The sequence below is a fragment of the Stanieria cyanosphaera PCC 7437 genome (genome assembly GCF_000317575.1).
In the GTDB taxonomy this organism is placed as follows: domain Bacteria; phylum Cyanobacteriota; class Cyanobacteriia; order Cyanobacteriales; family Xenococcaceae; genus Stanieria; species Stanieria cyanosphaera.
Map to the genome: position 1 here is coordinate 2,793,185 of NC_019748.1, position 57,671 is coordinate 2,850,855.

Consider the following 57,671-nt stretch of genomic DNA (forward strand, 5'->3'; position numbering starts at 1 on the left):
TTCTTGCCTTAGAGAGAGACTCATCTAGAGTCGCGTCACCTTGTACAACAATATGGCCTAATTCTTGAGCTAATTCTATCTGTTCTGAGCGGGAATCAATCACTACAAACATAATTCCTTCAGCAGCAAACTCACGGGCAATTTGTGACCCCATTCTGCCAAATCCGCAGACAATATAATGTTGTTCTAAAGTTTCAAGCAAGCGTCTCTCCTGTCTTAGTCTAATTCCTTCTTGAAAATAGCCTTGAATTAAGGCTTCGGTAAAACGGTTTACTATATAACCAATGGTAATTAAACCCATTAAAATTAAACAAATAGTAAAAATTCGTGACCGCGGTTCTAAGGGATGAATTTCTCCAAAACCTACGGTAGAAAGCGTGATAATGGTCATATAGGCTGAATCGAGCCAAGACCATTCTTCAACTAACCAATACCAACAAGAGCCAATGATCACTGTTGCAGCTAAAACTACCGCACCAGCGATTAACTCTTTGCGCAAGCGTCCATATTTTTGCTCGAAGGAAAAGTTACGCATATAAATTATCTTGGCAAGCTGAATTTAGTATTCTGTCAAACTTTTTTGTAGTAACAAAAAATGGCTAAATAAGTTATTTAAACTAAACTAATAAATTTGGTTGAAAGTTAAAACTCTGAGCAAAATGATTGTAATTGCCAAGGCGTCTTGCTAAGAGCGAGAACAACATTAATATTTTTTTTCATCACTATTAACTTTTATCTAGGAGTAATTTGTGAGTCAATTAACTGTATTAGAGCATTCTTCTTTGTCCTCTTTCGAGCCAAATACTTTTGACAACAGCGTAATGAACACCTACGGGCGTTTTCCTATCGCTATTGAGAAAGGAGAAGGTTGTCGTCTGTGGGATACAGAAGGCAAAGAATATCTCGATTTTGTGGCAGGAATAGCTACCTGTACTTTAGGTCATGCTCATCCTGCTTTGATCGAAACAGTTACGCAACAAATTAAAAAACTTCATCACGTCTCTAATCTTTATTACATACCAGAACAAGGACAATTAGCTCAATGGTTGGTCGAGCATTCTTGTGCAGATAAAGTCTTTTTCTGTAATTCTGGGGCAGAAGCTAATGAAGCTGCTATTAAATTAGTCCGCAAATATGCTCATACTGTGTTGGACTTTCTCGAACAACCTGTTATTTTAACTGCTAAATCTAGCTTTCACGGACGAACTTTAGCTACAGTGACAGCGACAGGACAACCTAAATATCAAAAAGATTTTGAACCCTTAGTTGATGGTTTTGCCTACGTTCCTTATAACGATATCAGAGCTATCGAAAATGCGATCGCGGATATTGATGAAGGTAATCGTCGAGTTGCTGCAATTATGCTTGAACCTCTTCAAGGAGAAGGCGGAGTACGTCCTGGAGAGTTAGAATATTTTCTGCGTTTGCGGAAAATTTGTGATGAAAACAATATTCTCTTGGTCTTTGATGAAGTACAAGTTGGAGTCGGACGTAGTGGTAAATTATGGGGATATGAAAATTTAGGTGTAGAACCAGATATTTTTACCAGTGCCAAAGGTTTGGCTGGTGGAATTCCCATTGGTGCGATGTTGTGTAAAGATTTTTGCGCTGTTTTTGAACCTGGTAACCACGCTAGTACTTTTGGAGGTAATCCCTTTGCCTGTGCAGCAGCTTTAAGCGTCTTACAAACAATTGAAAGAGATAATATTTTACAAAATGTTCAAGCTAGAGGCGAACAATTACGAGTTAGACTTAGAGCGATCGCTAATCAAGATCCTCATTTATTTACTGAAGTCCGAGGCTGGGGTTTAATCAATGGAATGGAATTGCAGTCGGAGATTGAACTGACTTCCGTAGAAATAGTTAAAGCAGCAATGCAAGCAGGCTTATTACTAGCCCCGGCTGGACCTAAAGTACTTCGTTTTGTTCCTCCTTTAATCGTTTCTGAGGCGGAAATAGATGAGGCTACTGCTATTTTAGAACAAGTAATTGCTGGTTTAAATTGAGGTTGAATCTGTGAAGGACAATTTTTAAACTGCAACATGATCACTTTTCCTTTGTATCTAACGAGGTGAGAATGTTTGCAATACGAGGTGAGAAGTAATCACAGGTCTGCTTTTGGGGTCGAAACAAGGACAGACTCCCGAAAGCTACCTCAATAATTTTGAGATAGTATTCGATCTTGAGCAATAATATTAAGTCCGTTTAATTAACTTTTTACTTTGTCCTCATTAAAGTGTAATATCAAGTACGAATAATTGGTTGAAATAAAAAAGCCTGGTTGCATTTGCTAATTACTAATTACTTGTTATAGCGTTTCTCGAATCCACGAGGTACACTTAACACCTGCCTCCTGCCTTAAATCCAAATACTTTGTACCTCACCAGTATGAGAACTGCTATATCTGACCTCAACTTTAATATAATTATTCAACCGAACTTGATATAACCATTCAACAGGACTTCATATAACGCGATCGCGACGTAAGGATTAAGTAAAAACAATCAAAATCAAATTACCACCAGATCATCATGAGTCAGACTCAAACCAGAACTGAGTGTAGCTAGATTAACTTGTCTATTACTACCAGTACCATCAACATCAAACCACAGTAAACCATTACTAGTATCGTAGCCAAAGCGATCGCTACTAGACAACGCAGTTGAACCAATCACAAACTCGTTACTACCAATTGAACTACCAGCAATTAATCCACCACCAAAACTAGCAGCTACCTCAATCGTATCATCAGCCACTACAAAATCCACAATTGTGTCGCTACGCTCATTAGTAGCTAACAATCGAAAACGATCTGCACCATTGCCACCACTAAGACGATCATTGCCGACTCCACCAATTAACAGATCATCTCCATTATTGCCATTGAGGGTATCATTCCCTGCACCACCAGAAAGAATGTTATCACTAACATTACCAGTCAGATTGTTATTGAAGTTGTTTCCCGTACCATCTATAACAGCATTACTAGTTAAAGTTAAATTTTCTAGATTGTCTCCCAATGTATAAGTAATAGTAGTATGAACTGAATCTGTACCTTCTCCTGAATTCTCGCTGATGGTATCGCCGAGACTATCAACTTGATAAAGATCATTACCCATCCCACCAAGCATACTATCATCACCTAGATCACCATTAAGGCGATCGCTACCACCGTTACCAATTAGTGTATCTAACCCATCTGCACCAGCAAGAAGATTATTGGCGTTATTACCAGTAAGGAGATTATTAAGATTGTTACCTGTAGCGTCAATGAGATTATTACCAGTTAAAGTGAGGTTTTCTAGATGATTGCTTAAAGTGTAGGTTGTAGTGGAATTAACGGTATCTGTTCCTTGATTCAAGGTTTCACTAATCAGATCGAGACTACTATTGACTAGATAAGTGTCGTTACCACGCTCGCCAATCATGGTATCATCACCGATATTACCATTGAGAGTATCGTTGCCATCACCACCAGCAAGAAGATTATTGGCGTTATTACCAGTAATCAGATTATTAAGATTGTTACCTGTAGCATTAATGAGATTAGTACCAGTTAAAATCAGGTTTTCCAGATTTTCTGCTAGAGTCCAACTGATAGAAGTTCGGACAGTATCAGAGCCAGCATTGGTGTCTTCGATGGTAGTGTCGCTGATGTGATCGATGAAATAGTCATCATGTCCGACTCCTCCAATTAAAGTATCAATGCCAGTAACTCCGTTAAGGATATCGTTGCCTGCTTTGCCTTCTAGTCGATCATTGCCGACTCCACCAATTAAAGTATCATTACCAATACCACCAATCAAAGTATCATTACCACTTGTACCGTTTAATTTTAAATTAATGGTAACTGTAGTGGTAGCAGTGGGAGAGAGGTTGTTGAAACTAACGCCATCATCAACTACAAAGGTAATTTGACGAGGAGTGGGATTGGGATTGGTTTTTTGGTTAGTATAAGTGATGCTTTGGAGGACTTGTTGATAGTTGGCAAGGGTATCTGTACCAGTAAGAGTAAGAGTGCTAGTAGCGGAATCGTAGGTAGTGGTAATGTTGCCTGTGGGGGTAGCGGTAAGGAATTCAGAATTACCATCAAGAGGATTTTGAATGGTAATGGTCGCACCTTGGAGGTTGGGAGAGTCGGAATCGGTGAGATTGAGGGGGTTTTGAGTTAAAGCGATCGCGTTTTGGGGTTGAGTGAGGCTGGTGTTGAAGTCTATACCAGGGGTATTGGGATTGAGATCGAGGATGGGGGCGTTGTTGATGGGAATGTTGAGGGTGAGTTGTTCTCCTGCTGCGAGGAAACCTTCTGCTTCGATAGCTGCTGGTCCGTTCTCGGTTTCGAGGGCGACTGAGACATAGTAGTCTTCACCTAAACCAGTGAGTTGCAGTTGAAATGGTCCTTCGACTTTATCGGGAATAAAACCGATACCATCTGTTTCACCTAACCAAACACTATTGGGAATTTCCGTAATTGCACCTGTTGCTGTAGTGTATCCTAGTCTACGTCCTTGACCATCGACTATAAATCCTTCTACGGGATCAAGGATAATAGTAGAAATTAGGGGTGTTAAATCTCCTGATAAGCCAGAAAGATTGGTTATCGATGTATGAAGGTTCGTAGAAATTAGCTCATCTTCTAACCTAACACCAAGTATTTCTAAAATACGTTTTTGAATATCTGGATCAAACGTCAAAGATGTGTGGATTACTGAAGGAAAATTGATTAGATTAATGTTTGCTTTGGGATATTCTTCAAATGTTCCTATGGCAGATAGCCTAGGAATAGCTTGATCTCCTTGCGTATCGACAAGTTTTTCCTTTAATTCATACCAAATTTCTCCTTCCCTTGGAGAACGAGGTAATAATTTATTATTAAAGGGCAATATAGTAGGCTTGGGTAATACATTAATACCATTAGTATTAACTAGATATTCTGGTCCAATTTTTTGTATGACACCATCTGGTGTTGGTGTACCAGTAGCATAGATAGCAATCATTTGCTGGATCAAATTAGCAAAGCCATTAGGATCTCGGCTTGGTATAGAATCAAAACCATTATTCAAATCCAAAAGAAATGTATTTTCCGTAGTAGAGTCTATTTCTTTAGAAGTTTTTAATTGATCCGATGAATCATCAATAAATGGATATGTTGCCAACAAAGCTTTTAAATTAGGAACATACTCTTCAATAAAACCGAGTGGACCAAGTGCAGTTGCTTCTTCTTGAGTGATTGCTCCTTCGGCATCAGTATGTCCAGTCAATTTAATTGTCGTACCTTGATTCACATTTCGGAAGGCGATTCTAAGAATTTGTCCCAGCAATCTCATAACTGGATCATAACTAAAGTTATTTTGAAGAGCTTGCCATGGAATTGCAGAACCACGATAGGGAACTCCTAAAGAAATAAAGTTGTTAACCTTTGGTAAGTTTGCATCGAGTGTATTTCCATCATCATCTATAAATGTAAAGGATTTTCCGTAGGCATCTTCATTTTGAATATAAGTTCTTACAGGTAATCCTCCAGCACTATGAGCAATAATGTCAACTGAATCTAAGCCAGGAATTAGATTAGAAGGTATCCCAGAAAATTGCCTTCTCCATCCTTTTACCGCCTCTTTTAACCAAAATGCAAATTGATCCACAGAATATTCATAAGTATTATCCGTAAGTTCTGCTACAGAACGATGAATTTTTCCATCAAGTACTTCATCAATTGGTCCTGGATTTAGTCGCCAATCATAAGTTGCTACAAACAGATTAATTCCTTCTACGTAACCAGATCGCTTGAGAGTTTCAATCAAATCATTATAAATACGACCATATTGTTCAGGTTGTAAAGTATCAGGACTTACACCTCGATCAAGTATCCAATCTTTAAAATTACTGATAGGAAAAGAACCTCCGATACCAGGCACAATTAAAACAGGTTTACGCACGGGATTAGCACGCACAACTGCCTCTTCAGAATTAGTGGTTTTGACCCAAAAAGCAATTTGACCAGAATCATTGATCGGATCGTAAATATTAATATTTTGAATACTTCCCGTTAATTCAGGGGACACTCGATTAGCTTCTTGTCCTGCTTTGGCAACTAAACTCGAATTTACTGTGGTTTGAGTTGTTCCTTCTGTAGAAGAAATCTTGAATTGATTAGAAAATAAGCCAATTTTGCCAGAATCATTTAAAGCTAAAAAAGCAACATCTCCAAAACCACCATTCGGTGTTTGCGTTTCACCTAATGTTTCCTTAAAAATAATCCCAATTTTTTCATTAGAGGCAAAACTAAATATATCTCCTTTATCCTCTCCAGTATCTACTACTCCATTGCCGTTAGTATCTTCATGGTTTTCGCCAGGATCGAGAATGCCATTACCAGCTATACCAGCAATACGTTTAATCTCTCGACCTGTATCGGTTTCAATACTGACAAAAATTCCTGCCCCTGGATTTAAACCCTGAGTAGTTGAATCTGCACCTGGATTTGTTAGGTTGCCATAAAAAACAATTGCTTTGCCATCATCGCTAATCCCTGGTGATGTTCCAACAGAAGAAAAACCGTTAAAACTACTAGAAATTACCTCTGTAAGATTTAATTGATAATCGTAGAGTACAATTTTCTCTCCCAAGTCTTTAATAGCAACTGTTCCATTATCTGCAATAGCAGGGCGAGATGTGCCATTAGTTAAAATTATTTGGTTATAAGTTCTACCTCCAAATCCTCCTCCTGCAAAAGTTTCTAAACCTACATTGGGAAATTGATTTTTGGGAGTAGCAGTAAAAACTACTTGGTCTGTTGAAGAATTGTTATTTAATTCGGGAAATGAAAAAATGTTCTCAAAATCAACAAAATCAGGTGGATATTTGCCAGTACCAAGAGTTTTGCTAAAAGAACCAGGATTGTTAACATCCCACAGGCGAATTGCAGAAAAACTACCGCTTAAGTCTACTGCGACTACTTCGTTGTCATTATTAATTTCAACTCCGGAACGAAAAGTACCGCTATAACTACTAGAAAGATTGTTAAGAAGAAGTTCTCCATCTCCGACTAACAAATCTTCAGGAGAACCAAATTTACCAACAAAAGCTACTAAGCCCGAATCATTAATAGAAGGAGTAGTTTCAAAACCTGATAAACTACCTCCAGAAGCTACACTATTACCTGTTTTAGCAATAAGATCGAATAAATAATTAGACATAATTTTCTCTTTTACAAAAACATTATTTTGGCTAGGTTAAAATTTAATCAAACAACATAAAATTGAAATGAAGTATTTAGCTATACTCTAAAAAAAACAGCAAAAAAATATTTGACTTTTAAATCAATACAATTTAAAGACAAAAAAACCTTTGCTTAATTCAATCTTTAATTTGGTAAAAATACTTAGTTTTTGTTTGAATCATGTAATTTTAGAGTTTGAATTTTTTTGTGGATAGTTGTTTATTATTTAAATCGTATGGGATTGTGAGCCACATCACAGACAAAAACCATCTAAACTATCAACCTGTATCTTTGATAGCACTAGGGGGGGGGATAATGTCAATAGTTATGATTAGCGTTTAAATAAAGTTAATTATTATGGCGATTATAAATTTATGAGGTTATATTTTGCTAGTTTAGTTATTGAAAAAATTGTTGGTTTATACTTAAGTAATTCCTTTATTTAATAATAACTAAAGTATCAAATAATTGAAATTAACGAGCTTTCATAATTATTTCTTGACCTTTCAAATCTAATTGGATAATATTTCGTTTTGTCACACTTAAATATATAACAATATTTTTGTCTTTTTTTAATTCTTGAATACTTTAGTTTTTTTAAGTCAATGTTTATTAAAAATACATATTTTTAATTATGAAAAAAATTTTTAAACCCTCTCCATACCTCCAAGTATTCTCGTCAATCTCAATATAAAAATTAAATTATTAACAGCTTATTTACTTTTTATAAAAACAAAAAAAATGATAAAATCCGTGGTAACTATTATATTAATATCAATTTTATTATCAGGAATAATAGGATTGCTCTGGTCAATATTATGTCTAGTATGTGGCTACGATTTAGCCTCCTCTACTAAAATGTTTTATTTGTCATTTATTAGTGGTTTAGTTGGAGGAATAACTGGTTTTATTATTGGTTCTTTAGTTGGAGCAATTAGATGGCAAAAAACACCTGGTACTCTTTTTCTCATAAATCAACCTCTTGTTGTTGTGTCGTGGATTTTAATTTTCTGGCTCGTCGGAATTATCGTAGGAGCTTTTATCGGAGGTTTGATTTTTTTTAATTTAAAGTTTGAAATATTTCTATATTTATTATTTGGAATTGTTTTTATTACTGGAATAGCCATTATTATTGCTAGTTATTTATTGGGATTGATTTAATTTTTTATAATTTTTATTATTATTATCGTTAGACATCTCCAAAATATAAATACAAGTAACGGATACAGCTAGAGTTTTTACGAATATAATCAAAACAATTAAATTCCATTCAGTAAAATCAACTATTACAGAATAATAAAATGTTTCGTTATTTATTTTTCAAAATAATAGTTACTATCTTAGTTACACTTTTGTTGCTGTATTTTGTCTGGAAATATCAGATTATTGATTTGCTAAGGTTTCCAAGTTCAATTAAAACATGGGAACTTCACAATTCAACTTGGACTAATGCCATAAGTCCTAATGGAGAAATGCTAGCTACAGTTGCAGGTCCACTTACTCGTCGTCGATTACCTAACAATATTCGTGAGCAAGGTCATCCTCATGTGGAGATACGACGAATATCTGATGGTGCTATTTTACGTACTTTAGATTTTTTTTCTGCTGGTAGCCTCGCCTTTAGTCCAGATAATTCCTTGATTGCAGCAGGTGGTTATGAAGGGGCAGTTAAAATTTGGCGCATCAGCGATGGACAACTCCTTCATTCTCTGATCCCATCTGATAATCTTTCATCAAACACAAATAATTTGGCTTTTTCTCCAGACGGGCAGACTCTTGTAACAAGAGCATCTCGTGGTTCTGAGCAATTCTTTCATTTTAGTCCAATAAGTGTCTGGAACATTGCCAATGGAGAAAAACGCTACACTCTTTTAGGTAAATCCAGAAATAGTATTGCTATTAGTCCTGATGGGCAATTACTTGCTCTCATCAATATGGATGGATTAGTAACCCTGAATCGCTTGAGCGATGGTACTGTAATTCGGCAACTAGGAGACACTACCAGGTTGGCTTATAGTCTTAACTTTAGTCCCGACGGACGATTATTAGCATTAATAGGTGGTTATCCTGCCAGCATCTCAGGCGACAAAATTCACTTATACAGGATTGAAGATGGTAAGCTGCTGCGTATTATATATACTTCACTTGATAAAGAGGGTATTAATAATATTGCGTTCAGTCCAGATGGTCGCTATTTGGCAGCTTCCTATGGTGTTTATGTAACCTCATTTCTCTTTGGGGGAGCGGTTTACCCTAAAACTTCTCACGGACGCATTCGCTTTTGGCAGGTAGACAATGGACAACCGATGCAAACACTTCGAGGACACAAGGGTGGTACGTATACTCTAGCGTTTACTCCTGATGGCAAGTTATTAGCTTCTGCTGGTAGAGATGGTACAATTCGCTTTTGGCTAATGCCACCACGCAATTATAACTGGTTGTGGTTATTAGGTGCAGGAGGTTTAATTACTCTTGGTTATTGGCAAAGAGCTTATTTAATACGTTGGCTAAATTGGTAGAAAAGAAGGGCAAAAAATTCCTCGATGCGTCCCATTTTGACAATTTAACCAAGCCATGATTTGAGTTCAAATAAGTTGTGGTGGGCAAATCATTTTTGCTTCACCATTTTCATCTGTCTTTGCTTTTTGCCCACCCTACCGAAGACTTACCGAGGGGGTAGGTGTCAACTGTGGAGGACAATTTTTAAACTGCAACATGATCACTTTTCCTTTGTATCTAACGAGGTGAGAATGTTTGCAATACGAGGCGAGAAGTAATCACAGGTCTGCTTTTGGGGTCGAAACAAGGACAGACTCCCGAAAGCTACCTCAATAATTTTAAGTCTGGCTCAGTTGTAAAGTTTTGATCGAGAAAATGTAAAGCTATATAAACAATCCTAAACCATCTACACAAACTATGGATTGTTAGCAAAAACCTAGACTATAACTAGCCAGTGAAAAAAAGCCGTGGTGTTGAGAAACCTTGAATAACAATATAGAGAAGGCAGTCATCTGTACTGGCTGCTGGTTAATTGGCATGGGAGCCGTGTTCGTTCCTCAAGACGAAGTTTCTCCTAATAATAATTCTATTTTAAAACAAGTTCAGCAAGAAACCTCAATTAATTTTCCTGCTCTTCAATACAAAAAACCGAAGATCTTACCTCAAAGGTCTTTTATTCCAGAACCACAACCCGAGCTACCTCGACTACCTATTCCTGAATCGGTTCAACCAACTCAGCCTGCGTCAATCCCAGTCATGAGTAAAACGATTGCTTTGGTGAAAGAATTTGAAGGCTTTCGTTCTCAGGCGTATTGGGATACAGACGGAACTCCCGTAATTGGATATGGTTTGTCAAAAATAGGGGGAAAATCGGTTAACATAGGCGATCGCATTGAACAAAACGAAGCCGATCATGCTTTGGAAAAACAGTTGCAAGCAATTCAAACCCAAATCGAGCAAGCAGTTACAGTAAAATTAAATGCTCATCAATTAGGTGCGTTGACTTCAATAGCTTTTAATGTTGGTGTTGAAGGTATCAAAAACAGCACTTTATTGAGAAAAGTCAATGCTCAAGATTATCTTGGTGCAGCTAATGAATTTTTACGGTGGAATAAGGCTAATGTCGGGGGTAGATTAGTTACTTTAGCTGGATTAAGTAGAAGAAGACAAGCAGAAAGAGAATTATTTCTTACTCCAGTTGATTAAAGACTAAACATAACTTTGCCATTGCTTACTGCTAATAATTTCAGTTTCAGTGGTCCTGCTGTATAGGTAGTTTCGGCAACAACGGCTCTAATTTCGTCGATTGATTCTTTTGAGTCAACTATTTTTTCGACAAAATTAATCAAGCTGCTAATTTGTTCATCTCCTACTTGAATTTCTCCTAAAATACCAGCCCTTCCAGCGCGGAATTTTGAAGCAGCTAGTAACCAATCTATTTGTTCTTGAATTTCAGTTGTATTAGTTTGACTGTTATCAATCGAAACAGTTGCAATTTCTTCTTCAGCAGTAAAAACTTCTTTATTAACAGCAAGATCTGCAAATACTCTAACTTCTTTTTCGCCTTGAACATAATTACCGGCTGAAAGAATCCTGAGAACATAATCTTGACCATCTTGAATTTGTTTAGCTAATTGTTCTACTTGAGCTTTAGTAATTTTAACTACCCTTTCTTCTTGATTATTTTCTTGAAATAAGGTGGCTTTAATTGCAGAGCGATTGGCTTGTCTGAGTACACTGTCAATCGCTGACATGGCAGCATTAGGGTCGACAATTCTAACTGTTGCTGAAGCTAAAACTTGACCTTTAAAAATGGCAATTCTTTTTTCTCGAAGTTCTTGATAAGTTTGATAATATTGTTCGAGAATAGCTACTTCTTTTTCAAGATATTGAATTTGAGTTTCTAATTGATTTAGTTGTTCTTTTCTAAGCTGAAGATTGAAATCTTTATCTGCGATCGCGTTATCTAAAGATGAAATTTTTTGGTCTTGTACTGTTATTTGTTGCTGTAAAACTTCCTGTTGTCTTTCTAATTGATTTAAACGAGTTTCTCGATCTAGTAAAATACGGTCTTGTTCAACCAGTTTAGTTTCTTTTTCGGTTAATTTTTGTTGTAATTGTTGACTTTCTTGCTTGAGTGTCTTCAATTGCTGTAATTGTTTTTGCCTTTCTTGCAAAAGATTGTTTAATTCAGTTTTCAGTTGATTAGCCTGTTGGGAAATAGTTTTTAATTGGGCTTGTGCTTGCTGATAATTACGGTTGGTTTGATTTAATTGTTGTTGAGCTTGATCTTGCTGAGTAACTACATTAGATAATTCATTTTTGACTTGTTCTTTTTCTTCGGTAACCGCAGCTAATTCCTGTTGAACAGTTCTTAATTCTTTGAGAATATCATCAAGCTGAAATATTCCTTTACGTAGAGATTCGCTTAAAGTAAACAAAATTCCTAAAGTAGAAGCAGAAATAATTGTACCCGTCAAAACTGTAACGATCATCGCAGTTTGACGAGGACGAAGTTTAAACAATCTTAGACGTGCTTTGCCAACTTTAGTTCCTAAACGGTCTCCTAAGGCAGCAATCAAACCCCCCAGCAATAAAATAGCTGCAATGAGAATATAAGCACTGGTCATTACAAAGATAAATTATAAGTAATGAATGCTGAAAATAATTCCCAAATCATTTTAGGAAAGTTTTGCTTCGGTAATAATTGTTTGACCAAATCTAAATTAAACATCCAAATAAGTAATAACTTTTTATCAAACTATTCAGCATTCCAATTTAACCAAATTTTAAGTAAATTGTTGGCTCAGGGCGACGGGATTATGTACAGTTATTTTCTTTTTATGGATCGAAATCATATTTTCTTGTCGTAAATCTCCCAACAAACGAGTTACTGTGACTCTAGTTGAACCAATCGCTTCTGCGATCGCTTGATGAGAAAGTTTGAGATCGATTCTGATCCCCTCATTGGTAGGTACGCCAAAATCTCGACAGAGAATAAGTAAAAAACTTACCAAACGAGAACCCATATCTCGATGAGCTAGGGTTTCAATCATCATTTCTGTCTGTAAAATTCGTGAAGACAAACCTCGTAACATCAACATTGATAACTCGGGATTTTCTTTAAGAGATTGTTCTACTTGTTGAATTGGCGCAGAAAGCAACTCTACTGAAGTAAAAGCAACTGCATGATAAAAGCGATCGCTACGTTGACCAGTGATCAGAGACAAAACTCCAAAGACAGTATTTTCTCTCAATAAAGCCACAGTAATTTCTTCTCCTGCTTCATAGACACGAGAAAGTTTGACTGCACCCTTAACTAAAAAATACACTCTTTCGGCGGGATCACCAGGAAAGAAAATGGTTTTACCACGCTCAAAAGTCTCCACCACTGGTGGAAATGAGCTACGACCAATTTTCCGAAATACAGAGGCTAGCGGTTGATTTTGGGTCAGGGATAGTTCCATGGAACTTAACTTAGCAGGAAAAACTAATAATGGTTTAATATTAAACTTTCAACAGTAAAGTACCAATAATTAATCTTGGCAAGTTTGAGATTTGGGATTCAATCAACTTGTGCGTACTCAAAATAATTAAACAATATACCAAAGTCTCTTTTTCTAGGTGATTGCCAAAGCTACCTGAATTTTAAAAGATGACCTGTGTAACTCATTACTCATAAAATCTATGTTAGTTCAATTAAGGCTGCTGCTGAAATAATTTATTAAAGATTATGCTTGATTTAACTGGAAAAAATGCTCTCGTTACTGGTATTGCTAACAATCGCTCCATTGCTTGGGGTATAGCTCAACAATTACATCAGGCTGGTGCTAATTTAGGAGTTACCTATCTTCCTGATCCTAAAGGTCGTTTTGAAAAAAAAGTCAGTGAGTTAGTCGCGCCACTTAATCCGACAATTTTTTTACCTTGTGATGTCCAAGACGATGCTCAAATGGACGCTACTTTTGCCACTATTGCCGATAAATGGGGCAAACTAGATATTTTGATTCACTGTTTAGCTTTTGCTGATAAAGAAGATTTATCTGGAAATTTTAGCGAAACATCAAGAGAGGGTTTTACTAAGGCTTTAGAAATTAGCGCTTATTCTCTTACAAGTTTAAGTAAAAGAGCTAAATCTTTGATGAGTGAGGGGGGAAGTATTGTGACTCTTTCTTATTTAGGAGGTGTCAAAGTTATCCCTAATTATAATGTTATGGGCGTTGCTAAAGCAGCATTAGAAATGAGTGTGCGTTATCTAGCAGCAGAATTAGGTTCAGAAAATATTCGTGTTAATGGCATCTCGGCAGGGCCAATTCGGACTTTGGCTTCTTCTGCCGTCGGTGGTATTTTAGATATGATTCGTCACGTAGAAGAAGTTGCTCCCCTCAGAAGAACTGTTACTCAACTAGAAGTCGGCAATACCGCAGCCTTTTTGTGTAGTGATTTAGCAAGCGGGATCACAGGACAAGTGATTTATGTCGACTCTGGCTACGAAATTATGGGTATGGTGTGATATCAAGTCTGTTCACCCATTTAAATAAACTTACTTGCTTTTAATCTGGAATACTTAAATGTTTGTTACAAATGGCGGAGGAGGGGAAAAGGAAACTCGGGGACGCGGAAATTGATGAGTAGCATTCTTTTTTCTATTTCATATAATTAGACCAGAACCTTGACAGCGTAGGTAAGAAAGCCTATCGAGTGGAAACACGAAGACAATAGGTGGTAAATATTAATAAAACCTTAAATTTTCGAGTCCTACTCTCTCGGTGTTGGAAGTAAAAGGAGCAACCTGAACTAGTCAATTAAACCGCAGTATTGATACTGCCCAGTGATTCTTTTCTAGTTCCAATAAAACTATTGATTAAACAATCAGAAAAACAAGTACCTATTTAGTGTTATTGCTTAATTATGATTTTTTTTGGTTATTTATTAGAAAAAGTAACTATGTTAAGCTAGGAATAATAAATTATTCAATCTAAACAAAATAGATTTTAACTAATAATAATTTCTCCTTTTGTTCCTAATCGAGGATAAGGTTTCTCTTGTTGCCGATAGCTTGCTGCTACCTCTGGATAACTCCACTCAAACATCATTTGTTCATAAATATCTGGAGCTAAATGAACTCGTTCGTATAAACCTGCTGCTAATCTCTGTCGTTGAGCTTCAAACAAAATCACCGCAGCAGCAACGGAAACATTTAGCGATTGTACCATACCCAACATCGGAATAATAATATGTCCATCCACCAAATCCGCAGCTTTTTGAGTGACTCCCGATTTTTCTGCACCTAATAAAATAGCTGTGGGTTTAGTGTAATCAATCATACGATAGTCTAGGGCTTGCTTGCTTAGATGAGCAGCGTAAACTTTTAACCCTTGCTGGTGAAGATCAGAGACCGCACTTTCAATATTGGTATGAGTATGACAAGCAACCCATTTTTCACTACCTTTAGCAACCTGGTTATAGATAGGCATCGAACTTCTCGAATTAACCGCGTGAATAGCAAAGACTCCGACAGCATCACAAGTACGAATTATTGCTGAAAAATTGTGTGGTTTATGAACATCTTCTGTAATTACAGTTAAATCTAACTGTCGTCTATTTAAAACTTGTTGGAATTTTTGATATCTTTCAGGAGTCACAGACTTTTAATTAAGTTTTGACGAGGATTAAATTGTTCTAATTGTTTAATTTTTTCATATAGTTCTTTTTCTTCTGCACTAATTTCTTTTGGCGCAACAATTTGAATTTCAACTAATTGATCTCCGCGATCGCCATTGGCATCTAAATAACCTTTGTTGGCTAAACGCAATCTTTGCCCAGAACGTACTCCTGGTGGTACTGTTACCTTAACCAAACCATCAATGGTGGGAACTTCAATCGCTCCTCCTAGCACTGCTTCTGCTGGAGTTACTGGTACTTGACAATAAATATCTGCTTCTTGTACTACAAAAATAGGATGACGAGCTACAGCAATTTTTAAATAAAGATCGCCACCACCAATTCCTTGTCCTTTTAAACGAATTCGTTGCCCGTTGGTTATGCCAGGAGGCATTTCTACTTCTAGCGATCGCCCATCTTCCAGACGAATTCTTTCCATGCCACCACGATAAGCTTTATCTAGGGGTAAGATCAACTTAGCTTCGATATCGCGACGAGTAGCACCAGGATTAACTACCCTTTCCCGTTTAGTTGTGCCTGGACGATAATCGCTAGCATCTACTCTAACGCGGTCGCGTTCAGTTGTAGCGGTTCTACCTGAAGTTGTTTTACTATTGGCGAAATTACCAAAATCAAAAGGGTTAGACTTGCCATTCCTAGCTGCAAAACCTTTCTTACCCCAGGCTTTACTAAATTGGTCATATTGCGATCGCTTAGTAGGATCGGACAGGATTTCGTAAGCTTCGTTAATATCTTTAAATTTTTCTTCGGCAGCTTTATTCCCCGGATTGCGATCGGGATGATATTGTCTAGCTAGAGTTCGATAGGCTTTTTTGATCTCCTCACTCGAAGCATTTTTGGTTACCCCCAATATTTCATAATAATTCCGCACGTTCTGCATATGAAGTTATTAGTTATCAGTTATTGATAGAGACGCGATCTATCGCGTCTGTACATTTATCAGTAATTAATTTTAATTATCAATTATCAGTAGTAAAGTAGCAGATATTGGTATCAACAATTATCAATCATCAATCTCTTGAAAGCAATTGCGTTTGAGCATCTATTGTTAACTCAACTTAAAACCATTCATCATCATCATCATCCCAATCATTTTCATAGGGAATATTTTGAGGACGGTTACGACTATTGTAGTACCGAGATTGCGCACTACTATTACTATCTGAATAAGAAGAATTTCTGGGCTGATAGCGGTTTTGACTGTCGTCATAGCTGCGAGAACCATAATCATCACGGTAATTAGTCCGAGGTTCTGGTCTGCGATCGCTACTGGGACGATAATCATCACGGTAATTACCCTGATAATTATTAGGATCGTCATCCCAACTGTCACGACTATCACGAACTGGACTATTATCCCAACCACCAGCGTTAGGAGGACGATAATCATCGCGGTAGTTAGAACGACGGGTATCGTAGGAATAATCCTCGTCTATCTTGTTATCATCACCAATAAAGGTACGACGAATTGCACCGAAAAAGTCATCATCTTCTTCATCTTCGTATTGCAATCTCACTTCTCGATTTAACTCGTATAAAGTATCTTGTAAATCTGCTTGCGCTCTATCTAAAGTTATTTCATCATTTTGTTCTAGACTTCTAAGAATATCTTCACATAAAGTATCGATCCGACGACGATAGTAGGTTGCAAATTGAGAGCCAAAATCAAGAGTAACTTCTTTTAATCTCCGTTGTGCTTGATCGGTTAAAGCCTTGGCATTATTGCGTTTTTCGACCTTTTCTTTTCTTTCTCGATCCTGTTGAGAAAATTGTTCTGCTTCCTGAATCATCCGATTAATTTCGATTTCAGGCAGATTAGAAGCCCCTTGCACTGTAATTCCTTGTTCTCTTCCCGTAGTTTTATCTCTAGCTGTTACTTGCAAAATTCCGTTAGCATCGATATCAAAAGAAACTTGAATTTGTGGAATACCTCTAGGTGCAGGTGGAATACCAGTTAGTTTAAATCTACCCAAAGATTTGTTGCCTGCTGCCATTTCCCTTTCCCCTTGCAGGGCATGGATTTCAACCATAGTTTGATTGTTTTCCCCAGTCGAAAAGATATCCGAACGACGTACTGGAATAGTAGTATTGCGAGGAATCAACTTCTTCATCACACCACCAATGGTTTCTAAACCCAAGGATAGAGGAGTTACATCTAACAATAAAATATCTTTAACTTCATTAGTTAAAATACCAGCTTGAATGGCAGCACCAATCGCTACTACTTCATCAGGGTTCACATTTTGATTAGGCTCAAGATCGATATAACTGCGAACTAAGTCTTGTACCATCGGAATACGGGTTGAACCACCGACTAAAACCACTTCATTAATTTGAATTGGACTAATACCTGCATCAGAAATAGCTCTTTTCAGAGGACGACGCAGACGACTAACTAAATCTCCACACAATTCCTCAAATTTCGGGCGAGAAAGCTTAGTTTCGATATGTTTTGGACCTTCTGGGGTAGCGGTAATGAAAGGTAGGTTGATTTCGGTAACTGTAACTCCCGATAGTTCAATTTTGGCTTTTTCGGCTGCTTCCGTTAGTCTTTGGAGTGATTGTCGATCTTTGCGCAAATCTACTCCTTCTTTTTCCAGAAATTCTTCTGCTAACCAATCAACAATTCTTTTATCAAAATCATTACCTCCTAATTGAGTATCGCCACTGGTAGCTTTGACTTCAAAAACCTTATCTCCCACCTCTAAAATTGAAACATCAAATGTACCTCCACCGAGGTCAAATACCATAATTGTTTGACTGCGTTTTTGGTCTAAACCATAAGCCAAAGCTGCTGCGGTAGGTTCATTGATGATCCGTAATACTTCTAACCCAGCAATTCTACCTGCATCTCTGGTAGCTTGTCTTTGAGCATCGTTAAAATAAGCTGGTACGGTGATGACTGCGCTGGTAATTTCTTCTCCTAAATACCGACTAGCTTCATCAGCTAATTTACGCAAAATCATCGCTGAAATTTCTTCTGGGGCGAATTCTTTTTTGAGACGAGGACAACGTATTTTAATATTTCCTAATTCATCACGACGAATAGTATAGGGAACTCGTTTTGATTCTGGTTGTAATTCAGCATATTTTCTCCCCATAAATCTTTTAATCCCATAAAAAGTGTTTTGAGGATTTAATACTGTTTGTCGTCGTGCCATTTGTCCGACTAGTAGTTCGCCATCTTTATTAAAACCAACTACCGATGGAGTAGTACGCATACCTTCTGAATTAGCGACTACTACAGGCTTCCCGCCTTCCATGACGGCGACTACGGAATTAGTTGTTCCCAAGTCAATGCCGACTACTCTTCCCATGCGTGCTTTATTCTCCTAGAATCGTTCCCTATAAATTTTATTGCCAGCAGATTATTATTTTAGTTTGTACTATAGCTTGCTCTAGTATATTTTCTCCAGAATTTACTGCAACAATAATAGCTACATTAAACCTATGATAGTTCTTTAATCTCTTTCTTTAATCATAGCCAATCCTCAGTTACCAGTTTTAGGGCGTGTCGTCAATTAAGCTAAACGACATTGGCTGTTGTTCTCCATTGATCGTCTTTTAAGGTATAGCGTCTGATCACCAAATTATCATTTCTCAAAAGTGCGATCGCGCTTTGGCTAACTATTCTTTGTTTTCAGTAGAAGATTTTGTTCTGGATTTTCTGGTTTTGAATATCATAGCGATAATTATCATACCTGCGATCGCAGTAAACAACCAGGGTAAAAAGTTCAATGATGATTGATTATTACGATTATTTGTGGCAAGAATAATTGGATTTGGTTGACTATTTTGTTCCTGTGTGGATTGAGTAATTCCAGGACTAACATTGACTGTATAACTAAGTTTAAAAGGTTTAAAATCTCCTTCTAATTTTGGTTTTCCACTAATTTCTAATTGATAACTGCCTGCTTCAGGAAAAATAATGGTTGTGCCAGGAACTTTTTGATATTGAGCTTCAGGATCAAGAGATTGTAAAGTAGGATTCAGAATTGGTTGAGTGGGAGAAGATTGTTGATAAACTGCTAAATTACAATCACATTGACTCAGAGGAATTGATTCACCACCTTGACGAGTTAAAGCAAACCACGCGATCGCATTTTCTCCTGCACGTGGACTATGATTTGGTTCGATATGAAAAGTCACGCCCACGTTACCATCTGTCTTAATATTATGAGCTACAACGAAAGGTTTGATTAGAGAAGACATAATTTGTTTTGTTTTAATTAGCTCTAAAAACAAACTTTAAACCAAATTGAACCAACGAAACCCAATCGGATACAACTCAGTATTAAGATAAGGATCAGTATATATCCTTATTGTTTTTAACTTAAATTCCTCTTGAATCAATTCAAACAAGCCAGAAGCATAACCAAGACTGAACTTAATTTTAATTATTTTGACTTTTGACTTTATAAGCTGTGTTAGATTTACTTTTGATTGCTAGCATCGGATTTCTAGGTAGTTTCGGTCATTGTGCCGGAATGTGTAGCCCTTTAGCAATTTCTTTTTCTCTGTCGCAACAATATCAAGCTAAATCTTCTTGGTTACATAGTCTAGTTTTTCATCTTCTGCTTAATCTCGGTAGAATCACCAGCTATACTTTAGTCGGTGCAGCATTAGGTAGTATTAGTTCTTTAATTTTTACAGGGACAATCCGTCAATTAATGGCAATTGTGATGGGTCTAATGTTAATTTGGTTGGGTTTACTACGAATTAAGCCAGATTTTTTACCCAATTTACCCATCTTACATCCCTTTCAAGGCAAACTACACGCTCGCTTGAGTAAAGTTATGAATAGTCTTGCTTCCCATCACTCTTGGTGGACTCCTGGAATTTTAGGTATTTTTTGGGGTCTAATTCCCTGTGGTTTTCTTTATGCAGCACAAATTAAAGCAGCAGAATCCCATAGTATTTGGTGGGGAATGGCAATTATGCTGGCTTTTGGATTAGGAACAATGCCCACTATGGTAGCCGTAGGATTATCAGCTTCTCGTTTAACTCGCGACCGCAGAAGTCAATTAACTCGTTTGGGAGGTTGGATTACTGTCGCAATCGGAGTTTTAACTCTGTGGCGTACCGATGCCATGATCGATTATACGGGACATGGAGCATTATTTTTATTAATGTTAGCTTTAATTGCTCGTCCAATTGCTCAATGGTGGTCAATACCTCTACAATACCGGCGAGTGATTGGTGTGGGGGGTTATTTTTTAGCGATCGCTCATACTGTACATATGTTCGACCATACCCTCAATTGGAATTTAAATTCATTGCCATTTATGATTCCTCAGCATCAACTGGGTTTAATAATTGGAACAATTGCTTTATGCTTAATGACTCCCGCAGCTTTAACCAGTTTTGATCGCTGGCAACATATATTAGGTAGACATTGGCGACAAATTCATTTGTTTTCAATCCCTGCCCTATTTCTAGCTGCTGGTCATACTATTTTAATTGGTTCTCATTATTTGGGAGAATTAACTTGGAATTGGCAAACTCAATTACGAGTGTTGGTTATTGTAGTTATGACTAGCGGAGTAATACTATTACGAATTTTAAATCCTTGGCGAAAAGCAAACAGCTAATTCAACTCAAAACAGGAATAATTAATTATGTTTATACCAAAACCGATTCCACCTCAACCTGGACAAGAATCTGTCTGGGATTATCCTCGTCCTCCTCGTTTAGAAAGTTCCACCCAACATATTCAAGTAATCTTCAATCAAATCACTCTTGCTGATAGCCACCGTACTTATCGAGTTTTGGAAACTAGCCATCCTCCAGTTTATTACATTCCTCCCGAAGATATTCAAATGCAGTATCTTGAGAAAACTACCCGACAATCATTTTGCGAGTGGAAAGGTGCAGCTAACTACTATACCATTACAGCGGGCGATCGCAAAGAAATTAATGCAGCTTGGTTTTATCCTGATCCTACCGATGAGTTTGCTGCAATTAAAAATTATGTGGCATTTTATCCTAGTCGCATGGATGCTTGTTATGTCGATGGAGAACAAGTTCAGCCTCAATCTGGAGATTTTTATGGTGGTTGGATTACTAAAAATGTAGTTGGTCCTTTTAAAGGTAGTGCTGGTAGTTGGGGATGGTAATCAGTTATCAGTTGTTATCTTAAATGCGAAAAGAAGACTGTCGGTAAAAGAGAGGGTTATTTAAGTTTAGCATAGCTAAATGCACCCGATTCTTTACCGACGAGATGAATTTTCGCCAACAAAAAAACCGCGATAGCGACAATATTTGTACCAAATGTAATAGCATAAATACATGATAATCCTAGAGTACAAAATCAAAGCAAAACCACATCAATATCTGGCAATTGACCAAGCTATTCGCACAGGTCAATTTGTCAGAAACAAAGCTTTGCGCTATTGGATGGACAATAAAAAAGTCAATAAATACGACTTAAATAAGTATTGTCGCATTCTAGCTAAAGAGTATGTTTTTGCTGATAAATTAAATTCTACTGCTAGGCAATCATCTGCTGAACGTGCTTGGTCAGGAATAGCTAGATTTTTCGATAACTGCAAAAAGCGCACCGCCCACGCGGAGGAAACCTCCGCGTGTGGCCGGAGCAAGCAGAAAGTTAAAGGCAAGAAAGCGGATGCGACCGACCCGTCGTCTTACGGCGGGTCGCACGCGCACCAAGCAGGCTATCCTAAATTCAAGAAACATTCTCGCTCAGTTGAATATAAACAATCTGGCTGGAAGCTAGACGAAGCTACCAAAAAGAATATTACTTTCACCGATAAAATCGGCATAGGAAGAGTTAAGTTAGTCGGTAGTCGAGATATCTATTTCTATCAACCAGAACAAATTAAGCGAGTAAGACTGGTTCGTCGCGCTGATGGTTACTATTGTCAGTTGGGAATATCTATCGAAGTAAAAGAAGATATGCAACCAACAGGCAAAGCCATCGGCTTAGATATGGGATTAAAGTATTTCTATGCTGATAGCAATGGATATATAGAAGAAAATCCTAGATTCTACAGAAAAAGCGAAAAACGTCTTAACCGTCTAAACAGACGAAAGTCTAAAAAGTACCAAAAAGGAAAAAAACAGTCTAAGAATTACCACAACGCTAGAAAGAGCTATGCAAAACTGCATTTAAAAGTAAGTAGACAACGTGAAGAACACGCTAAGAGAGTAGCGCGTTGCGTATGTGCATCTAATGATTGCATCGTCTATGAAGATTTAAATGTTAGAAATCTAGTTCGTAATCGAAGATTGTCAAAATCCATATCTGATGCTGGTTGGACTCAATTTCGTAAATGGGTTGAGTATTTTGGCTGGAAATTCGGCAAGATAACAATTGCCGTACCTCCACATTACACTTCGCAAGATTGTCCTGCTTGCGAAAGAAGAATCAAAAAATCTCTATCTACTCGTACTCATGTTTGTGAGTGCGGATATACAGAAGATAGAGATATAGCAGCTAGTATCAATATTCTAAAAAAAGGACTGAGTACGCTAGGGCATAGCGGAAGTTACGCTTGGGGAGAAACTCCCTCTTGGGCGGTTGGCGTAAGCCTGTCGTCTAACGGAGATTCGTTGAACCAAGAATCCCAAGGGGCTGTGGTCTGAGGAGACCTCAGACCCTTGTATGCCCCGCCCACCAAAAGCAATGACGAAGCGAGAGCGGAGTCAGTGGTTTAGTGGTGGGAGTGTCAATATCTCCCCATTATTTCTTTTTAGGATAAGAGCGATCGCTATTTAAGTAGAGGACTGACGATTGAAATGACTATTTAATTTATTTTTTCAAAGATATTCAAAATTAATATAAGAAAATTATATAATGCTACCCGATTTTACTGAGCCAGTAACAACGTAAACATTTGGCTGAGGTCAGTTTTTTTTTCCAAGGTATTTTTGTTGCTATCTAAATACAAAAATAATTCATTTTACCTTGAATCAACTTCCTCACAAATTCTTCAACATTGGCTTTTACTTTTAAAGATGAAAAATTAAAGATCTACTCAGGGAGGTAGATTATGCTCAAAACAATTCCCTACTTCCTTGAAGAAATCAAATCTGAAGCTCGTCAATTAGTCGATCAAGGACTTCTTGAACGCCAACAACCTCTTTATATGCTATGTCGATATATTGCACCAAGAGAATGGATTTGTGTCGAATTAGAGTTAGAAAAAAATGATTATCTTTTGAGAGATAAAATAGGCGATCTTTTAGCCCATGAAGAATGGGAAGAAGACTGACAAAATTTCTTGCTTAGTTCCAATTTTTGACTAAAAAATCTAGTCAGTGATGATTTCAAAGTTTTGTCGATCAAAAAAATAGTAGACAAGCAATCAAGTTTAAACAAATGACAATTTCAGTAATTAAAAGCTGTTTTTCATAAATTTTTCTCTCTTAGAAAAAAATCGCTTGTCTCATCAAAATATTTAATTTGTTTGAGATGTTAAGTTAAGTAATTTGATTGCCTAATACATCATGAAGACATCAACTAAAAAATCTAGTTTGGTAATAATAAGTTGAATCAATTAATAGTTTTTACTTAAGTATTTTTGCTCAAATTAATTATTTAAAAATGTCATGAAGTTTACAGACACATTTGACAAAAGTATGTAATTATTATTTTAGCTTTAGAATTATTTAAAAATAATAAAACCTTAAAGCATCATAAATGCTTACTTAACTTTTTTTAACATACAAGTTTTTTCTTAAAAAAATATAAAATCTAGAAAAATATTTAAGCTTCTCCTAGGATCGAGTAGTTTTTGATTTAAAATCAACTAGTTTTTGTTTTAATACCTCAAAAAGATTAAATCAATTATTAGCATGATTGTTTTTGTGCCGTTTTAATTCCAAAAATTTTAATAGAAACTTTAGATTTAGGTGTTGATATGAATTATTGTCCTTGTTGTTCATCCAAGCTTCTTTGTCATATTAATCAACAAAAAACGTATTGGTTTTGTTCTAATTGTGGACAAGAAATGCCAAATCTAAATGATTTAAATAAAACCAAAACAAAAGCAGACCATACTAATTTGTCTGTATTATCCACCAAAAATTAACCCATTACTATGTAGGAAATAAAGTCAGCATGTTCGAGTCAACTTCATTTGTAACTAGCCAACAATCATCTTCAAACATTAAAAAGACAAGACTCCCCTGGTGGGTAATAATTCAAACTACTATTCCTTACTGCACCTATTATTTTGGTCCTTTTAATAATGCTAAAGAAGCGCAATTATCCCAATATGGTTACTTAGAAGATCTGATGGAAGAAAAAGCTCACGGAATTTCTGTACAAATTAAGCAATCTCGTCCTCCTCAATCTCTAACCCTTTACGAAGAATAATCATTTATAAACAAAGTATTTTTTGTTCGCTTAAGGGCAAAGTCAGATAGAATGTGCTGCCTTGACCAAAATTACTTTCGACCCAAATTTTGCCCCCATGATGCTCGATAATATGACGACAAATTGTTAATCCCAAACCAGTTCCACCTTTTTTGCGAGAGTCGGAGGCATCAACTTGCTGAAAACGCTCAAAAATCGTTTGTAGTTTATCGGCAGGGATTCCTCTGCCTTGGTCTTGTACTTCAATTTGACAGAAATTGTTCAGTACTTTTGTTCTGAGCCAAATTTTGCTATTGGCATCGGAAAATTTGATCGCATTACTTAGAAGGTTAGTTAAAGTTTGAAGAATGCGGTCAGGATCTACAAATACTTCCACACTACAAGACTCTAATTCAAGTTGTACGTCTGCTCGGTCTGCCATAGTTTGCATGGTTTCTCTAGCTTGAGTCAAAAGAAGACTTAAATCGCAATAAGTCGGTTGCATAGTAATTTTGCCTGATTTCATCCGCTCTAAGTCTAAAATATCGTTAACCAAGCGGATTAATCGTTCAGTGTTATTTGTCGCAATACTAAGGACTTGTTGACCTTGCTCAGTTAGTGTTCCTAATTTACCTGAACTAAGAAGATCTAAAGCTCCCATCATTGAAGTCATAGGAGTGCGAAGTTCGTGACTAACTAGAGAAATAAATTCATTTTCCAGGCGTTTGCGTTCGGTAATATCGTTCATAATGCTGAGAGTACATTGTTTCCCAGCTAATTCAATAATTTCTACCGATAATAAGATTGTTTTGACTGTTCCCGACTTAGTTAAAAATTGAAATTCTTGATTACGAACAAAACCGTTTTGAAGAGACTTTTGAACAACTTGATTATAAATTGCCGAGGCAGACTCCAAATTAATTTCTGTTATACTACGACCAATAATTTCTTCACGACTATAGCCACTCATTTGTAAAAAACTGGTATTAACCTCAAGAAAAAATCCTTCTGCTACAGTTGCCATCGCAATGGGATTAGGACAAGAACGAAAAGCTTTAGCAAAAGTTTCTTCGGCAGCAGCACGTTGAGCAATTTCTTGTTGTAGCTGTAAGTTTTGTTTTTGAAGTTGTTGTTGTAATTTACCAATAGTTAAGTGGGTATTAAGTCTAGCTAAAACTTCTTCAACTTGAAACGGTTTGGTGATGTAATCTACTCCGCCTGCTTGAAAGGCTTTAATTTTATCAAAAACATCTCCTAAAGCACTAATAAAAATTACAGGAATATCTTTAGTACGTTGATCTGCTTTGAGTTGATGACACACTTCATAACCATCCATTTGAGGCATCTTAACATCTAGCAAAATCAAATCAGGTGGTACTGCTTGCGCTCCCCTTATTCCACTAGAACCTTTAGTCACACTACGAACTTTGTAGCCTTTTTCCGTCAACATTTGGGAAAGTAAAGCCAAATTTTCTGGAGTATCGTCGATCACTAAAATATCTGCTAAAGGACGAGCGGACTGTTTCAACATTGATTTTGATAGATCGATGGTTCTTAATCCTAGTTGTTCTTTTATCTTCACAGATCTAACGCTTAAAGCTGGATAAATATTTTACTTTTAACAATAGATATATTTAACTGCTAGAGCGAGAAGAAATCGGGAGATTGATTAAGATACTACAATCAAAATCAGGATTAATTTGTTTGTGCTGAGAGAAAAGGGTAGCTGATTTTTTTTCTATTCGTTATTGGTAGATAATTGTTTTTTTAAATCCGCTAAAGAAGCCCAACGACTATCAATCCCAGAGCTAGCAACCGAAGGAGTTACTTCTGTTCCTTGGCAAGTTTTACCACAAAGCTGACGTAGAGGCATAGCTAAAGATAGTTGTTCGTAGAGCCAAGTTTCTGGTTCAAAATATCCGTCAGGAGATAAGGTTTCTGAAAGATCTTCAACTGCCACTTCTCTTTCTTGAGGAAAATCTTCAGATTGTTCTGCTTCTAACCAAATTAATTCGGAAGTATTAATCGAGATACGATGATTGTAGTGGTTAAGACAGCGATCGCAAACTAACGTTACAATAGTTTCTGCCTTAGCCACAACTTCTAAATAGTTCCCACCATGCTTAATCACCATTAATCCTCGTATCGGAGTAAGAGTATTTAAACCAGCAATTGATTCTTGGATGGTAACCTCTTCTTTACGCTCCGATAGTTTAAGTAAACGAGGGATATAAATAGCTTCCATTACTTTATCTTGAGACTATTTCTGGATTTTATTCACGCAGTCGCACAACTAAGCGTCGGTCTGGCTCTTGTCCACGGCTTTCGGTTTGAATATCTTCAGAATTCTGTAACAAACTGTGAATTTGTCGTCTTTCAGCAGAAGATAATTGAGTTAATTCTACTTCTTGCCCCGTGTTTCTAACTTGTTGTACTGCTTGTTCTGCTAAGGTTACTAGTTCTTGATATCGTTGAACTCGATAACCATCTATTTCTATGGTAACAGAACCTTGAAATTCCGATTCCGGACTAAGATTGAGTAAAGTATTAGCTAAATACTGAATTGCGTCAATATTTTCACCTTTATCACCAATCAATAACTGAGTTTGCTGTTCAGTTAAATTAGTGGTTTCAATCGCTAACCAACAAGAATCGGTTTCGGCGGGTACTCGCTCAAGTAATTCTGGACTGACGGAAGTAGGAAACCCCATCAATTCCAGAAGTGTTTCTAACCATTCTTGCCCTTGTTGGACTTGTTGTTCCATATTACTTTCTAGCCAGAGGTTTTCTCTTTTTTCTTAGAACGTTTACGTTCAAAAGGAAGGGTTTCTCTTGATTGCTCTGCTTTTTCCTGTTGCTCAACGATTTTTTGTAAGTTTTCAGGTAAAGGTTCTCGCATCAAAAACCAAGTTTGACCGGTTTGGAACAGATTGGCAACCAAAATATACATTAATACCCCTGCTGGTAGAGGGAAAAACAGAAACATCCCACTAAAAATGATGGGCATCAGTTGGTTAACTGCTTGTTGTTGGTCGGCATTAGAGCCTTTATTTTGTTGTCCACCAGTCAGTTGTTGGTTAACGTAAATGCTGACACCAAAGAGTAAAACCATTGCTAAAATATCAAAATTGATCTTACCTTCTGAATCGGTTACACCAACTTGACCTAGAGCTTTAATAAATAAGAAACCTTTATCCGCAGCAATTCCTGGGATAGTTCCTTGAATGGTTGCATCTCCTGGTTCTAAAGCTTCAATAGTGCCATCGTCATTAATTTTTACTCTTTCCGAGCCTTTCGTTACTTCCCAATGAGGCTGTAAATTATATTCTGCATTTTCTGAAATTAAATTTTGGAAAGGTTTTCCTTCAACTGTTTGAAAATCTACTTTAGTTTTTTCTCCCACTACCAACTTATTACCTGCTGGTAATAAAGCTGCTACTTTGTAATGAACCCCATCTTCGATATAAATATTTTGAGGTTTAGTAACAAAAGCTTGTGGTTGAATTCGTTCGATTTGTTCTTGAGGAAAAACTTGTAAATCTACAGTGTAATTAATATTACTAAAGGGCGATCCTCTTAAAGTAGCAAACAAAGCAAATAAAATAGGCATCTGCAAAAGCAAAGGCAAACAACCAGCTAAAGGGTTGCCAAACTCCTGCATCAGTTTCCCCATTTCTTCTTGTTGCTTAGCAGGATCGTTTTTATAACGTTTTTGAATTTCTTCCTGTCTTTCTTTCATTAAAGGCTGAACAATTTTCATTTTTCGCATATTGCGAATTTGTCCAGCACTAAGAGGAAACACAGCAAAACGAACTACTAAGGTCAGTGCAATAATTGCAAAACCATAACTAGGCACAATCCCATAGAAAAAATCTAGGATTGGCAACATAATATTGTTGGAAATAAAACCGATACCAAAATCCATTATTCAACAAGTCCAGCCTGTGGGCGGTAGTTTTTTCTCAGTCTAGTGTACTCGATCGCGTTCGTAATTATTCTTTACAGATCGAATTTAATTAGCCAGCAATTGATTCAACTGATTTCCCAGTTTTCGCTGCTGCTTTTTCGGCAATGTAATTAGAGATTTCTCGAAAATTAGGCATTGCTCGCAATTCCAAGCGACTTTTATCTTTCAGGGTAACGACTAAATCGCCCCATAATCCAATTCCTCTGGGAACTTTAACAACTTTAACTATTTCTGAATAAATAATATCGGTGCGATCGCGCCCCATCCAACCACCAGTCACAGAAATACGGCGATCGGTAATTCGGTAACGCAACCACAGCGCACGCACAATTGCTCCTACAGTTAAAGGAATACAAATAACAGTAAACGCTAGCAAAATATTGATAATTAAATCGCCAATATGAGGACCGCCTTCATAATAAACTTCTTCTTTAATACCCATTGATTATTTCTGCTTCTATTAATAACTGCTTTAATTCTCGCAAAAAATGTTCATATTTGCATTCGCTTGCTTTCGGTTTAACTACAATCACAATTTTCCATCCTCCAGGAAGGTAAGGAAGTAGCTCTCGAAAAACTGCACGAATTTGTCGCTTGATGCGATTGCGGATCACTGCTTTTTTACTAACTTTTTGACTAATAGAAATACCTATACGAGTTGGCTCAGTAACTAAAGAGTCATTGATCGAAACTTCTAATAATGCCCTTAAAATTAAGTAGCGGCTATGACGGCGGATTCCCTGTTCGTAAACAGCGACAAAATCACGCCGATGTTTTAGCCGATTGGCTTTTGGTAATCCCACATTTCACGCTAATTGCCACAAAGTTTGTTGATTATACAGTTAGGCGGTGACGTCCTCTTTTACGACGAGCTTGAACCACTTTTCGTCCGTTACTAGTCCGCATCCGAGCGCGAAAACCTGAAGTTCTTTTTTGTTTGCGATTAGTTCCGCCTAGGGTACGTTGAGTCACTGATGATTACCTCCTTCTTAAATTGATTCATCAATAAAAAGTCACAATCTCTAATTGTACAACATTCAAATAGTCAACAGTAAAAATACTTCGTAGAATTGCTTTTACAGTTTGATTGAGGCACAAAACAATTGCCCTACACTGAATAACTACGTTAAGGATTGATGCTCAAAATCCAAGTGCCTAAGTGTTGACGAATTGGTAAATCTGAAGCTGGTAAAATTTGACATTGAAAATAAAAAGTACCGCCAAAACGAGGATTTTTTACATTAGAAAAGACAATTTCTACCTTATTACTCTCTTTGAGAGGTTGTTCAAGATCAATTTCGATCAGATAACTTTCTTGATCCCAAATCACTTCTCTAATGGGAAGAGGTTCGCCTTTAACTCTGACTTCAATTTTATCGGTATCAAATTTTCCTTTATAGTAGTCAGGGTAAGAAATAAAAAACTTAGATACACCTTGCATCAATTTCTTACCAGGAACACGCAAACGATAACGGTCAAAAGAACCAGCATTACCGCCAAAATCCAAATGATAATCTAAAATATTTTCTCGTTCTACTCCGCTAAAAATAGTTAAACCAGAGTTACCTTGAGCATAAGTAATCATGGGTAAAAAACTGAAAGAGCAACTCACAAGAGCTACAGTAGTTAACAAACTTCGATAAGTTAATCTTTTAAAAATCATAAAATTGTCCAAAAATTGTAATTTGGTAATTGTTTAACTTTACTATTTTATTGAATGTAGCAAAGTTAGCAAATCTAAAGACGTAGACTACCAAGAAAAGTGTCACTCACAATAATTGATTGATCAGTTTTTCCAAAAAAATCGCTTAAATTAATATTAGGCGATTAGTTAGGTAATTGAAATTAGATTAATTTATTTTGATAGTAGGCAATCGCCTGTTTATGACGTAATAACGTGAGGGGTCTTAATAAAACTTTTATCATAATTAGTAAAGATTTAATTTCTCCTGGACTATTTTTTCTGCGCCATTGTCCAGGACGACAATACAATATTTCAATTAAACTTTTCTGTTGAGCCAAACTAAGATTTTTAAATTTAATTCTAATTCTGTTTGTTCTCTCTTGAACATAACTATGGGTAATATAACCGTTAACTTGTAATCCTTCTTCGATTAAAGTTAAATTGATTTGTGTTGGTAATTCGGTGTTTGTTGCTAAAGTTATTTCTGCACCTTCTTCCGATAATTTGTTAGTAACTCCATTGTAAATACAGTCGTTATCAACAGTAAGGATAACGGGTTTCTTTAAAGAAAACCATTCGTAAAAGCTAGGTTTAGGAATGTCGAGTAAAGTCAATAAAGCAACACTAAGAGTTATTAAATTATAAAAACTCCACCATAAACCAAGATTTAAAGCAGATTGAGTTGAAGAATTTAAGACAGCTAGAACAAAACTAATTCCAGTAATAATTAATAATCCTACTAAAGGTAAAGCTAAAGTCCAATTAAAATAAAAGCGGTCTGAAGCTAATCCTTTGGGAGTAACTTTAAATCCTTTAGCAAAAGGACTTAGAATAATTTTAACTACAGTAATAGCTGTAGGAAAACACTGGACTAAAGAATATAAATCAGCCAAAATTGCTGAACGAGATCTGTGATTAAGCCAAGCAAAAACTGAAAGCTGAATAATATAGTAAGGCAGAAAAATATAAACTAATTCTCTTAAACTAAACTCAATTGGATTGATACCAAAGAAAATATAGATAATAGGGACAAATAGAAAAAAGAAACGAGGGATAGGAGTAAACCAGTGTAGTAAGCCTTCTAAATGACCTAATCTTTGCCAGAAATTTAATCCTGGAATAGTTAGGGGATTGGATTCGATAAAAAATGCTTGCAAAGTACCTCTAGCCCAGCGCAATCTTTGATCGATATGAGCCGAAATGTTTTCTGCTGCTAAACCTGCACTTAATTTTTCATCTAAATAAACCAATTCATAACCTTTGGCAGCTAAACGAATCCCTGTAAAGTAGTCTTCACTAACTGAGTTGGTTACAAAATAACCAATCTCTTCCAATGCACTACGACGAACGATGAAAGAAGTTCCTGCACAAACTACACTACCTACACCATCTTTGATTGGTTCGACTTGACGATAAAATACTTCTTCTTCAGGATTTAAAACATCTTCTAAGCCTAAATTTCTGGCAATGGGATCGCAATTATAAAAACTTTGGGGAGTTTGAACTAAAGCAATTTTTTGATTTTGAAAAAAGCCAACGGTGCGTTTTAAGAAATTAGCAGTAGGAATAAAATCAGCGTCAAACACTACAACTAATTCACTATGAGTTTGGGCAAGGGCATGATTCAAATTTCCTGCTTTAGCATGAGAATTATCAGGTCTAGTGATGTAGTGACAACCTAATTGCTGTGCTAATTGTTTGATTTCAGTTCTTTTAGTATCGTCTAGGAGATAAATTTGTTTGTGGGGATAATCTAAAGCCTGACACCCAACGATAGTTCGTTTCAAGATAAAATCGGGTTCGTTGTAAGTAGGAATTAAAATATCTACGGAGGGAGCATAACTACCTTGTTCAACTGCTTCACTGTATCGATTTGCTTCACGATGGCGATTTTTGACTGAGAACATCAAAAGTAGTTGAATAATTGCTCCTGATATAGTTAATAATTCCATCAATAGCAATAACAGACTAAAAGTTCCATTAACAGGATCTGCAAGATTGAGGGTAGATAAAACTCGCCATAATAAATAGCGAACTAATAAGATCAATAAAATTGAGACAACTATTCGGCGTGACCAAGTTTGAGGTGTAGGAGACACTCTCATAATTCCTTGCGCCAAAAAAAACAGTACCAGTGTCGGTACTAGAAGATAATATTTATTTCCTAACTGCGGTGGTATCAACCAACTTGGAGGATTTTCCTGAATTAGCTGCAAACTAGCAAACAATTCGGTGATGTGACTATTACCGAATAACCAAGAAAGAGAAATTGCTGCAAAACAACCAATCATAACAAGTATAACTAAGGTCGCTTGATGTAAGCGGAAGCCTGAGTTACGAGTTACAAAGAGAGGAAAATTCTCTCTAGACGATGATACTGGTTTAACTGTTTGCATAAAGTTCAATTTATAGTTAGGCTCTTAAAAATAAACTTACAAAGTATCTGTAAATTTCTTGTAAAAAGACAAATTTAATTTTCAAAAAAAATCAATGCTCTTTGGTTGTGCTTTACATAATTTAACTAATATTTTTACTTTTGTAAGCACCTTATGTTTTCAGGCTAGGCATCGATAATCTATGGCTATTTTGTAAAGATTTAGATTAGCAACAGCTTATATCTATTAGGAAGAAATATTTTGATTGTTTAAAATCTCAATTGAAATAATTGACATCAAAGCGGTGACGGATAAAGTTTAATAAAAGTTCCCTACTTCTGATCTAAATGATAAATCGTAACTTAAATAACTTATCTAATATTTATCTTTGTTGAGGTAAAGAACATTTTTGACTAGAAAATCATTGCTGCTAAAATTCAAATCTATTGTTGTTAAAAGTAAATTAAATTACTATCTCAGAAAAATTTTTAGTAAAGTCGAGATGTTGTGACTGCAACATAAAGCAAGATTGCATTAGGCTTAAAATTAATTGGTAATCTTCCTCTTCTATAGTTATGGTTGAACAAATCAAACCGAAATACTCTGTTGCTTGGCTTTCAAATTTGGCGGAAATTCCTCAAGCGGAATGGGATGCTTTAGCTCTACCTCTTAATACACCTTTTTTGGAATGGGCGTGGATCAATAATCTCGAAACTTCTGGTAGTGCTATTGCTCGCACGGGATGGCAATCTTGTCACTTGACTGTGTGGCGAGAGAGAAACTTAATTGCTGCTGCACCTTTTTATATTAAAAGCCATAGTTACGGGGAATTTGTTTTCGATCATCAATGGGCTGATTTATCTTATCGTTTGGGAGTTGAATATTATCCTAAGTTGGTAGGGATGACTCCTTTTACTCCTGCAACTGGATACAGATTTTTAATTGCGCCTGAAGAGAATGAAGAAGAACTAACTGAATTAATGGTAGCAGCAATCGATCATTTTTGCGATCGCAATCGAATTTCTAGTTGTAATTTTCTGTTTGTCGATCCTGACTGGCGAGCATTAATGGAAAATTTCGGTTTTAGTAGTTGGTTACATCATAGTTATATTTGGGGCAATCAAAATTTTAATAGTTTTGATGATTATCTTCAGATGTTTAATGCCAATCAGCGTCGCAATATTAAACGAGAAAGAAAAGCGGTAGTCAATGCTGGATTAGAGATGAGAGTATTGGCAGGAGAAGAGATTCCTCATTATTTATATCCTTTAATTTATCGTTTTTATAGTAATACTTGCGATAAATTTTATTGGGGAAGTAAATATCTCACTCGGAAATTTTTTGAACAACTTTATCCTAATTATAGCGATCGCATTGTCCTAGTTGCAGCTTATCAAGAAGGCGGTGATAAAAAACCGGTAGGAATGTCTTTTTGTCTAACTAAAGGCAACAATTTGTATGGTCGTTATTGGGGTTGTTTTGAGGAATATAATTGTTTACATTTTGAGGCTTGTTATTACAAACCTATTGAATGGGCGATTAATAATGGTATTACCATGTTCGATCCTGGTGCGGGAGGAAGTCATAAGAAAAGAAGAGGTTTTCCTGCTACTCCTAATTATAGTTTGCACCGCTTTTATAATCGCAGGATGAATCAAATTTTGCGTAATTATATTGATGAGATTAATCAAATGGAACAGGAAGAAATAGATGCGATTAATCATGAGTTACCTTTCAGTAAAAGAGAAATAAATTTTGATTTTGAGTAACAAGATGTCTTACTTACTACCATTTAAAAATATTTTTTTATGTTTTTTATATAGTTAGTAATTAAAAAATAATGCTTAGAAAAGTTGCTCAAAATATTTGGGTTCAAGAACAATCACAAAAATATTATGGATTGGAAGTCGGCACTAGAATGACGATAATTTGTTTAGCCGATTCCCAATTATTGGTTATTTCTCCTATCAAAACCGATCCAAAAAATATTGAACAAATTAATCAGTTAGGAAAAGTTACTTGGATTGTAGCTCCTAATCTTTATCATCATCTCTATGTTGCAGATTTTCAAGATATTTATCCTCAAGCTAAACTATTAGTTGCTCCTGGATTAGAATTAAAAAGAAAAGATTTAGTAGTCGATCAAGTTCTCACTCAAGATTTAATCAAGTTTGATAATGAATTAGAATATTGCTTATTTGCAGGCTTTAAAATTTTAGATATACCTAAAATATCACCTCTTAATGAAGTAGTCTTTTTTCATATCAAGAGCAAAACTTTAATTCTGACAGATACTGCTTTTCATTTTGATAACAGTTTTCCTTTGATAACTCAGCTTGCAACTAGAATACTTGGAGGTTATCGTACCTTAAGCCCAACTATTTTAGAAAAATTAGCTATCGGTAATAAAAATCAGTTAAAACAATCAATTAAAACAATTCTAAATTGGGATTTTGAAAGAGTAATTATGGCTCATGGCACTATTGTTGAACGGCAAGGTAAACAAAAATTAGTTCAAGGATATCAACAATTTTTAGGTGAAAAATTATCATTAAAATGATTGTGAGAGAATATCGCAAATCAGACTTACCTGAAATTTCTCGTTTATTTTATAATACTATTCATCAAATTAATTCACGAGATTACATCAGGGAACAAATTGAAGCCTGGGCAGCAGAAATTAAAGATGAATTATTCTGGCAGGAAAGGTTTAGAAACGATCTAGTTTATGTTGTAGAAACAAATCATAGTATTGTCGGATTTACTAACTTTAAAACAACAGGATATATTGATTGTTTTTATGTCCATCATCAATGGCAAGGTCAAGGTGTTGGTTCTTTATTGATTAAAAAAATAGAATCAGAGGCTAGAAAGCAACAAATTTCTTTATTATTTTTGGAGGCAAGCATTACTGCTATGCCTTTTTTTAAAGCAAAGGGATTTGTGGTTATTAGAGAGCAAGAAAGATTATATAACGGTTGTAGATTTAAGCAATTTTATCTGGAAAAAAGTTTTATTATTTAGTTTTTCATGAATTTAAGTTTTAACTAAGATTATTAAAAAATAGATTAAAATATTAGAGTAATTATTAATTTGTTCAAATAAAATAATTTTATTTAATTAAACTATGCAGTGTGCAATTGTCAGTCGAGCAGGACAAGTTTTAGCCAGAGGAAAACTAATTTTAGATCGAGAAGAAAATGGTGAGATGCGCTTGAATTTAAAAACTAATGGCGGAAAAATAATTCGGGGAGGAATTGTTGATGCTGATGGAGATTTAAAAAATGCTAGTGAGGAATTATTTCAACAATGTTATGCAACTTGGCAAATGACAGGATTAACCTTAAGTGTGACTATTCGTTAAAGAAATAGATACAGTGGCGTAAGCGTAACAATTAATAGTTGAATTAATTTTATTTTGAGCGATAAAAACTAAAAATTAAGGGTAAGCAGAGTGACAGCAGTAATTTTAAATTTAGACAAAGTTGGCTTGACAGACGAACAGTTTTACATTCTTTGTCAAGTCAATCAAAACTGGAATTTAGAACGTACTGCCAAAGGAGAATTGGTAATTATGCCACCTGTAGGAGGAGAAAGTGGACAGCGAGAAGCAGATTTAATTACTGATCTCAATCTATGGAATCGTCAAACACAATTAGGTGTAGTTTTTAGTTCTTCAACTATTTTTAGTTTACCAAACGGTGGCGACCGCTCTCCCGATGCAGCTTGGATTAAAAATGATCGCTGGAATGCTTTAACAGACAAACAAAAAAAAGGTTTTCCACCAATTTGCCCTGATTTTGTGATTGAATTGCGTTCTCAAAGCGATGCTCTTCAATCTTTACAAGTTAAAATGCAAGAATATTTAAATAGTGGTTTGTCGCTAGGCTGGTTAATTGATCCTCAAAATAACCAAGTGTTCATTTATCGTTTGAATCAAGCGGTGGAAATAGTTCAACTTCCTGCTAAATTATTGGGAGAAAATATTTTACCTGGGTTTGTCTTAAATTTATCTAGGTTTTAGAAGTAGTTATTTACCAAAAATAGCCTGTTTCTAAGGTAGTTTGACGTTGCTCAGAATCATACTTGAGTAAATATTCTACCGCGATCGCGTTACTTTCTCTTAATTGTTGAACTTCCTGTTTGCCAATTTCTGTATCAGTTGAAAGTAAAATAACTTGATGGGAAGCAGTGGGAAAATATCTTTCTACTAAATTATGACGATGAGAAGAGTCTAACCTTCCCAAAGGAGTATCAATCACAATGGGTAAATTTTTACCCGATACTCTCGCTAAACCCCACAAAAAAGCGACAGCAAGTAATTGTTTTTCTCCTGCGGAAAGACGTTGTTTAGGTAAGGGTAAACCGTTAGGATCGTAGAGAGATAAACGAAAACTCCCACTATCAATAGCGACACGATGAACTAAATTAGATTTGTGAAGTAAATAGCGAAAACATTCGGTTACTTCAATTTCTAATTTGTTGAGTTTTTTGAGAATTAATTTTTCTCGGAATAAATTTAAAGTTTGTTGTACCTTAGCTGCTGCCTGAATAATATGTTCATCGTTAGTACGATCTATAATTGTTTCACTATAATTTTTTAATTCTTTTTTGATCAGTTCAATTTCTCTTTCAAGATTATTGTAATTAGATTGAACTAAATCTATTTCTGCTTGACATTCCAAAACTTTTTTATGAGCATTTTGAACTGCTCGATCTAATTTTTGATAATCTTCAGGAGAAGCTGCGATCGCTAATTGTGTATCTCTATTATCTATTTCTAATTTTAACTGTTTTATGTGTTCCAAGCTTACTTTAGCTTGTTTTTGTTGTTGAGGTAAACGTTCTTCTCTTAAAGTGGTTAAGAGTTTCAAATTATCTTCATCAATACCCAAATAATTTTTTCCTTGTTCTTGAAGATAATGAGCTAAAACTTGATTTTCTTCAGCAATAAAATCTTTAATTTTATCAATATATTGTGGTTGGAGAGCAATTAAATTTAAATAATCTAATAATTTGCGATCGCGTTCATCTAAAATATTCTTAGCTTGTTTAAACTGTTGAGTTTTTAATTCTTGTTCTCCTTGGGATTTAATTTCAGATAGTAAAGGTGAAATTAATAATAAAGGTAGACTACCAGCAGCCAAGTCTCTTAATTGTTCTCTTTCTTTTTCGGCTACATTATTTAGCTCTTTAATTTTATTTTCTAACTGACTTCTTTCCGCAGCAATTTTACCGCCTTCTTTCCTAAATTTATTGTAAGCACGGTCTTTTTCTTTGTAAGCAAATTTTAGCTGTTTTTCCAAATTTTGTAATTTGGTTTTAACTGTTTCTTTTTGATGTTCTTTTTGCTTTAATTGCTCTTCAATTTCTTGCAAAGTTGCTAACTGTTCTTGATTAGCTAAAGCTTTTCTTTTTCTACTAACTAAAACTTCTAAATCAATCGATAACTTTTCTGCCAATTCCAAACCCAATAAAGTAGAAATCGCATCTACTACCGTTGGCGGTGGTGTTTCTAATTCAGCTAATTCTTTTACTTGTTCACCATCAAATAAAAATAAATTGGAAATTCCTAGAGGTAATAAATTTTCAACATATTCATCCCAAATCTCCGCTAAACCATTGTCATAATTACCTTCAACAATAATACTTAAACTATCTTTTCCATCTTGAGGATATTTATTCCAAGCACGAATAATTTTAAATTCCTGCCAACGATCTTCTACAATATGTTCAAAACTTAATTCAATTTGGGTAACTTTTCCTAAACTAGTTTGAATATTTACTGATTGAGTTAAAAAATCAGCATAACCTAAATTACCTCTAGTCGAACATTGCGCTCTTTGCCCGTATAAAGCTAACCTAATTGCATCAATTAAAGTAGTTTTTCCTCCACCATTCATACCACCAATTAAAATAATTGGGCTGAGGCTATCATCATTTTTTGGTCTTAAATCAATTAAATTACGACCTGAATAAACTCCAAAATTTTCTAAAACTAATTCAGTGAAGATCATTATAATATTTATTAAAATTTATTTTTTTTGAAAAGAAACAGCTAACTTTTTAAATAATGGTAAATATTGGGAATTATAGCGAGTGTTAACTTGTCCTTGCATTAAATAATAATAATCATTTTCCTCAGATAAGATTACTTGATAAATTGATACTAAATTTCTAGATTTAATATTTTTACCCACACCAATAATTTCATAACCATCAAGGTTATTAATCACAATTTGATTACCAGTTTCGATCTCAATTTCAGTTAAATTATCTGTTTTTAATAAACGCTGACGCGCAAAATCTTCCAACTCTTGATACTGAGGTGCAACGGAAGGCGCAACTACAAAAAATGGATCGTTGATTGATTTAGCTGGAAAAACTCCATTCTTAGTATATATTAAACTATTACCTAATCTTTGAGCTAGTTTTAAATCTCCATTTTCCTCGAGAGTAAATTCTAAACCATCGGTTGCAACAGCAGTTTGCGTTTGATTCCATTGAACTGTCAAAAGACTTTTTTTTAAACTTTCTGAATAATCTGATGCCAATTCTTGAGGAAAAGTAGCTGTTAATAAAACAGATTCAGTTTGATTACCTAATAACAAAATCCATTTATTAAATTCTGTACCATAAGCTGATTGTTGAACATTGATTAAAATAGCATCTTGTTGATTTACTTTAACTATTTCTTGTTGCAATAATACCATTCCTTTTTTTGATAATTCTTCAGCATTTGTTAAACCAGATGCTAACTCAGAAATAGACGCAGGAATTTCTGTAACAACAATTGAACTATTAGTTTCCTCCTGCTGATAACCAGGAAAACGAGTCGCAGACACAAACCCTTGTGGTGGGATTAGACTTATTTTTGTCCCTGCGATCATGGTTGATTCTTCTTGAGCTAAACTATCAGAAGGAATTAAACTGAGTGAAAAAAATCCACTGATTATTAAACTAAGTATTTTGTTCATTAAATAACTTACTATAGTTATGAAACTTTAAAAAATTAGTCATTGAATCAAATATTATCCGCAGATGAACACAGATAAACCTTGTCCTGAGTGGAACGAAGGAACAGATTGAGTGATTGGTTGGTATTGTCTGTTTGGGATTTTAGATTCACTTCGTTCACTGAACATATCAAAGCTGATTGTTATAATTTACTTTATTCTTTTGATTGTTTAACTTCTGCTTTTGTTCAACCAAAGTTTTCACACTTGAGATAGAACTACCATTTAATTCTAAATTGTAATTAGTACGACAAATTTTTAATCTTAGTTATCTTTTTTGCTAGCAAACTTAATATCTCCCCAAGTTGCTTTTACTGGTTGAGATTTTTCTTTTGATGTTTGCTTTTTATTGGTCAATTCCTTGATCTTTTCTCTAACTTCTTCTACTTTTCCTTCCAGAGCAGCAGTTTTTAAATCTCGTTTGTCATGAGCATTTTCAATCGCTTCTTTTTTACTTCTCGAACTGCTATCAAAACATTTTTCTAATTTTTCATAAATGCCAACGCGACGAGACTTAGTATAAAATTGTCTTTCTGTATCTAATAATTTTGACATCAATTCCAAGTGCATCTCATCATTACAAATCTCTTCTAAAATTTCCCATTCATCACTACCCAATAACTTTTCATCTGCACCAACTCGAACATCCACAAAAGTTTCTCCTGTTACTTCTTCATAAATGCGAGGCAAACTATCATCAAACTCATGTTTTTCTTCCAACCAAATCCGCCGAATTTCACTCAACTCTTCAGGCGTAATTAAAGTAAGATCTCGATATGCTTCTGGTGCAGTTTGACGTACTTGCACTTGTGCTTCGAGAACTCTTCTTAACCAATATTCTCGCCATTTTTTAGTATAAGGTCCCGGTATCGGTTCAATCGAAGTTTTTCCGTCTTTGTTCCGTTCAAATAATTCTACTCTTCCATAGATACGGCGAAAATCTCTTTTATTTCTATCATCTTGAATATCGAGTTCGTTACGAATATCTAGTAGAGGTTGTAACCATTCTTTCTCTTCATCATTTTGAATCATTGCCTCCATTGATTTATCTTTATTCACCATCGTACATACCCAACAGCCAAAGCGAGAATCACCACAACTAGGAGTAGAGGTATCCACTACCAGAGGACATTCATTATCAGCAGTCGCACCTCGATACATGGTAAATAAATCTTTATTATTTCCTCCCCAAGGATTTTCCCACTGCATTAGATACATCCAGACTTCATCAGTACGCCAATCTTCAATAGGAGTGTAAACAAGAGAGTTAATTAAACTCGCTCTTGGACTTAAGCGATCGCGTACTCTATCTTTTTCATGCTTTGCCATGACAGCAGCACGTTTATTACTTTCAGCTTTTCGCATTCCTAGCACAAGAATTACTTCTCCATTCTTGCGAATCATACTACGAATAAAACGATTGGCAGGACGAATTTTTAAACGTTCAGTACACCATCTAAAACGCATTCTTGGGGATGGATATCCTTTACCAATTAAACAAACCCAAAATGTATCTTTAACTTCTGGATGGAGAAGATGAGGTTCTATCGGCATTTCCTGTTTTTGTGCAGCAATTTTCATTTTTTCCAGAGACTTGCCTACCCAAACAGAAACTACTGGATTCTCTACCAAGGTATCTGTTGTGATTACATGAATTTTCTTTTTACGTTTCTCTGCTGGAAGAGCAGAGATCGCATACCAAATGAGTTGTAATGCTGCACTTGAATCTTTGCCACCACTGAAGCCTACACACCAGGGGACTTGATCCGAACAATATAGTTCTTGAATTTCTTTGGTGAGCAGTTGAATATCTTCTATGAACTTATTAACAGTTCGTTTCTGTTGACTATCTTCTTTTTGTTGTATTTCTAACATTTGATCTATTTATAATCAACGCATTTGCTCTGCAATGTCTCTACTAATTAAACGACTAGATCCAAGAGGATCGTGTTCTTGGCATATAACTTTTAGATTAGCAGGATTCATTGCACCTTCTGGATGTTTATAGATTAGCGTTAATTGACTGTTGTTAACTGTTTTGTCACAGTTTCCTTCGTATTCACAACGTCTACGTATTGAAAGAAGTCTGACAACCCAAAAAGGATGTGGAATAGACTGTTTGCCAAATTTTGGATGTTCTATTATTTGAGGTTGAACTGTAACATCATATATTGATAAGCGATCGCTTTTGTGACAATTACACCATCCACATGACAAACGGAGATTATCTAACTCATCTGTTCCTCCTTTAGAAAAAGGAACTGCATGATCGATTTCAACAGAGACATCTCGTTGTTTTAAACCATGTAATGTCATGTAATCAACAAAGCGAGGCAATGGAACTTCCTTACAATTAGAGTATCCTAAAAATTTATTTTCAGCCCAATTGGTAAATTTATATCCACAAATCCAACAACGTGGTTCTAAGCCTTGTATATCCCACAACAGCTTTTTTTTATCGATATCAAGCCGAATGCGCTTTCTTGTTTTTCTTCTTTCTACTTCTTTAGCTATCAGTCTTGAAATGTCTATAGTAAGTTTCTGAAGTTCTGATTCAGAAATTTGATTACAAATAAAAGGTATTCTTTGCTGAACAACTTTAAATATATGCGCGTAACCTTGAGAAGAATTGATGAATTTATTTGGATCGCAAATAGATTCTAAAAACCATTGTGTCCAAAGAAGATGAATATCTGCTCTTAAAAGAGTTCCTCGACCACTCATAACTAGGTCGGGTACTCTTTGATTAGCAATATGACTAAGAATTTTTACATCCCAACAAGATTCAAGTTTATCTGCTGTTGTATCAAGAAAAGAATGAATTTCTTCGTATTCCATATAGATACAAATATTTAGTTCAAAGGTACTCTATATTGATTAGATCTAGGTAATTGTTTGGGGTCTTTTCTATATTCAACCCAAAGTTTTGACCACTGTTTACGAATACCGGGAACATCTTTTTTGACACCATGTAAATTCCAATCTCTATTAAAATAATCTCGGTTAACTCCTTCTAGCCATTGGTCAACATGATGCTGAATCTGAGATACTTCATCTATACCTACACGACGTTCACACAAATACTGAAAGAAATCTGCTGCCAAAATAGTTAAAGAGGTTTTGTTGAAAATATTTGATTGTTTGGGATTTCCCCAATAATGCCAAGCTTCATCATTATCTCGATCTGCAAGTTGGTCACGAATTATTGTCCAAAATGAAATGAATACCTCCCGCCAGCATCCATCAAGAGCGCGCCAATATTCATAAGCATTATTAAATTCTTGAGCTTGCCACTCTTGAACAAGATTAGATGAATCTAAACAAGTGCGTTTCCATTTATCAGCATAATCAACACTTTCATGAAATAACTTTCCACCTTTTAAATCTCGAAATATTTTAACTATTGAGGCTAATACATTCCATTTAAGATTATCTTTTTGATCTGAATTCAAGCCTCTTTCCACTAACCCATAAAAAGGACTATCTGGATATCTAGCAAGAAATGTAACTGCTCTTGATTCTTCTAATTTAATACCTGCATTTTCAAGGCGATCTGATACTCGTTCAAGCTCTTCATTAGAAAGGCTTGTAGATATAATTGTGCCTAGCAATGCTGGTTTAATCGGAGTTGCTTTTTGATTAACGACAACAAACTGAAATACTTGTTCTGCTGGATCGTTATTCATTAATAGTGAAACGGGAAGCTTACGCGCAGCTTCTGTTTCTATTTGTTGTTGAACTTCATTTGGATCGATGTCTTGATTAAACAGTATTTCTTCTATTTTTTCTTTGTATTTATCTTCCTTTTTTACTATTTCTTTGGCGGATTTTACTGCTGCTCTCAATCTATGTTGTCCATCTACCACAACAATAGGGTGTAAAAATGAAATTAAAGATTTTTTTGAATAATTAAGAAAATTATCATCATCAAAGTTATCTTTTATTTCTTCTAAAACAGTAACGTAAGCTGCAATTTCTTCCCAAAAATCCAAAATATGAGACTCATCAGTTAAGGAAATTTCCATATTTTCATCTGTATCAGAAATTTCTACATCTTGCTCCTCATTCATTTCATCCTCAAATTCTTCCGAAAAACTGCCAATTTCTGCTCGTTGTTTTAATTGTTGTATAAGATTATCAGAAGGTTTACGTTGAGCAAGTTCTGGCAATCTGCACTCCAAATCTACTTTTACTTTTTTTAATAGCTCAAGTAAACTTAACTCTTCTAGTTGTTCGGTGGTGATAGTTAAATATCCATGCTGAATAAATGCATCATCATTATCTTGGTTATTGTTGGGTTCAAATTTAATTTTTTCCGAATCTAATTTACGTAGCGCACACAGCAAAGGATTTTGAATGATATTCTGCTCATTTTGATAAAAGCTACTAATTTCTTTAATTCGTTTTCTATTTTCTTCTCTTTGAAACCCTGTAGTTTCTTGAGTTCCAATTGTTTTCTTTTGTGGTACCCCTGACCATATATCAATTTCTACGGCTGAAGCAGCGAATAGAACCAACCAATCTCCAGAGTCAGTTTGACGAACTCGAATGGCTTTGTATCTAAAAATAGGCATCACAGTTATTTAAAAATTGTAAGTGATTTTAATATAGTTCCCAACAACTATAGTATTAATCTCAAAAATTGTTTTTTATTTGATATTCAGCCTACATTTTTAAGTTAATTAGATTACTAATTTACTATTACTCTTATTGCTAATTTTTGATGTCTAAACTGATGCTAAAATTAACATCATATTAATCAGTCAGAGATAGATGCGATCGCACTTAACTAACAACTCTCTCTGCGCGAGATTAAAAAAGCGATCTCCAATTCTGTCTTTAAGATATTTAAATTGTTTTACGCTCAAAGTAAACCTTTGTGAGCAAAATCGATTATGAAACCAATCAAAAAACAGATCGTTACCGACGAATCCATGAATCCTGTTGCCGTACTAATTGATTATCAAGATTGGCAAGAGATTGAAAAAATTTTAGAAACATATCAACAACAAGATACAACACCATCTCTCGCATCTTATGCAGGAACGATAAATTTAACCATAGCTCCTTTGGCATATCAACAAGAAATTAGAAATGAATGGTTGTGAATCAATCACGAATTTTGCTTGATACCAATATTGCTCTTTATTATCTTGGTGGAAGATTGACAACTCCTCTTCCTAAAGGACAATATTACATTTCAATCATCACAGAAATGGAACTTCTTTCCTATCCAAGTCTTAGTCCAACTGAGGAACAGCAAATTCAAAACTTTTTGTCTCAACTGCTAATTGTTAACATTAACAATTCCATCAAAAAAATGGCAATTTCTCTACGCAAACAATATCGACTTAAACTTCCTGATGCGATTATTGCAGCAACAGCCCAATCGCTTCAAGCAATCTTACTCACTAATGATAATAGGATATGTAATATAGGCTCTTTAATAACTCAATCTATGCCTATTACTTAGAATTAAATTACGAGTATTGTCGATAACAAGACTCCTTTGTCTACGAGGTAAATTTAGTTATGCGATCGCGCTCGATAATGATCTTGAATATTTAGCTTTTGTAAACTCAAGTTATTTAAAAAGTAATTGATTATCTTATTTAATTTTTCCCCAATCATTAATAAAAATACAACCAAAAATTGAGAAGCGCGATCTTAGCGCAATTAGCGATCGCGTTTTCCTTTAAATAAATTTTTAGTTACTAATCATACTAAAAACAAAGCAGGGTCAACATTAAACCTTGCACCTAATCTAACGGCATGATTTTTACTAATTTGACGCTTCCCATTAAAAACTTCTGAGGCAATTCCTTTAGAACCAAAAATGTCTAATAAATCGGATTGACGCAAGTTATTAGCTTCCATCAAAAAATGTAATCTAGACAAAGGTGTTGAATTATTTTCAAAAGTGTATTGCTTAGTTTCAAAGTCTTCAATTAATGTTACCAATAAATCTAAAAGCTGTTCTTCTTCAGGAGTCAAGTCAGATTGGTTAGACAAAGTTTCAGCAATACTTAAAGCTCGTTCATTTTCAGCTTCATTAGTAATTACTTTGGGCAAATATTTGGACAATAGTTTACCGTAACTTTCAGGATTGATAGTGAGAGTCATTTTTCCACTTATCCTTGCTATATTCTGCATGAGTCAAAAAATATTTAAAAAATACTAATTGTTTTTGATAGTTAATATCTAATATCAAACGATACTTATTTCCTTTAATATTAATTACGGTAAAATTACCTACTGCTTCGGCTGAGAAAAAAGTTTTTTGAACATCAATCAAATTTTGCCAATCAACTATTTTAAGAGTCCGATAAAAATCCTCAATCTGATTACTAACATCTGGATAGTTAGATGCTGCTTCTCGCAGTTTTGCGATTGCAATTAATCTCATAAAAATAAAAAGGGATACAAAATGTTCTCATGACCTTATTTTTAGTTCTCATATTGAGATCAATTATAATTCATCTAATCGCTAATGACTCAAACTAAATTTTTTTGTTGTTTTCTATCGAATAAATTTGCGGTCGCCTTCGGCGCAGCGAAGCTGTCCGCTCCGCGCCTTGGCTGCGCTAAGATCGCACTAGATTTAAAATAGAAAGTATAAGTTATAGTTCAAAAAATGTACTCACAAGACTTTGTAGCTTGGACAGAGAAACAAGCAGAACTATTGCATTCTCGACAATTCAATGAGTTAGATCTTGAAAATTTAGCAGAGGATATCTATAGTTTGGGTAATGAGCAAAAGCATAAGGTTGATAGTTATTTACGGCAACTACTCAAACATCTATTGCTCTATCACTATTGGAACTCTGAACGAGAATACTGCGCCAATGGATCGATTGATGAAATTGGTAACTTTCGCTTTGAACTAGAGCAATTATTAGAATCAAAAACTCTATACAATCATTTAGTAGCTAGATTCGATTATATTTACGGCAAGGCAAGAAAACAAGCGATTACTAAATCTCAAATTAAAGATATTCCTGAAGTTTGTCCCTACACTGTAGAAGAAGTTTTAAATGAAGATTTTTTACCACCTTGTTAATTATTAAGCAGTGGACTAAGCAATGATTCCATAGCTATGGCAGATCAAATCAGAGTATTGTCCCAAACAATACTAATTCGTTTACGAGGTAGATTGAGTAATGCCACCATAACTCCATTAAATTAGGCATTACTAATTACTTTAAATTTACTCTAATCTTATTAAATCTATATGCGATCGCGCTTTTTAATCACTTCGATTTAAATCAAAATTTTTTTATATATACTCAAGTAATTATTTAAATAATTCAATCTTTGATTAATCTTAATTTTCTAAGTAAGATTGATTATTTTTTGGTGATGTAAATTGTATTGGGTTAGAAAAATTTATCTACTCTTAATTTTTATTGAATTGATTTTTACAATTGCTTTACACGTAACATCTAAGGAAAAGTTATTTTAAGATTAAAGTCTGTTTAACAAATCAAATATTTTACTTATGTATAATTCTTACTTTTCCATAATCAAAAATTTTATTAATTCTCCAACAGCTACAAAGATTCAATCAGAATCTTTATCTATTAATTCATCCTGTCAAACTAACTCATTTGAAATTTATATTTCTACCCAAATAATTACTCGATTTCTAAGCTTGACAGCATTATGTTTAATTTTTGCTAGTATGGTTGGGCAATTATACCAATACTTAATTAGTCAAGATACTTATCGACGTATCATCGCCTTATTTTATGTAGATAATGAAAAAAACTTTCCTACAGCTTACTCTTTTTGTTTGTTATTATTCTGCTCTTTTTTATTAGCAATAATTACTTTTATTCAAGCCAAAAACCGCACTCGTTATACCCTTCATTGGAGAGGTTTATCCGCAATCTTCTTATTTTTAGCACTCGATGAATTGTGTGAATTTCATGAATTATTAACTAATACTACCCGTAATACTTTTAATACTAGTGGTTTTCTTTACTTTGCTTGGGTAATACCAGCTATTGGTTTATTATCTTTATTTATACTAGCTTACTTAAAATTTATCTTTGCTCTTCCTAGCCAAAGTAGATTAGGATTTCTTTGCAGTGGCACTGTTTTTGTAGCTGGTGCAATTGGAATGGAAATTATTGGTGGATGGTTAGTTGATTTCTATAATTTTAAAAACTTAACTTATATGTTTATTGCGACTGCTGAAGAAACGTTAGAGATGTTTGGAATTATTATTTTTATTAATACTTTATTAAATTACTTGGGAAATTTCACTCAATCGTGGAAAATATCATTAAAAAATTAAAAATCAATTAATCCTTAAAAAGCGATCGCTTTTTATTTTATACTTTAGATTAATTAGGCATAAAATCATTATCTATTAACTCTTCCCAAGTATAAGGACAAACAGAAGGAAAAACTTCAATTGCCAACCCAGTTTCTTGTGCTGCTTTCAAAACTGCTTTATTGTAACCAGATGAAATTGCTTCTTTTAGATAAGATTTAAGGCTAGGATTATCTAAGAGCAATTTTTCCACATCAAGTCGTTGAATTTTAATAGTTAACTCCCAACTACGCGAGCGTTTATTAGGCTGATATTGCCATTTTAATAAGTGCATTACTAAAATAATTAAACGATTAATTAGCTCTCTTTTTTCCTGCCTCCCCAAACTTTCAATCTCCTCAATCAGATTATCCCAATCTAGATTAATTAAATCTCGTTCTCTTAAAGCCTTAGCTGTGGCAATTGTCCAGGCATAAAAATCTTGCTCGTAAAGCATTTTTCCTCATTGTGAGAGCTAATCAAACTACACTTTCAACTCTTAAAAACTCATTGACTACTTGCAAATAACTCTCCCGATCCTCCAACATGGGAAAATGCGCCGTATTAGCAATCTCTACATATTCAATCTTGTCATTCAAAGCTGCTGCTTGCCTTCCCATTAACGCAGGAATAATAATATCTTTCTCACCAGAAATCATCAACGTCGGCACTGAAATCTTGGCAAACTCTTGAGGCATTATTTCTACAGCCTTTTTACTAACACAAGTAAAAATAGTATTCAACGCTGCTTGATAATCTGCCATTAAATAATCTTCTAAAAAAGCACGCCGTTCTTCAGGTGCGATCGCACGAGCTAAAAACCTTGCCATAAACATTCTGTCGGCAAAGGGAATATTTAAGAACCATTTGTAGCGAAACTTAACTACATAACCACCAAACTTATAAAAAGCAGCAAATGCTTTCTCATCGTATTCAAAAATCCCATTACAAGTCAAAATAGCTTGTTTAACTTTCTCACTGTAGCGATTAATAAATAAAGTTGCGACAGAAGCACCCATTGAATGAGCATGAACATATACCTCATCCAAACCTAAAGTCGCTAATAAAATAGCTAAATCTTCCCCATATTCCTCTAACTCATAACTCAAATCTAAAGCAAGAGAGGGCAAAAGGGAACGTCCAAAACCACGCAAATCGTAAAGCAAACAATCAAATCGATCTGATAAGGCGGTAGCAATATCCCGCCAATATCTTGCCGATCCTCCCCAACCATGAATAAACACCATGACTGGTTTGTTACCCAAGTTTCCTTGATGAATCCATTCGTAATAATGATCTACACCACGAATATCAATCAGAGGCATTGCAGTTATTAGCTATCGACTACTAATTAGTCAGTGTAATACCTACTTAACAGTAATTTCCATCTAGTTAACAATTAGTTGATAACTGATCACTGATAAGTAGGTGGGCAAAATTAATGGAACAGGTGAAAGAGGCAATAGGGAATAGGGAATAGAGAACAATAAAATACAGAATATACAAATAATTCTGCCTAGGTACTTAACTGGTAACTGGTCACTGATAACTGGTCACTGATTACGCTGATTCTGGTTTTCTAAAAGAAGTGGGATGAACCAATAACTCAGCAGTAGAGCGTTTTTCTACCATTTCCCTGGTTACGACGCAGCGACGTACATCCTTACGGGAAGGCAACTCGTACATAATATCCAGCATCAATTCTTCGACAATACCACGTAAAGCCCTTGCACCTGTTTTTCTGCGATAAGCTTCTTGTGCGATCGCTTTAATTGCTTCCTCTTCAAAATCTAATTGAATACTGTCCATCCGCAATAGCTTTTGATATTGCTTGATCAAAGCGTTGCGTGGTTGGGTAAGAATTTCTACTAATGCTTCTTCATCTAAAGGCTCTAAAGCTGCGTTGACAGGAATACGTCCGACAAATTCTGGAATCATCCCAAACTTAACCAGATCGTCTGGTTGAAGTTGCTGTAAGATATCAGTTGCCAGCTTTTCTTTAGAAGGAGTTTCCCCATTTTGGATAAAGCCCATCGCTTTTTTACCCAGACGGCGTTCTACTACCTTATCTAAACCAACAAAAGCCCCACCACAAATAAACAATATATTACTAGTATCGATCTGAATACAATCTTGGTAAGGATGCTTTCTTCCTCCTTGAGGCGGTACATTAGCTACTGTTCCCTCCAACATTTTTAACAAGGCTTGTTGTACACCTTCTCCTGAAACATCACGAGTAATAGAAGGATTTTCGCTCTTGCGGGCTATTTTATCAATCTCATCAATATAAATAATCCCTCGCTGTGCCTCTTCTACATCCAAATCTGCTACTTGCAACAAACGTAATAAAATATTCTCAACATCTTCCCCAACATAGCCAGCTTCGGTAAGAGTTGTAGCATCAGCTACTGCAAAAGGTACTTCGAGAATTTTAGCTAAAGTTTGAGCGAGTAAAGTTTTACCACAACCAGTGGGGCCCATTAACAGGACATTCGATTTTTGTAGCTCGACTGAATCTTCACCGCGTTCTTTGTCGGTTCCGGCTAAACTCAACCGTTTGTAATGATTGTAAACTGCTACGGAGAGAACTTTTTTAGCTTCTTCCTGTCCGATGACGTGTTCGTCTAAATACCGTTTGATTTCTCTTGGTTTAGGAATATCTCTAAAAGCAATTCCACCCACGCGCTCGCGTTTTTTGGGGGTTTTGGTATCTGGACGAGGCGCAGCCGGAGACATCGGCATTCCTTCTTCAATTAACTCCTCATCCAAAATTTCGTTACATAATTCAACACATTCATCACAAATGTAAACCCCAGGACCCGCAATTAATTTACGGACTTGCTCCTGAGATTTGCCACAAAACGAACATTTAAGATGAGAGTCGTATTTAGACATATGCGCCTCTTGCTAAGTTAGAGAGATGTTACTGGAACTTTGGGATCTGCTAGTTGTTGTCTAATGATTACTTGATCGATTAAACCGTATTCTTGAGCTTCTTGGGCTGACATATAAAAGTCTCGCTCTGTATCAGCAGCTACTTTTTCAAAAGGTTGACCAGTATGTTCGGCAATCAAGTCATTAAGTCTCTTTTTAATGTAGAGAATTTCTCTTGCCTGAATTTCAATGTCTACTGCTTGACCTTGTGCGCCTCCTAGAGGCTGATGGATCATAATCCGCGAACTTGGCAGTGCCATTCTTTTGCCTTTTGTTCCACCAGAGAGTAGAAATGCCCCCATTGAAGCAGCTATACCATAACAAATAGTCACAATATCTGGTTGGATTTGCTGCATGGTATCATAAATCGCCATACCAGAGTATACTGATCCACCTGGAGAATTGATATACAATTGAATATCTTTTTCTGGGTCTTCTGCTTCTAAATACAATAACTGGGCTACTATCGAATCAGCAACTTTATCGTCAATTGGTGTCCCAAGGAAAACAATTCGCTCTCGCAATAGTCTGGAATAAATATCAAAAGCTCTTTCACCGATGCCAGATTGTTCAATTACCATCGGGACAACGTTACTCACGGAATAAGCTTCTTGGTCACGTTGGCTAGTTAAGTAGTTATAAGGCGATCGCGATTCCCACATATATTTATTTTCGTTAACTGTTTTGGTCTAATATAATTAATTATTGGGTAATTTTTGCGTAAATTTTTTGATTTTAAGTCTATCCTTCTGTTGAATATTATGCCTTATCTACTTTAATTCGTGCAGACAGTAGGGGGGGGATATCTCTACTTTTGAATTTTAGTTTTAATTAAGTAAAGCAATCAATTAGCCCAGTTGATTAGATAAAAAAGAAGAAGTGAAATTACTTCTCCTTTAATTAACTTAACTGTTTTCTCCTTCAGTTTCTATTGCTGCTTCAGCGTCGTTTTTCTCTTCTGTTTCCGACAAAGAACCACTAGGAACTAATTCTACCTGAGCTTTTTCTCTCAAGCAATCAAGGGTTTTTTCTCTGGTCAAATCTTCTTCAACCATTTTTCTCAAGCGGTCGCGATCAAGCTCTTGTCCTGCAAGTTCTTGCTCAATTTCTGCCATTTTCTTAACAATCTCTGCTTCACTAGGCAGTAAAGATTCTCTTTTGGCAATTTCTGAGATTATTAAGTTTTTTTGCAGATTTTCAATCGCTTCTGGACGAGCATTATCTCTCATTTTAGGAATGCTATCGGCATTGACTAACCTTTTAACATCTAAACCCATTTGTTGCATTTGTACTAACGTTTGAGTCAATACTTGGGTTACTTCTTCTTGAACTAAAGTTTCTGGTAAGTCTACAGTGCTTCTTTCGACTAAAGCAGCAATAATAGCCTCATTAATTTTATTTTTTGTTTCGTTGGCTGCTTTTTCTTGGAATTGCTTTTCTAAAGATTCTTTTAATTCAGCAAAGGTTTCAAACTCACTCACTTCTTGAGCAAAATCGTCATCCAAATCGGGTAACTCTTTAGCTTTAAGTTCTTTAAGGGTAATCGAAAATACGGCAGGTTTTCCAGCTAACTCTTCTTTGGGATAATCTTCAGGAAAAGTTACCGAGACTTCTTTCGTTTCTTCTGGTTTCAGGCCGACAACTCCTTCGACCATACCTGGAATGAGTTTACCTTCAGCAATCTCAACTTGAAAGTTAGTCGCACTACCGCCTTCGATCTCAGTTCCTTCTTCTCCTTCGGACATGAGTTTGCCACTAAAATCAATAATGGCAATGTCTCCCATTGCGGCAGGACGATCTTCAATCGGAACTAAATCAGCTTGTTGCGCACGACGTTGTTCGATAAAATCGTCTACTTGTTCGGGAGCGTAAACCGATTCTTCTGCTTTAACGTTAATCGTTTGATAATCACCTAATTCTATTGTAGGAGGTATATCTACCGCAGCAGAAAAACTAATGGGTTCACCAGGATGATATTGTTGAATCAATTCATCAAAATTAGAACGAAGCTGATAGTTTCCCAACGCTTCAATGGATTCTTGTTTGATTGCCTCTGTTAAACTGGTTTGAATTAATTCTTCTAAAGCTGCTGCTTTAATTTTTTGACTACCAATTCTTTGCAGCAAAACTTGTCGTGGGACTTTACCTTGGCGAAACCCAGGAATATTACTGGAACGGGCGAGGTTTTGTACCACTTTTTCGTAGGTACTGCGAGAAGTTTCTCCTGAAATTTCTATTTCTAATTTTATTTGGCTGTCAGGAAGCTTTTCCTGGGTTACTTTCATCGATGGTTCTATTTAGTAACTACTTTAGTTTTATTATGTCTTGAAGCGAGGAGTAATTAACTTAAAAATTAGCTTAAGACTCCCCGCAGCTATGTTATCTTACCAATTAGAAGTTGGTTGATTCCACTAGATTGGCACAATTTTGATTTTTTCAATATAGTAGGCGTGCGACCAATAGTTGATAATATTACATCTGTGGTCTAGAAAGAAAAAAAAATTAATTTGAGCTATTACGATTAAATTAATCTAAACTGTTATCAATCAAGCAAACCAGTCAATTGAAGAATTGTTGCAGACTGTAAAAGTCAACTGGAGAGGTTAATCGATCTGGTAAGATTAACAAATATTAAATTAGCTTTAAATCAATATAGCTTAAAAGTAATTTAATCATAATTATCTAATTCATAAAATAAAACTTAAATAGTAATCACGCTCTCGTTAAAAGCGAGGCATAATTTGTGAAAGTAGTATCAAGGGGAGGTTTAAATCATTGTCTGGTGGAATTAATGTCGCTATTTTGGGAGCAACTGGAGCAGTAGGACAAGAACTACTTCAATTATTAGCAACTCGTCAGTTTCCTTTAAAAAATCTCAAACTGTTGGCTTCTCCTCGTTCGGCAGGTACAACAATTAACTACAGTGGAGAAGAACTTGAAGTAGAAGCAGTTGCCGAAGATTCTTTTCAGGATGTAGATTTGGTTTTAGCTTCAGCAGGTAGTTCTACCTCAAAAACCTGGGCAGCCAAAGCAGTAGCAGCAGGGGCAGTTGTGATCGATAATTCTAGTGCTTTTCGGATGAATCCCGAAGTGCCTTTAGTTGTTCCTGAAATTAATCCCGAAGCAGCAGCAAAACATCAAGGTATCATTGCTAATCCTAATTGCACCACAATTTTGATGGGAGTAGCTATTTATCCTCTCCACCAAGTTCAACCAATTAAGCGCGTGGTAGTCTCTACTTATCAATCTGCTTCTGGTGCTGGTGCTAGAGCGATGGAAGAAGTAAAAACTCAATCTCAAGCTATTTTGGCTGGCGAAACTCCTCAACCCGAAATTTTGCCTTATCCTTTGGCGTTTAATCTTTTTCCTCATAATTCTCCTCTCAATGAGCAAGGATATTGTGAAGAAGAGATGAAAATGATCAATGAAACCAGAAAAATTTTTAATGCTCCCCAGTTAAGTTTAAGTGCTACTTGTGTACGCGTGCCTGTGTTGAGAGCGCATTCTGAAGCAATCAATTTAGAATTCGAGCAACCTTTTGCTGTACAACAAGCTAGAGACATTATTGCCCAAGCCAAAGGTGTAAAATTAGTCGAAGATTGGCAAGCTAATTATTTCCCAATGCCTATTGATGCTACAGGTAAGGATGAAGTTTTAGTAGGACGGATTCGTCAAGATTTATCTCATCCTTGTGGTTTGGAATTGTGGCTTTGTGGTGATCAAATTCGTAAAGGAGCAGCTTTGAATGCCATTCAGATTGCTGAGTTACTACTGCAAGAAAATTGGTTGAAAACAACTAATAGTAAAGTTGTAGTCTAGCAAAACAACTTGGCGACTTTGATTGATAGGGAAACTAATCAAATTGTTCTGCACTTGAGCTTCTGTTACATTAGTTATTTGAAATTTTGCATATTTATTTGTTATGAGTTATGAACCTTTTGGCAGAGTAGTAGTGGCAATGGTTACTCCGTTTGCAGATGACGGAAGTGTAGACTACGAAGTAGCAGAAAAATTAGCTGTTCACTTAGTCGACAATGGTAATGACGGTTTAGTAATCTGTGGAACGACAGGAGAGTCTCCTACTTTAACTTGGGAAGAAGAATATGAATTATTCCAAGTGGTTAAACAAGCAGTAGGGCATCGTGCTAAAATTATCGCGGGAACTGGTTCAAACTCAACTCATGAAGCGATCGCAGCAACCCAAAAAGCAGCTAAATTAGGCTTAGATGGTTCTTTGCAAGTCGTTCCTTATTACAATAAGCCACCCCAAGAAGGATTGTATCAACATTTTAAAGCGATCGCTATTGCTTGCCCCGATTTGCCTTTGATGTTATACAATGTACCAAGTCGTACGAGTCGCAATCTGGAAGCTGAGACAGTTGCCAAATTAGCTGAAATTGATAATATTATTGCTATTAAAGAAGCCAGTGGAGATTTAGAACAAGCTTGTCAAATTCGCCGTTTAACACCTGATTCTTTTGCAATTTATTCTGGTGAAGATGCCCTAACATTACCTTTGTTAACTGTGGGAGGTGTAGGCGTAGTAAGTGTTGCCAGTCATTTAGTCGGTAAACAAATGCAAGAAATGATTGCAGCATTTACTCAAGGCAATAATCAGTTAGCCCAAGAAATTCAGTTAAAACTTTTCCCTTTATTTAAAATTTTATTTGCTACTACTAACCCAATTGTTGTTAAAACAGCTTTAAACTTGCAAGGTTGGCAGGTTGGCAGTTTGCGTCCGCCTCTTTGTGAGTTACAATTAGATTTAAAAGAAAAATTAACCACAATTCTTAAGGAATTAAAATTACTTTGAGTTTATTATTAGTGCATAGAGATAAACTTCCACTCATAACCTATAAAAGTTGCTATATATAATAATAAAAATAAAATCTTCAATTTAAAATTAAACAAATTTTTTAAAAATCGAATCATAATTAGCAATTAGTCAGTAGAAGCTTGTTGCTTTCTGATTATTTGTTAGCTGTCATTTATTTAAAATAATTCAATTCAATAAACCAAATAATTTAATAAAAATCTTTTTACTTTAACTAACTCATTAGTTAACAAAAAGCCTAATTCACTAACCTAATCAGGAAAAACATGAACAAAAATGACAAACCAACTCTAAAAATTATTCCCCTTGGTGGGCTACATGAAATTGGCAAAAATACCTGTGTTTTTGAATATGAAGACGAAATTATTTTATTAGATGCAGGTCTAGCTTTTCCTACCGATGAAATGCACGGGATTAATATAGTGCTTCCCGACATGACCTATCTACGGGAAAATCGCCACAAAATTAAAGGTATGATCGTAACTCATGGTCATGAAGATCATATTGGTGGGATACCCTATCATCTTAAACAATTTGACATTCCAGTCATTTATGGTCCTCGTTTAGCGATGGCTTTACTCAATGATAAATTGGAAGAAGCAGGCTTACGCGATCGCACAATTCTCAAAACTGTTGCTCCAAGAGAAATAGTTCGGTTAGGACAATCTTTCTTGGTTGAGTTTATTCGTAACACTCACTCCATTGCCGATAGTTTCAGTGTTGCTATTAACACTCCTCTAGGAGTAGTTATCCATACGGGAGATTTCAAAATTGACCATACCCCGATTGATGGCGAGACTTACGATTTACAAAAATTGGCAGAACATGGAGAAAAAGGAGTTCTGTGTCTGCTAAGTGATTCTACCAATGCCGAAGTTCCAGGACATACACCTCCAGAAAGTGCTGTTTATCCCAATTTAGACCGTATCTTTGCTCAAGCTGAAGGAAGGTTAATGGTCACAACTTTTGCCTCTTCAGTTCATCGAGTTAATATTATTTTGCAACTGGCACAAAAACATCGACGTAAAGTAGTTGTGGTAGGGCGATCGATGCTGAATGTAATCGCTCATGCTCGTAATTTAGGTTATATCAAATGTCCAGACGATTTGTTTGAACCACTTAAAGCTCTTAATCGCCTTGCCGATGAACAAGTAGTAATTTTAACGACAGGTTCTCAAGGTGAACCCCTTGCTGCCATGACTCGTATTTCTCGCAAAGATCACCGCCATATTCGAGTTAAACCAGGAGATACGATTGTCTTTTCAGCTAATCCAATTCCAGGCAATACGATCGCCGTTGTCAATACAATTGATCGTCTGATGATGCAAGGAGCTAAAGTCATTTATGGCAAAGATAAAGGTATTCATGTATCTGGACATGGAGCGCAAGAAGACCACAAACTGATGCTAGCTTTAACCAAACCCAAATTTTTTGTTCCCGTTCATGGTGAACATCGAATGTTAGTTAAACACGCTGAAATGTCTCAGGCAATGGGTATTCCAGCCGAAAATACGGTGGTAATTAATAACGGTGATATTGTCGAATTAACTGAAGAAAGTATTCGTATTGCAGGACAAGTACCTTCTGGAATCGAATTAGTCGATAGCGCAGGAATTGTCCACGATACAGTGATGAAAGAAAGACAACAATTAGCAGAAGATGGTGTAGTGACTGTCGCTACTGCTGTGGATTGGTTAGGCAAATTAATTACTCCTCCTGCCATTCATTTGAGAGGCGTGGTAACCACAGTCGAAAAATCTTTATTACAACAATTAATTGTTAGAAGTATTGAAAAATTCTTGAGCGATCGCTGGGATGAATT

The 57,671-nt window shown here is 35.6% G+C and carries 51 protein-coding genes (2 of these 51 running past the window's edge); 22 read left to right on the forward strand and 29 right to left on the reverse strand.

The window, feature by feature from the left end:
- Positions 1 to 535 carry the 5' portion of a potassium channel family protein gene (locus STA7437_RS12145; protein ID WP_015193678.1) on the reverse strand. 533 nt of this gene lie to the left of the window's left edge, so the window shows 535 of its 1,068 coding nt (coding positions 1-535); the start codon lies at positions 533 to 535; its stop codon lies off the left edge, out of view.
- A gap of 214 nt (positions 536 to 749) precedes the next feature.
- Between STA7437_RS12145 and STA7437_RS12150 the strand changes: the two genes are divergently transcribed.
- Positions 750 to 2,006 (forward strand): aspartate aminotransferase family protein, encoded by a 1,257-nt coding sequence (locus STA7437_RS12150; RefSeq protein ID WP_015193679.1) that lies wholly within the window; start codon positions 750 to 752, stop codon positions 2,004 to 2,006.
- Between the two features lie 504 nt (positions 2,007 to 2,510).
- On the opposite strand, the gene STA7437_RS24885 is transcribed toward STA7437_RS12150, so the two are convergent.
- Complete coding sequence (locus STA7437_RS24885; protein WP_015193680.1) at positions 2,511 to 7,196, reverse strand: calcium-binding protein; 4,686 nt, start codon at positions 7,194 to 7,196, stop codon at positions 2,511 to 2,513.
- Between the two features lie 824 nt (positions 7,197 to 8,020).
- Between STA7437_RS24885 and STA7437_RS12160 the strand changes: the two genes are divergently transcribed.
- The 3 genes from STA7437_RS12160 to STA7437_RS12170 all read left to right on the forward strand — a co-directional run bounded on the left by STA7437_RS12160 (position 8,021) and on the right by STA7437_RS12170 (position 10,924).
- The gene (locus STA7437_RS12160; protein ID WP_150109060.1) at positions 8,021 to 8,380 is read left to right on the forward strand and encodes a hypothetical protein; all 360 of its coding nucleotides are present in this window, start codon (positions 8,021 to 8,023) and stop codon (positions 8,378 to 8,380) included.
- Between the two features lie 230 nt (positions 8,381 to 8,610).
- Positions 8,611 to 9,738 carry a WD40 repeat domain-containing protein gene (locus STA7437_RS12165; RefSeq protein WP_171815453.1) on the forward strand — a complete coding sequence of 376 codons (1,128 nt, stop codon included), beginning with the start codon at positions 8,611 to 8,613 and terminating at the stop codon, positions 9,736 to 9,738.
- Positions 9,739 to 10,201: 463 nt separating this feature from the next.
- Positions 10,202 to 10,924, forward strand: a complete 723-nt coding sequence (locus tag STA7437_RS12170) for a lysozyme (RefSeq protein ID WP_150109061.1) — start codon at positions 10,202 to 10,204, stop codon at positions 10,922 to 10,924.
- Here the strand turns inward: STA7437_RS12170 and STA7437_RS12175 are convergent.
- Positions 10,921 to 12,348 (reverse strand): DUF3084 domain-containing protein, encoded by a 1,428-nt coding sequence (locus tag STA7437_RS12175; protein WP_015193684.1) that lies wholly within the window; start codon positions 12,346 to 12,348, stop codon positions 10,921 to 10,923. The genes STA7437_RS12170 and STA7437_RS12175 overlap by 4 nt on opposite strands.
- A 159-nt stretch (positions 12,349 to 12,507) precedes the next feature.
- Positions 12,508 to 13,185, reverse strand: a complete 678-nt coding sequence (ntcA, locus tag STA7437_RS12180) for a global nitrogen regulator NtcA (RefSeq protein WP_015193685.1) — start codon at positions 13,183 to 13,185, stop codon at positions 12,508 to 12,510.
- Between the two features lie 266 nt (positions 13,186 to 13,451).
- Here ntcA and fabI point away from each other — a divergent pair, with 266 nt between their 5' ends.
- Positions 13,452 to 14,231, forward strand: a complete 780-nt coding sequence (gene fabI, locus STA7437_RS12185; protein ID WP_015193686.1) for an enoyl-ACP reductase FabI — start codon at positions 13,452 to 13,454, stop codon at positions 14,229 to 14,231.
- A gap of 481 nt (positions 14,232 to 14,712) precedes the next feature.
- On the opposite strand, the gene trmH is transcribed toward fabI, so the two are convergent.
- The 4 genes from trmH to STA7437_RS12205 all read right to left on the reverse strand — a co-directional run bounded on the left by trmH (position 14,713) and on the right by STA7437_RS12205 (position 19,615).
- Positions 14,713 to 15,363, reverse strand: coding sequence for a tRNA (guanosine(18)-2'-O)-methyltransferase TrmH (gene trmH, locus STA7437_RS12190; RefSeq protein WP_015193687.1), 651 nt, complete (start codon positions 15,361 to 15,363; stop codon positions 14,713 to 14,715).
- A complete protein-coding gene (locus tag STA7437_RS12195) occupies positions 15,360 to 16,283 on the reverse strand; it encodes a DnaJ C-terminal domain-containing protein (protein WP_015193688.1) in 924 nt (307 codons plus the stop codon). Before STA7437_RS12195 ends, trmH begins: the two co-directional genes overlap by 4 nt.
- Before the next feature lie 178 nt (positions 16,284 to 16,461).
- On the reverse strand, positions 16,462 to 18,720 hold the full coding sequence (gene dnaK, locus STA7437_RS12200; protein ID WP_015193689.1) for a molecular chaperone DnaK: 2,259 nt from the start codon (positions 18,718 to 18,720) through the stop codon (positions 16,462 to 16,464).
- A 310-nt stretch (positions 18,721 to 19,030) separates the two neighbouring features.
- A complete protein-coding gene (locus tag STA7437_RS12205) occupies positions 19,031 to 19,615 on the reverse strand; it encodes a hypothetical protein (protein ID WP_015193690.1) in 585 nt (194 codons plus the stop codon).
- Positions 19,616 to 19,827: 212 nt separating this feature from the next.
- Here STA7437_RS12205 and STA7437_RS12210 point away from each other — a divergent pair, with 212 nt between their 5' ends.
- From STA7437_RS12210 to STA7437_RS12230, 5 genes are all read left to right on the forward strand, one after another.
- Entirely contained in the window at positions 19,828 to 20,994 is a 1,167-nt protein-coding gene (locus STA7437_RS12210; protein WP_015193691.1) for an urease accessory protein UreH domain-containing protein, read from the forward strand.
- 27 nt (positions 20,995 to 21,021) lie between these two features.
- The gene (locus STA7437_RS12215) at positions 21,022 to 21,519 is read left to right on the forward strand and encodes a DUF427 domain-containing protein (RefSeq protein ID WP_015193692.1); all 498 of its coding nucleotides are present in this window, start codon (positions 21,022 to 21,024) and stop codon (positions 21,517 to 21,519) included.
- Between the two features lie 172 nt (positions 21,520 to 21,691).
- A complete protein-coding gene (locus STA7437_RS12220; RefSeq protein WP_015193693.1) occupies positions 21,692 to 23,008 on the forward strand; it encodes an RNA-guided endonuclease InsQ/TnpB family protein in 1,317 nt (438 codons plus the stop codon).
- 407 nt (positions 23,009 to 23,415) lie between these two features.
- Positions 23,416 to 23,637, forward strand: coding sequence for a DUF4327 family protein (locus STA7437_RS12225; protein ID WP_015193694.1), 222 nt, complete (start codon positions 23,416 to 23,418; stop codon positions 23,635 to 23,637).
- An 848-nt stretch (positions 23,638 to 24,485) separates the two neighbouring features.
- The gene (locus STA7437_RS12230) at positions 24,486 to 24,743 is read left to right on the forward strand and encodes a DUF1816 domain-containing protein (RefSeq protein WP_015193696.1); all 258 of its coding nucleotides are present in this window, start codon (positions 24,486 to 24,488) and stop codon (positions 24,741 to 24,743) included.
- Between the two features lie 4 nt (positions 24,744 to 24,747).
- Here STA7437_RS12230 and STA7437_RS12235 read toward each other — a convergent pair whose 3' ends face one another.
- The 9 genes from STA7437_RS12235 to STA7437_RS12275 all read right to left on the reverse strand — a co-directional run bounded on the left by STA7437_RS12235 (position 24,748) and on the right by STA7437_RS12275 (position 32,769).
- Positions 24,748 to 26,253, reverse strand: coding sequence for a hybrid sensor histidine kinase/response regulator (locus STA7437_RS12235; protein ID WP_015193697.1), 1,506 nt, complete (start codon positions 26,251 to 26,253; stop codon positions 24,748 to 24,750).
- Positions 26,254 to 26,460: 207 nt separating this feature from the next.
- Complete coding sequence (locus STA7437_RS12240) at positions 26,461 to 26,967, reverse strand: YceD family protein (protein WP_015193698.1); 507 nt, start codon at positions 26,965 to 26,967, stop codon at positions 26,461 to 26,463.
- A gap of 28 nt (positions 26,968 to 26,995) precedes the next feature.
- Positions 26,996 to 27,487, reverse strand: coding sequence for a Jag family protein (locus tag STA7437_RS12245; RefSeq protein WP_015193699.1), 492 nt, complete (start codon positions 27,485 to 27,487; stop codon positions 26,996 to 26,998).
- 8 nt (positions 27,488 to 27,495) lie between these two features.
- A complete protein-coding gene (gene yidC / locus STA7437_RS12250) occupies positions 27,496 to 28,647 on the reverse strand; it encodes a membrane protein insertase YidC (RefSeq protein ID WP_015193700.1) in 1,152 nt (383 codons plus the stop codon).
- Positions 28,648 to 28,738: 91 nt separating this feature from the next.
- Positions 28,739 to 29,131, reverse strand: a complete 393-nt coding sequence (locus STA7437_RS12255; protein ID WP_015193701.1) for a PH domain-containing protein — start codon at positions 29,129 to 29,131, stop codon at positions 28,739 to 28,741.
- Complete coding sequence (gene rnpA, locus STA7437_RS12260) at positions 29,121 to 29,492, reverse strand: ribonuclease P protein component (protein WP_015193702.1); 372 nt, start codon at positions 29,490 to 29,492, stop codon at positions 29,121 to 29,123. The genes STA7437_RS12255 and rnpA overlap by 11 nt, the downstream gene beginning before the upstream one ends.
- A 31-nt stretch (positions 29,493 to 29,523) precedes the next feature.
- Positions 29,524 to 29,661 (reverse strand): 50S ribosomal protein L34, encoded by a 138-nt coding sequence (gene rpmH, locus STA7437_RS12265; RefSeq protein ID WP_015193703.1) that lies wholly within the window; start codon positions 29,659 to 29,661, stop codon positions 29,524 to 29,526.
- A 154-nt stretch (positions 29,662 to 29,815) separates the two neighbouring features.
- A complete protein-coding gene (locus STA7437_RS12270; protein WP_015193704.1) occupies positions 29,816 to 30,352 on the reverse strand; it encodes a DUF2808 domain-containing protein in 537 nt (178 codons plus the stop codon).
- 182 nt (positions 30,353 to 30,534) lie between these two features.
- On the reverse strand, positions 30,535 to 32,769 hold the full coding sequence (locus tag STA7437_RS12275) for a glycosyltransferase (RefSeq protein WP_015193705.1): 2,235 nt from the start codon (positions 32,767 to 32,769) through the stop codon (positions 30,535 to 30,537).
- A gap of 554 nt (positions 32,770 to 33,323) precedes the next feature.
- On the opposite strand from STA7437_RS12275, the gene STA7437_RS12280 reads away from it, so the two are divergent.
- The 5 genes from STA7437_RS12280 (at position 33,324) to STA7437_RS12300 (ending at position 36,772) form a co-directional block, all read left to right on the forward strand.
- Positions 33,324 to 34,517 carry a GNAT family N-acetyltransferase gene (locus STA7437_RS12280; protein ID WP_015193706.1) on the forward strand — a complete coding sequence of 398 codons (1,194 nt, stop codon included), beginning with the start codon at positions 33,324 to 33,326 and terminating at the stop codon, positions 34,515 to 34,517.
- A 71-nt stretch (positions 34,518 to 34,588) separates the two neighbouring features.
- Positions 34,589 to 35,308 (forward strand): DUF4336 domain-containing protein, encoded by a 720-nt coding sequence (locus STA7437_RS12285; protein WP_015193707.1) that lies wholly within the window; start codon positions 34,589 to 34,591, stop codon positions 35,306 to 35,308.
- Entirely contained in the window at positions 35,305 to 35,772 is a 468-nt protein-coding gene (locus STA7437_RS12290) for a GNAT family N-acetyltransferase (protein WP_015193708.1), read from the forward strand. The genes STA7437_RS12285 and STA7437_RS12290 overlap by 4 nt, the downstream gene beginning before the upstream one ends.
- A 103-nt stretch (positions 35,773 to 35,875) precedes the next feature.
- A complete protein-coding gene (locus STA7437_RS12295) occupies positions 35,876 to 36,112 on the forward strand; it encodes a hypothetical protein (protein ID WP_015193709.1) in 237 nt (78 codons plus the stop codon).
- A gap of 90 nt (positions 36,113 to 36,202) precedes the next feature.
- Positions 36,203 to 36,772 (forward strand): Uma2 family endonuclease, encoded by a 570-nt coding sequence (locus STA7437_RS12300; protein WP_015193710.1) that lies wholly within the window; start codon positions 36,203 to 36,205, stop codon positions 36,770 to 36,772.
- Positions 36,773 to 36,782: 10 nt separating this feature from the next.
- Here the strand turns inward: STA7437_RS12300 and dndD are convergent, their stop codons facing one another.
- From dndD to STA7437_RS12325, 5 genes are all read right to left on the reverse strand, one after another.
- A complete protein-coding gene (dndD, locus tag STA7437_RS12305) occupies positions 36,783 to 38,765 on the reverse strand; it encodes a DNA sulfur modification protein DndD (RefSeq protein ID WP_015193711.1) in 1,983 nt (660 codons plus the stop codon).
- 18 nt (positions 38,766 to 38,783) lie between these two features.
- Complete coding sequence (locus STA7437_RS12310) at positions 38,784 to 39,725, reverse strand: hypothetical protein (protein WP_015193712.1); 942 nt, start codon at positions 39,723 to 39,725, stop codon at positions 38,784 to 38,786.
- A gap of 303 nt (positions 39,726 to 40,028) precedes the next feature.
- Positions 40,029 to 41,639, reverse strand: a complete 1,611-nt coding sequence (gene dndC, locus STA7437_RS12315) for a DNA phosphorothioation system sulfurtransferase DndC (RefSeq protein ID WP_015193713.1) — start codon at positions 41,637 to 41,639, stop codon at positions 40,029 to 40,031.
- Between the two features lie 15 nt (positions 41,640 to 41,654).
- Positions 41,655 to 42,602 carry an HNH endonuclease gene (locus tag STA7437_RS24890; RefSeq protein WP_015193714.1) on the reverse strand — a complete coding sequence of 316 codons (948 nt, stop codon included), beginning with the start codon at positions 42,600 to 42,602 and terminating at the stop codon, positions 41,655 to 41,657.
- 14 nt (positions 42,603 to 42,616) lie between these two features.
- A complete protein-coding gene (locus tag STA7437_RS12325) occupies positions 42,617 to 44,338 on the reverse strand; it encodes a ParB N-terminal domain-containing protein (RefSeq protein ID WP_015193715.1) in 1,722 nt (573 codons plus the stop codon).
- A 321-nt stretch (positions 44,339 to 44,659) separates the two neighbouring features.
- Between STA7437_RS12325 and STA7437_RS12330 the strand changes: the two genes are divergently transcribed.
- Entirely contained in the window at positions 44,660 to 44,872 is a 213-nt protein-coding gene (locus STA7437_RS12330) for a hypothetical protein (RefSeq protein WP_015193716.1), read from the forward strand.
- Positions 44,863 to 45,237 carry a type II toxin-antitoxin system VapC family toxin gene (locus STA7437_RS12335; RefSeq protein WP_015193717.1) on the forward strand — a complete coding sequence of 125 codons (375 nt, stop codon included), beginning with the start codon at positions 44,863 to 44,865 and terminating at the stop codon, positions 45,235 to 45,237. Before STA7437_RS12330 ends, STA7437_RS12335 begins: the two co-directional genes overlap by 10 nt.
- Positions 45,238 to 45,482: 245 nt before the next feature.
- Here STA7437_RS12335 and STA7437_RS12340 read toward each other — a convergent pair whose 3' ends face one another.
- Entirely contained in the window at positions 45,483 to 45,887 is a 405-nt protein-coding gene (locus STA7437_RS12340) for a helix-turn-helix domain-containing protein (protein WP_041619384.1), read from the reverse strand.
- Entirely contained in the window at positions 45,865 to 46,170 is a 306-nt protein-coding gene (locus tag STA7437_RS12345; RefSeq protein WP_015193719.1) for a type II toxin-antitoxin system HigB family toxin, read from the reverse strand. The genes STA7437_RS12340 and STA7437_RS12345 overlap by 23 nt, the downstream gene beginning before the upstream one ends.
- A 228-nt stretch (positions 46,171 to 46,398) precedes the next feature.
- Between STA7437_RS12345 and STA7437_RS12350 the strand changes: the two genes are divergently transcribed.
- Together STA7437_RS12350 and STA7437_RS12355 are read left to right on the forward strand one after the other, a co-directional pair.
- A complete protein-coding gene (locus STA7437_RS12350) occupies positions 46,399 to 46,824 on the forward strand; it encodes a DUF29 domain-containing protein (RefSeq protein WP_015193720.1) in 426 nt (141 codons plus the stop codon).
- 438 nt (positions 46,825 to 47,262) lie between these two features.
- On the forward strand, positions 47,263 to 48,063 hold the full coding sequence (locus STA7437_RS12355; protein ID WP_015193721.1) for a hypothetical protein: 801 nt from the start codon (positions 47,263 to 47,265) through the stop codon (positions 48,061 to 48,063).
- A 49-nt stretch (positions 48,064 to 48,112) separates the two neighbouring features.
- Here STA7437_RS12355 and STA7437_RS12360 read toward each other — a convergent pair whose 3' ends face one another.
- The 5 genes from STA7437_RS12360 to tig all read right to left on the reverse strand — a co-directional run bounded on the left by STA7437_RS12360 (position 48,113) and on the right by tig (position 53,300).
- On the reverse strand, positions 48,113 to 48,538 hold the full coding sequence (locus STA7437_RS12360) for a DUF29 domain-containing protein (protein ID WP_015193722.1): 426 nt from the start codon (positions 48,536 to 48,538) through the stop codon (positions 48,113 to 48,115).
- Between the two features lie 22 nt (positions 48,539 to 48,560).
- Positions 48,561 to 49,406: an alpha/beta fold hydrolase gene (locus STA7437_RS12365; RefSeq protein WP_015193723.1), complete on the reverse strand. Its 846-nt coding sequence runs from the start codon at positions 49,404 to 49,406 to the stop codon at positions 48,561 to 48,563.
- A gap of 235 nt (positions 49,407 to 49,641) precedes the next feature.
- Positions 49,642 to 50,976, reverse strand: coding sequence for an ATP-dependent protease ATP-binding subunit ClpX (clpX, locus tag STA7437_RS12370; RefSeq protein ID WP_015193724.1), 1,335 nt, complete (start codon positions 50,974 to 50,976; stop codon positions 49,642 to 49,644).
- A 17-nt stretch (positions 50,977 to 50,993) separates the two neighbouring features.
- Positions 50,994 to 51,677, reverse strand: a complete 684-nt coding sequence (clpP, locus tag STA7437_RS12375; RefSeq protein ID WP_015193725.1) for an ATP-dependent Clp endopeptidase proteolytic subunit ClpP — start codon at positions 51,675 to 51,677, stop codon at positions 50,994 to 50,996.
- 243 nt (positions 51,678 to 51,920) lie between these two features.
- Positions 51,921 to 53,300 (reverse strand): trigger factor, encoded by a 1,380-nt coding sequence (tig, locus tag STA7437_RS12380; protein ID WP_015193726.1) that lies wholly within the window; start codon positions 53,298 to 53,300, stop codon positions 51,921 to 51,923.
- A gap of 490 nt (positions 53,301 to 53,790) precedes the next feature.
- On the opposite strand from tig, the gene STA7437_RS12385 reads away from it, so the two are divergent.
- The 3 genes from STA7437_RS12385 to STA7437_RS12395 form a co-directional block, all read left to right on the forward strand.
- Entirely contained in the window at positions 53,791 to 54,834 is a 1,044-nt protein-coding gene (locus tag STA7437_RS12385) for an aspartate-semialdehyde dehydrogenase (protein WP_015193727.1), read from the forward strand.
- A gap of 103 nt (positions 54,835 to 54,937) precedes the next feature.
- Positions 54,938 to 55,828 (forward strand): 4-hydroxy-tetrahydrodipicolinate synthase, encoded by an 891-nt coding sequence (dapA, locus tag STA7437_RS12390; protein WP_015193728.1) that lies wholly within the window; start codon positions 54,938 to 54,940, stop codon positions 55,826 to 55,828.
- A 287-nt stretch (positions 55,829 to 56,115) separates the two neighbouring features.
- On the forward strand, positions 56,116 to 57,671 hold the 5' portion of the coding sequence (locus STA7437_RS12395; RefSeq protein WP_015193729.1) for a ribonuclease J. The gene runs 199 nt beyond the window's last position; only the first 1,556 of its 1,755 coding nucleotides appear in the window; its start codon is at positions 56,116 to 56,118; the stop codon falls past the right edge of the window.

Coding starts and splice junctions, on each gene's coding strand:
- STA7437_RS12340 (WP_041619384.1), bottom strand. CDS start 45,887: ATGACTCTCACTATCAATCCTGAAAGTTACGGTAAACTATTGTCCAAA.
- STA7437_RS24890 (WP_015193714.1), bottom strand. CDS start 42,602: ATGGAATACGAAGAAATTCATTCTTTTCTTGATACAACAGCAGATAAA.
- tig (WP_015193726.1), bottom strand. CDS start 53,300: ATGAAAGTAACCCAGGAAAAGCTTCCTGACAGCCAAATAAAATTAGAA.
- clpP (WP_015193725.1), bottom strand. CDS start 51,677: ATGTGGGAATCGCGATCGCCTTATAACTACTTAACTAGCCAACGTGAC.
- STA7437_RS12325 (WP_015193715.1), bottom strand. CDS start 44,338: ATGCCTATTTTTAGATACAAAGCCATTCGAGTTCGTCAAACTGACTCT.
- ntcA (WP_015193685.1), bottom strand. CDS start 13,185: ATGGAACTATCCCTGACCCAAAATCAACCGCTAGCCTCTGTATTTCGG.
- STA7437_RS12255 (WP_015193701.1), bottom strand. CDS start 29,131: ATGGGTATTAAAGAAGAAGTTTATTATGAAGGCGGTCCTCATATTGGC.
- STA7437_RS12275 (WP_015193705.1), bottom strand. CDS start 32,769: ATGCAAACAGTTAAACCAGTATCATCGTCTAGAGAGAATTTTCCTCTC.
- STA7437_RS24885 (WP_015193680.1), bottom strand. CDS start 7,196: ATGTCTAATTATTTATTCGATCTTATTGCTAAAACAGGTAATAGTGTA.
- STA7437_RS12360 (WP_015193722.1), bottom strand. CDS start 48,538: ATGCTTTACGAGCAAGATTTTTATGCCTGGACAATTGCCACAGCTAAG.
- STA7437_RS12365 (WP_015193723.1), bottom strand. CDS start 49,406: ATGCCTCTGATTGATATTCGTGGTGTAGATCATTATTACGAATGGATT.
- STA7437_RS12235 (WP_015193697.1), bottom strand. CDS start 26,253: ATGTTGAAACAGTCCGCTCGTCCTTTAGCAGATATTTTAGTGATCGAC.
- STA7437_RS12290 (WP_015193708.1), top strand. CDS start 35,305: ATGATTGTGAGAGAATATCGCAAATCAGACTTACCTGAAATTTCTCGT.
- STA7437_RS12240 (WP_015193698.1), bottom strand. CDS start 26,967: ATGGAAGCTATTTATATCCCTCGTTTACTTAAACTATCGGAGCGTAAA.
- STA7437_RS12245 (WP_015193699.1), bottom strand. CDS start 27,487: ATGGAACAACAAGTCCAACAAGGGCAAGAATGGTTAGAAACACTTCTG.
- STA7437_RS12285 (WP_015193707.1), top strand. CDS start 34,589: ATGCTTAGAAAAGTTGCTCAAAATATTTGGGTTCAAGAACAATCACAA.
- STA7437_RS12335 (WP_015193717.1), top strand. CDS start 44,863: ATGGTTGTGAATCAATCACGAATTTTGCTTGATACCAATATTGCTCTT.
- STA7437_RS12215 (WP_015193692.1), top strand. CDS start 21,022: ATGTTTATACCAAAACCGATTCCACCTCAACCTGGACAAGAATCTGTC.
- STA7437_RS12220 (WP_015193693.1), top strand. CDS start 21,692: ATGATAATCCTAGAGTACAAAATCAAAGCAAAACCACATCAATATCTG.
- STA7437_RS12310 (WP_015193712.1), bottom strand. CDS start 39,725: ATGAACAAAATACTTAGTTTAATAATCAGTGGATTTTTTTCACTCAGT.
- dapA (WP_015193728.1), top strand. CDS start 54,938: ATGAGTTATGAACCTTTTGGCAGAGTAGTAGTGGCAATGGTTACTCCG.
- dndD (WP_015193711.1), bottom strand. CDS start 38,765: ATGATCTTCACTGAATTAGTTTTAGAAAATTTTGGAGTTTATTCAGGT.
- STA7437_RS12330 (WP_015193716.1), top strand. CDS start 44,660: ATGAAACCAATCAAAAAACAGATCGTTACCGACGAATCCATGAATCCT.
- dnaK (WP_015193689.1), bottom strand. CDS start 18,720: ATGGGAAGAGTAGTCGGCATTGACTTGGGAACAACTAATTCCGTAGTC.
- STA7437_RS12270 (WP_015193704.1), bottom strand. CDS start 30,352: ATGATTTTTAAAAGATTAACTTATCGAAGTTTGTTAACTACTGTAGCT.
- STA7437_RS12280 (WP_015193706.1), top strand. CDS start 33,324: ATGGTTGAACAAATCAAACCGAAATACTCTGTTGCTTGGCTTTCAAAT.
- STA7437_RS12355 (WP_015193721.1), top strand. CDS start 47,263: ATGTATAATTCTTACTTTTCCATAATCAAAAATTTTATTAATTCTCCA.
- STA7437_RS12350 (WP_015193720.1), top strand. CDS start 46,399: ATGTACTCACAAGACTTTGTAGCTTGGACAGAGAAACAAGCAGAACTA.
- dndC (WP_015193713.1), bottom strand. CDS start 41,639: ATGTTAGAAATACAACAAAAAGAAGATAGTCAACAGAAACGAACTGTT.
- STA7437_RS12175 (WP_015193684.1), bottom strand. CDS start 12,348: ATGACCAGTGCTTATATTCTCATTGCAGCTATTTTATTGCTGGGGGGT.
- STA7437_RS12225 (WP_015193694.1), top strand. CDS start 23,416: ATGCTCAAAACAATTCCCTACTTCCTTGAAGAAATCAAATCTGAAGCT.
- yidC (WP_015193700.1), bottom strand. CDS start 28,647: ATGGATTTTGGTATCGGTTTTATTTCCAACAATATTATGTTGCCAATC.
- STA7437_RS12230 (WP_015193696.1), top strand. CDS start 24,486: ATGTTCGAGTCAACTTCATTTGTAACTAGCCAACAATCATCTTCAAAC.
- clpX (WP_015193724.1), bottom strand. CDS start 50,976: ATGTCTAAATACGACTCTCATCTTAAATGTTCGTTTTGTGGCAAATCT.
- fabI (WP_015193686.1), top strand. CDS start 13,452: ATGCTTGATTTAACTGGAAAAAATGCTCTCGTTACTGGTATTGCTAAC.
- STA7437_RS12195 (WP_015193688.1), bottom strand. CDS start 16,283: ATGCAGAACGTGCGGAATTATTATGAAATATTGGGGGTAACCAAAAAT.
- STA7437_RS12205 (WP_015193690.1), bottom strand. CDS start 19,615: ATGTCTTCTCTAATCAAACCTTTCGTTGTAGCTCATAATATTAAGACA.
- STA7437_RS12345 (WP_015193719.1), bottom strand. CDS start 46,170: ATGAGATTAATTGCAATCGCAAAACTGCGAGAAGCAGCATCTAACTAT.
- STA7437_RS12295 (WP_015193709.1), top strand. CDS start 35,876: ATGCAGTGTGCAATTGTCAGTCGAGCAGGACAAGTTTTAGCCAGAGGA.